Raw genomic sequence first — 57,329 nt, forward strand, 5'->3', positions numbered from 1 at the left:
CTCCCCCCCCCGGCCTCGCCCCCCCGCGCCGCCGCGGGCGCGCGCGGGGGGGCCGCGGCGCGCGCCCCCCCCCCCCCCCCCCCCCCCCCCCCCCCCGCCGCGGTCGCCGGTTTCTCAGTGGGCGTGGTGGTACTGGTGCACCACCGCGTGCCCCTTGCCCCGGCTGATCATCCACCGGTTGACGGGCGTGGTCAGCAGGAACGCCACGACCAGCGACCCGGCCAGGGACGCCCAAAACAGCACGCTGGTCAGCCCGGCGTTCATCGCCCCGGGCACCGCGACGATGAACGCGTTGTCCAGCAGCTCCATGATCGCAATCGACACGGTGTCGGCGGCCAGGGCCACCTTCAGCGCGGTGCGGACGTTGACACCGGCTCGCAACACGCCGCGCATGGTCAGCCCGTAGCCGAACACGAAGGCCAGGGCGATCGACAGCACCACGGTGGCGGCGTTGTGCAGCCCGGCCGTGGTGCCGATGACCATGCCCAGGACCTCACCGATGGCGCACCCGGTCAGGCAATGCAGCGTCGCCGACGCCGCGACCGCCCAGCTCTCCACCACCCGCATCTGCTGCCGGTCGGCGTCCGGGCTGTGCTGGTTGTGGCCCTCGTGCCCATGCCCGGCGTGGCCGGCCGAGCCCGGTGCCGCAGTCGCCGTGGGGCTCTGAACGTGGCTGCTGTGATCCATGTCCGACCTCCTTCACTCGCCCACACCGTACCCCCCGGGGGTATGTATGCCAAGGGTTGAGGGGCAGCGTGCCCCCGCGCTGCCTGTCGCACTGACCCGCCGCGACGACGACGGACCCGCAGGCGGCCGATCCTGCCGGTGCGGCTGAGCGGAACCGTCACGACCGGGTGGCCGGCGTCTGGAGTTGGGTGCGCTTGTCCCGGATGTGCCGCAGGCTTGATCGAGGGCGGCGGTGGGGACGCGGCGGGGCCGCAGCCCTCGTCGGCAGTCAGGCCTTCAGTCATCGGGAGTGCGTCTTATCTGTCGACGGCGCGGCCACGTGGTACGACTGCTTCAAGAACAAGCCGACAAAGCAGGCGGGCCGGTGACGACGAACAGAGTGGCCAATCTGCTGCGTGGGCGGGAGAGTCCGCAACGGCCGACCTTCCTGGAACTGTTCTTCGATCTCGTGTACGTCTTCGCGCTCACCCGGATCGTGCACGAGTTGGTGCTGGACTACACCAGGGGTCACGTCGCCGAGACGTTGACCACCACCCTTTCGGAAAACGGCGAGACTCTGCTGCTGCTATTGGCCGTCTGGTGGATCTGGACCCAGACGGCGTGGATGACCAGCAGATTCGACCCGTTCCGGCCGGAGATCCAGTTCCTTGTCCTCGCGACGATGTTCGGGAGTCTGCTCCTGGCGGTCGCGATATCCGGGGCTCTCGCCGAGACCGGTTTTCTCTTCGCGAGCACGTACGTCGCGATCCAGGTGGGCCGCTCCCTTTTCTTCGTAGTTACCTTGCGGGGCCACGATCTGCGCCGCGTCAACATGCTGGCGCTCGTCTGGTTCGGCGCGTCGGCCGTGCCGTGGCTCGTCGGAGCCTTCGAACCAGAGTTGACGCGCAATTCGCTGTGGGCGCTGGCCCTGGCGATCGACTACCTGGGGGGCAGACTCGGCTGGCCGGTACCGGGGCTGGGCCGCTCGCGGGTGTCCCCGTGGGCCGTCGCCGGCGAGCACCTGGCCGAACGCTACTGGCAGCTTGTCATCGTCGCGCTTGGTGAGACGATCCTGACCTTCGGCTCGAGTCTTCTACGTGGTCCGATTGTGCATGAACGAATATTGGCTCTTACATTGTCGTTCCTCACCACGGTGTTGCTGTGGCGGATCTACTTCTACCGAGCCGGCCAGATCTTGGGCGAGGCCGTCGTGGCATCCGTCGACCCAGGCCGACTCGGTCGGTCGGCCGAGCTCTGTCACCTGCTCATGGTGTCCGGCATCCTCGTGACCTCAGCCGGTTCCGAACTCGTCTTGCTGGATCCAACCGGACACGCCAAACCCGCCTGGGTCGGCGCCATCCTCGGCGGGCCCGCGCTCTACCTCGCCGGACGTTCACTATTCGAGTACGTGGCCTTCGCCCGCGTGTCCCTTCCGCGGCCGATCGGGATCCTCGCCCTCGTGGCCCTAGCGCCGCTGATGGTCCGTCTGCCGCCACTCAGGGTCGCTGCGGCAGCTGCCGCCGTCCTGCTCGGCGTCGCCGTCGCGGACGCGATCCGAGCCCACGGACGCCCACTGGAGCAGGCCTCGCCGCCACGCTGACCGGGCAGGCCGGGATGCCGATGCTGGTCGGCACCTTTTCAGGTCGGCGAGGGTGGCGACGCGGCGGTCAGTGCCGGCGGACAGCGGGCCGCTGCCGGGGCGAGTGCGGTGACGGCGATCGTGAAAGCCCTGCTGCCGGTGTCCTGCCAGAGGTGCGGGGAGAACGGAGGGAGCGGTCTGGCCGTCACCGCGCCCAGCCCCTGGTCATGGGATGACAATTGCCGGATGGACCAGGTGCTCAACCTGCTGGTGTCGCTGCCACCCGCCCTGGTGCTCGTCTTGGCGTTCCTCCTCCCGGCGCTGGAGGCGTCGACCTTCCTTGGCCTGGTGGTGCCGGGGGAGGTGGCCGTGCTGGTCGGCGGAGTCCTCGCCCACGACGGGAGGCTGCCGCTGTGGGCGGTGATGGTTGTGGCGCTGGCCGGGGCGGCCCTCGGCGACCAGGTGGGTTATCTGATTGGCCGCCGTTACGGCCGGCGGCTGCTGGACCGAACGCCGCGCCGGTTCGTTCGGTCTGGTGAGCTGCGTCGTGCGCTCGACCTGATCCGTCGGCGGGGCGCCGGCGCAGTGGTGCTCGGCCGCTGGGCGGCCGCGCTGCGGGCGCTGGTGCCGGGTCTGGCGGGCATGAGCGGCATACCGCAGCGCACGTTCACACTGGCCAACGTTGCCGGCGGGGCGCTGTGGGCAGCGGCGGTGGCCGCGCTGGGTTACCTGGCTGGCGCCTCGTACGGACTGCTGGAGCGGCGACTTGGCCTGGGCGGGGAGGTGCTGCTCGCGGTTGTGGCGCTGGTGATCGCGGCACGGATCTGGGCTGGCCGGCGGGCTGCGCGCCGCGAGCGAGCCGTGCAGGAACCGACGAGGCCCAGTGACGGCCGACATCCTGGCGCTCCCGGGGAACCTCGACGCCGCCGACACCTGCGCGGCTGAACTACTCGCCGCCGCCGACGTCTGCGCGGCTGAACTACTCGCCGCCGGCGGACTCGCAGCGGAGCAACGGTGGGACGCCGCGTGGGCCTCCGTCGACCGAGTGCATTGGACTTCCTCGGTGGTCTGGGCCACGTGGACGGTCACCCCGCGCTCCTTGAGCAACCTGAGGGTACGCGGGTCGGGAGGGCGTCGATAACAGACGCGTTCAGGCCGTCCACATCAAGCGTTCGCAGCGGTGGCACAGCATCGACCGCGGGGTGCTCGTCAACCCCGGGTCAGTTCCAGGGATCGGCGTTCGGATCCTCGCCGAGCAGTTGCGCGCTCTCCAGGCACAGGTTCTCGCCGAACAGTTGGTTGCCGCGGGAGTCGGTGCCCCATGCGTCGTCGGCGGAGGCAGCGATGGCGCGCCATGTGTAGCTGTCAGCCGACCTGGCCGGCCTGGTAGTGCCCGGACCCTGACCTGGCCTTCGCGTCACCGACCTGTCCTTCGCGCCAGCGGCGATCAGCGGACCCGGGACGGATCGGTCGTCCGGGTACGCAGCCACGCGTCGAAGTCGCGGGCCACGATGCGTTCGTCGGTGACACCGTCGGCGGCCGGCGAGCACAGCCAGCGGATCGGCGCGGCCATGACGGCGGGATCAAGCATCTGCTCGCGAACCGCCTGGGGCATCCCGTCCGGGATCATGCCGGTACGGGTGGCCCCGCCGGGCAGGAGTACGTTGACCCATACCGAGTGCTCGCGCAGATCGGCGGCCATGATGCGGGACAGCGCCTCGGACCCCGCTCGTGACGGGCCGTAGGGCACGAAACCTCTACGGATCATGGTCTCCTCGTTGAGCGAGATGTTCACGATGCGTCCGCCGCCGGCGGCGAAGAAGGTCGGTACGACCGCGCGGGCGACCAGGAAGTAGCCGGTGAGGTTCGTGTCGATCACGTCCCGGAAACCGTCGGGCGTGACCTCCCAGAAGCCCCGAGGTTCGGTGAAGAACTCCGGGTTCACGGTTCGCATGCCGATCCCCGCGTTGTTGACCAGCACATCGAGTCCGCCCAGGAGGTCGACCGTCCGGCGGACACCGTCGGCCACCGAGCGCTCATCCCGGACGTCCATGGCGACGCCACCGACCCGCCCGCGCTCGGCGTCGATCTGCTCGGCGACCTGGGCGGTGCGGCCCTCATCGCGGCTGGTGATGACCACCCGCGCGCCGCCGTCGGCCAGCGCCTCGGCCATCGAGCGGCCAAGGCCGTTGGTCGCCCCCGTGACCAGGACCCGTACCCCGGAAAGGGACTCGTCGGTTCTCACGTCACGCACGGTCATGAACCAATCATTCCTCATTCGTGCGCGTGCCGTGCGGAGCAGGCTGACCGGCCCGGGCTGCTGGACGCGGCCGTTCCGTCCCGCGTTTGGCGGCCGGAGGCGCGGGAACACCTCGCCGATCGGGCCCAGGCGACCCGCCACGTCTGTCGTCCGGCAGCGCTGGTGATGCCGGCGAGACCCGAGAGGAGCGAGGATGAGCCCACGCAGGACAACCGTCCCGGCACGCAGATCACCCGGAGCCACCAAGGCCACCGGGGCGACGAAGATGCCGCCGAGCCGGAAGGTGGCGGCCAAGAAGGTCGCCGCTGCCACGAAGCGGGCCACCGGCGCGAGCGCAGCCAAGACGCCCGGCGAGAAGCCCACGCCGACCACGCCCCGCGTCGCCCGGAAGAAGGACGTTTCCGCCACCACGGCCTCGCCCAGCCGCAGGCCGACGGCGAAGGCGGCCGCCGCCAAGAACGCACCACCAAAGAAGGCGCCCTCAGCGAGGGCCGCGGCGAAGAAGGCGCCGGCGAAGAAGGCCGCGCCGACCCGGGCCCGCACCACGTCCGCCACCAGGGCACCGGCCAAGAAGGCGACCACCATGGAGTCGTTCGGCAACCGGCGTACGGCGCGAAAGACCTGAACTTCGACGCCTACCCGATGTGTCGCACCGGCTCGATGACCGTCGGGGAGGCGTCGCCGCAGGCGTGCGCCTCACCATCCGGCCTTGCCCGCCCACGCCGTTCGGGAACCCCCCCCGGTCCGCACGCGTACCGCCGGGTCAACGACCGGCGTCACGGGCACGGTCTCCTCGCAGAATGCCCTGGCCAGTGGAAACTCCGCGCGTGTTGCAAACGCCCCTGCGGGGTTCGCCCCTTATGAAAGAGTTTGCTCTGAAGGTTGCCGATTATCGACGGCACCCGCACGAGCAGATCAAGTGACAGGGGCGGACATGAGGTGGCTGATCGGTGGTGCGGCCGCGATTGCCGGGGGGATGGTTGTCCGGCGCCTGCTCGGTGGGGCTGGCCGGGGCAATGACCAGTGGCAACGGGTTCAGGCCCGGCGGCGCGGGGCGCGGTGGCACGTGGCGACGGTGAACCGACCGGCGGGTGACGTCGCCCCGGGCGGCCAGTTCCCCGAGCCGCTGGCCGGGCTTGGCGACGCCGTCGAGGTCCAGGTCCGGCCTGCCCCCGGCGGCCGGGGGACCGAGATCGCCGTACGGCTGCGCGACGGCGCCCGACTCCCTGTTGCCGCCGCGGCCCGACGGGTCACCGGCCGGGATCCTGAACAGGCGATCCGGGCTGCGCTGCGCGAGTCGAAGCAACTGATCGAAACCAGTGAGGTCCTGCACCCGGACTATCCGCCCACGACCGAGCCGACTCCGATGAACAAGCCACTGCGAATGGCCACCCAGCAGGGTCGGCGGGAGGGACGACAGTGAAGGCGCTGGTCTGGGAGGGAGCCAACGAGCTCGCGGTGCGGCAGGTGCCGGACCCGCAGATGCGTAACGAGCAGGACGTCATTGTGCGGGTCCGGCGGACTGTGACGTGTGGTTCGGACCTGCACCTGCTCGGCGGGTACATCCCGTTCATGGAACGCGGCGATGTCCTCGGGCACGAGTTCCTCGGCGAGGTCGTCGAGGTCGGTTCGCAGGTACGCAAGCACAAGGTAGGCGACCGGGTCGTCGTCTGCTCGTTCATCTCCTGCGGCAAGTGCTGGTACTGCCAGCAACAACAGTTCTCGCTGTGCGACAACGGAAACACCAACCCGATGATCACCGAGAACGTCTGGGGCTCCGCGCCCGGAGGCTGCTACGGCTACTCGCACGCACTGGGGGGCTTCGCCGGCAGCCACGCCGAGTTCATCCGCGTCCCCTACGCCGACCAGGGCGCCTTCACCGTCCCGGACGAGGTGAGCGACGAGCGCGCGCTCTTCGCTTCCGACTCCGCGCCGACCGGTTGGATGGGCGCCGACCTCGCCGGCGTCAAACCGGGCGATGTCGTGGCGGTCTGGGGTGCTGGTGCGGTCGGGCAGATGGCGGCTCGGGCGTCCGTGCTGCTCGGTGCCGATCGGGTGATCGTGATCGACCGACTCGACAACCGGCTCCAGATGGCCCAGACACATCTCGGCGTCGAGACGCTGAACTACGAGCAGCAGGACGTCAGCGGCGAATTGCTGGAGCGCAGTGGCGGCCGAGGCCCGGACGTGTGCATCGAGGCAGTGGGTATGGAGTCGCACAGCAGCGGTCCGCAGTTCTGGTACGACCAGGTCAAGCAGCAGCTGCGCATCGAGTCCGACCGACCGATCGCCGCCCGGGAGGCGATCTACAACTGCCGCAAGGGCGGCAGCGTGTTCATCCTGGGTGTGTTCGGCGGCCTGGTCGACAAGTTTCCGCTCGGGGCGGTGATGAACAAGGGGCTGACGCTGCGCGGCGCACAGCAGCACGGACAGCGCTACATTCCCATGCTGCTGGAGCGGATGGCCCGCGGCGAGCTGGTCACGGAGCATCTCGCGACACACACGATGCCGTTGGACCAAGCGCCGCGCGGCTACGAGATGTTCAAACAGAAACTCGACGGATGCGTACGGGCCGTCTTCCAGCCGACCAGCTGATTCCGCCGTCGCCGGTGCCCCTCGCACCGTAGCGCGACCTCACTTACTGGATGGCCCTCAGCGCCGTCGCGGCAGCTCCCGTGCCGCTGACGTGGTGGTGGAGCCAGGCCGTCGAGGGGAGCGCCCCCGACCACTCGTCGTCGTGTGAAAGGCCCGCCACTGCCTCTGTTCGGAGTCAGGACGTGACGTGTCGGATCCGGTCCCCGGTCCAGGCCGCTTCGAGGATCGCGGTCAGGCTGGCGGTGTCGGTCGGGCCTGGATGGTTCTGGATCAGGCGGGTGACGCCACTGGCCATCTCCGCGAAGCGCGGGAGGTCGGCGCGTGCCACGCCGATGTCCGCCAGGGTGGCAGGGATGCCGATGTCGGCAAGGAGCCCGTCGAGCCAGGTGAGGAACACCTCTGCGGCCTCGGTATCCGAGGCGTCGGTCACGTCGAGCCCGCACACCCGGGCGAGGATGGCCAACCGGTCGCTGATGGCCTCCCTGGCCGCGTCCAGCGCGTAGGGCAGGAGCAGCCCGACGCCCAGGCCGTGCGGCGTGTGCGTGGCTGCGCCGATGGGGTACTGGAGAGCGTGCGGGGCCGCGTTGCCCGCGTGGGAGAACGCCAGCCCGGCGAGCATGGACCCGTAGGACATGTCCGCCCGCGCGTCCGTGTCGCCTCCGTCCCTGACCGCACGACGCAAGCTACGGGCGATCCGCTCCGCGGCCAGGAGCGCGTAGTGGTCGGTGATGGGGTTGCGGCCGAGGAAGACCTGCTCCACCGGGTCGCGCGGTCCGTGGGCCCGCCCTCGCGCGGTGTAGCTCTCCACCGCGTGACAGAACGCGTCGATGCCGGAGTGGGCGGTGACGGTCGCAGGGCAGGTGTAGGTGAGTTCGGGGTCGACGATGGCGAAGTCGGGCACGATGTGGACGCTGGAGACCCCCACCTTCAGCTCGCGGTCCGGGTCGGTCAACACCGAGACGGGTGTGAGCTCGGAGCCGGTGCCTGACGTCGTCGGGACCGCGACGAGAGGAATCGTGGGCCCCGGCACCTTCGACTCGCCGTAGAAGTCGCGCGGCGTCCCGCCGTGGCGGCGGATGACGCCGACGATCTTGGCGAGGTCGATCACCGTGCCACCCCCGATGGCGAGGATCACGTCGGCGTCCACCTCGGCGGCGACCGAGACGGCCAGGGCGACATCGGCGAGTGGCACGTCTGACGTCGCGTCGGAGAACACCCCGACGACCTCGACCCTCTCCCGTACGGCGGCCACGATCTCGGCCACGCCCGGCTGCCCCAGGAGAACCCGGTCGGTCACGATGAGCACTCGCGAGCCACTCTCGGCCACTACTCGTGGGATGTTCTGCGCGACCCCTTCGCCCACTATCAGCTGGCGTGGTCCGCGGACGGTCTCAAGCATGTCAGTGCCTCTCTCGAACGTCGGCGGCGATGTGCGGGGCGGAAGCTCGGGGCGGCAGGCCGGTCACGGTAGGCCGATCGCCGCGTAGGTGAGGTCGAGGTATTCGAGGATGCCCTCGTGCGACCCCTCCTTGCCGATCCCGGACTGCTTCACGCCTCCGAACGGAGCTGACGGGTCCGAGATCAGGCCACGGTTGATGCCGACCATTCCCGTGTCCAGCCCTTCGGCGAACCGGAGCGCCCGCTGGAGGTCACGGGTGAAGACGTATCCGACCAGGCCGTGCTCGGTGTCGTTGGCCTTCGCCAGCACCTCGTCGTCGGACGTGAACGAGATGATCGGCGCCACCGGGCCGAAGATCTCCGTCTTCAGCATCCGCGCATCGTCGGGCACGTCGACGAGGACCGTGGGCGGGTAGAAGTGGCCCGGCCCATCCGGACGCTCGCCGCCCACCACGATCCGGGCACCGCGATCGACCGCGTCGGCGACGAGCTCGTCGATCCTGGTGACCGCTGCCTCGTCGATCAACGCCCCGACGTTCACGCCGTCGTCGAGACCATGGCCCACCGAAAGCGCGCCCATCCGCTCGGCGAAGCGCGCCGTGAACTCCTCGCGCACCGGCTCCTCGACGTAGATCCGGTTGGCCGCGATGCAGGACTCCCCGATGTTGCGCATCTTGGCGACCATGGCACCGTCGAGCGCGACGTCCAGGTCAGCGTCGGCACACACGATCAGGGCCGCGTTGCCGCCCAGTTCCATGGACGTACGCAGCACGTTGTCCGCAGCCTGTCGGAGCAGCACGCGCCCGACCTCGGTCGACCCGGTGAACGACAGCTTGCGGGTCCGACTGTCGGCCAGCAGTGCGGAGACCACCTCGCCGGAACGCTTGGTGGTCAGCACGTTGACAACGCCCGGGGGTACGCCGACCTCCTCCATGATGCGGGCCAGGAACAGCATGGTGAGTGGCGTCTGGGCTGCTGGCTTGGTGATCGTCGTGCAGCCCGCGGCCAGCGCGGGAGCGATCTTGCGGGCGCCCATGGCCAGCGGAAAGTTCCAGGGCGTCACGAAGACGCACGGTCCGACCGGCTTCGGCACGGTGAGGATGCGATACCCACCTGCGGGAGCGGTGCTGTAGCGCCCCTCGACGCGCACCGCCTCCTCGGCGAACCAACGGAAGAACTCGGCGCCGTAGGCCACCTCCGCCCGAGCCTCGACGAGCGGCTTGCCCATCTCGAGCGTTATCAGCCGGGCGACCTCCTCGGATCGCTCGATCAGCGCCCGGTACGTCGCGGTCAACAACTCCGACCGTTTCCGCGGCGGGGTCGCCGCCCACTCCGTCATTGCCGTGCTCGCCGCGTCCAGAGCGGCGAGCCCGTCAACGACGTCCGCGTCCGCCACCTCGGCGATGGCCTTGCCGGTGGCCGGGTCCTCGACGGCAAAGGTGGCTCCGCTCGCGGCGTCGCGCCAGGCGCCGCCGATCCGGAGCCGCCGGTGCTCGGGGGCCAGGACGTTCATCGGGTCACTCATTGCGTCGCCTCCTGTGATCCTCGTGGTGATGTCCGGCGTGCCCCAGCGAGCGCGCTGTGCGCGTGGACGGACGGGTCACCCGCCCTGGTCCGGGGCGAGGTTGCCGAGCGGGTCGAAGGTGGCCGTGGCCCCGTCTGCCGGCGCGGTTACCGCCCAGCCTCGGACAGCGACAGCCCGGTGTCCGCGTCGAACAGGTGCGCACGGTCCAGGTCGACCGTGACGTGCAGCCGCTCGCCGGGCGTACCGGTGACGGTGGGTCGTGCCTTGACCTTGAGGATCTCCGTCCCCACTCGGACGTCGACCACCGTTCGGTCACCGAGCGGCTCAAGCCCGTAGAGCTCGCCGGACAACGACGCGTGCCCACGCTGTTCGACGGACAGGTCCTCCGCGCGCAGGCCCAGCAGCAGCGCCCGGCCGTCCTCAGCCGTGGTCCAGCGGGGCCGCGGCAGCGTCCAGCCGTCCGCACCGACCAGACGATCTCCCTCGGCGCGGCAGGCGAGCAGGCTGATCGGTGGGCTCCCCACGAATCCTGCGACCCACTGGTTGGCGGGACGCTCGTACACCTCGGTCGGCGTTCCGACCTGTTGCACCTTCCCCTCCTTGAGGACCGCTACCCGGTCGGCCATGGACAGGGCCTCGACCTGGTCGTTGGTCACGTAGACGAAGGTTGCTCCGAGGCTCCGGTGGATGCGGGTGAGCTCGGTGCGCATCTCGACGCGGAGCTTGAGGTCGAGGTTCGTCAGCGGCTCGTCCATGAGAAACGCGCGCGGGCGACGGACCAGCGCCCGGGCTAGGGCGACACGCTGCATCTCACCGCCCGACAACTGCGCGGGTCGACGTTGCAGCAGACGTTCGATGTGCAGCAGGCTCGACATCTGCTCGACGGCCGCGGCGATCTCGCTCGCGGAACTACGGCGTGCCCGCAGCGGTGAGGCGATGTTCTCGTACACCGTGTGTCGCGGGTAGAGGGCGTAGTTCTGGAAGACCATGGCCAGGTCGCGTGCGGCCGGGGTGTCACCTGTCGCGTCCCTCCCGTCCAGGCGCACCGACCCGGCGTCAAGCTTCTCCAGCCCGGCGATCGCTCGCAGGGTCGTCGTCTTGCCTGCCCCGGAGGGCCCGAGCACGACGAAGAACGAGCCGTCCGGCACGTCCAGCGTCACCCCGTCCAGGGCCTGGACCTTGCCGAAGGACTTGCGCAGCCCGTGCGCTGCCACGGTTCCCATCAGGCCACCAGCTCTTCCGTGCTCACGTCGTAGACCGCCGGGGTCCCGCCGGTGTGCCGCAGCCCGACCTTTGCGTCAGCGGCGAAACGAATAGTCGGTGGCATCCGAACCCGTACGTCGCGCTGGCCGCTGTGGTCGACCACGTAGATGATTTCGTCGCCCAGCCACTCCGCCGAGACCACCCGGGCCGGGATCGAGCCGTCCGCCCCTGGTTCGGTGACTTCCAGCGCCTCCGGCCGGACGCCCGCCACCAGGCGACGGTCACGCGGCAGGCCTGGCGGTGGCGTGAGAACCAGTCCGCCCTGACCGCGCAGCTTCCCGTCGGCCACCTCCACCTCAATCAGGTTCATCGGGGGAGAGCCGATGAATGCCGCGCAGAAGAGACTCGCGGGACGGTCGTAGACCTCCAGCGGCGTGCCGATCTGCTCGACGCGGCCCTTGTTGAGGATGGCGATTCGGTGACCGAGCGACATCGCCTCGACCTGGTCGTGGGTGACGTAGACCATCGTCGCCCCCAGCTCGCCCTGCAGGTGCTTGATCTCCGTGCGCATGTCCGCCCTCAGCTCCGCGTCCAGATTGGTGAGAGGTTCGTCCATGAGGAACGCGCGCGGTCGTCGTACCAGGGCACGAGCGAGCGCAACGCGCTGCTGCTCTCCGCCGGACAGCTGGCGCGGTCGCCGGTCCAGGAGTGGACCGAGCCGCATCAGCCGGGCGGCCTCCTCGACCCGCTTGTGCACCTCCGGCTTGGGCAGTCCCTCGGCCCGCAGTGGGAACGCCAGGTTGTCGCGGGTTTTCAGATGCGGGTAGAGAGCGTAGAACTGGAACACCATGGCGATGTCGCGCTCGGCGGGCGGCAGGTCGTTGACAAGCGTGTCGCCGATGCGGATGTCGCCCGTCGTCTGCCTCTCCAGGCCGGCTATGGCCCGCAGCGTGGTCGTCTTGCCGCAACCCGAAGGGCCGAGCATCACGAACAGCTCACCGTCGCGGATGGACAGGTCCACGTGGTCAACCGCGACCGTCCCGTCCGGGTAGCGCTTGTGCAGGGCGGTCACCTCGATGTCGGCCATCAGCGTCGCACCGCCCCGAGCGTCACACCGGCGATGAGGTGCTTGCGCACCAGGTAGGCGAAGACGAGCACCGGTAGGGCGAACACGACGGAGGCCGCGGCCACGAGACCCCAGTCCGTGGTGGTGCCACCGATGAGGCCGGCGATGGCGGGCGGAGCCGTCCGCACGTCGTCGCTGGAGGTGAGGAAGATGGCGAACACGAACTCGTTCCACGAGAAGATGAGTGCGAAGACCGCCGTCGCGGCGATGCCGGGCACGAGCAGGGGAAGGGTGAATTTCCAGAACGCCTGCAAACGGGTGTAGCCGTCGAGCATGGCGGCGTCCTCGTACTCCGCGGGCACCTCGTCGACGAATCCCTTCATCATCCAGATCGTGAACGGGACGTTGAACGCGGCGTAGATGAGGATCAGCCCGAGCTTGCTGTCGATGAGCCCGACCTGGCGGTACATCAGGAAGATCGGGATCACGACCACCACGGGCGGCATGAAGCGGGTGGACAGGATGAAGAACAGCTGGTCCTTCTTGGCCTTCACCGCGAAGCGTGAGTACGCCCAGGCCGCCGGAACCCCCAGCACGGTGGCCAGCACCGTGGACACCCCGGCGACCACGGCGGAGTTGAGAAACGCGACGGAAAGGGCCGGGCGACCGCCGCCGGGAGCGACGAACACGTCCTTGAAATGGTCCAACGTGACCGTGAAGCCGAAGAACTTGGCCGGGATGGCGTAGACGTCCCGGTTTTCCTTGATGGACGTCTCGATCATCCACAGCACCGGAAAGAGCATCACGACGGCCAGCACCACCAGCAGCGCCAACTCCACCCCGGAGCGGCCCCGGCCACCAAGGCGGCGCGCGGGGGTCGTGCGATCCCGGGCAGGACCTGTGGACACGGCCTCGTCGACGGAGACGGCCATCAGCCCTCCTTGAGCTTGTTCAGGTAGCGCAGGTACAACTGCGTGAGGACGATGACGACGAGGACCATGAGGATCCCGTACGCCGAGGCGGTCCCGGTGTTGAAGCCCAGGAACGCGACCTTGTAGACGTGGAACGACAACGTCTCGGTCGAGACACCCGGGCCTCCGTTGGTGAGGATGTAGACGAGGTCGAACAGCCGGAAGGCCTCGATGGCCCGGAACATCACGGCAATGAGAAGCAGCGGCCACACCAGCGGAAGAGTGATGGTGCGGAACCGGAACCACTCGGACGCCCGGTCGATCGAGGCGGCCTCGTACAGGTACTTGGGAACCGCGGTCAGGCCCGCAAGGGCGATGAGCATGATGAACGGCGTCCACTGCCAGGTGTCGACCACGACCAGCGAGATCAATGCCGTTCGCTGTCGGGTGAGCCACTCCACCTGCCCCAGGCCGAGCGAGCCGAGCATGCTGTTGATCACGCCGAATTGCGCGTCGAGCATGAATCGCCAGAACAGCCCGACCACGACCGGCGACAGCATCATCGGAACCAGGAACAGGGTGGTCAGCAGTCCTCGCCCGTGCGTACGACGCGAGATCAGGTAGGCGATGCCGAAGCCGAGCACGGTCTGCAGGCCGACCGCGCCGACCACGTAGATCAACGTCGTCAAGGCCCTCTGGTGGACCTGCGCCGACGTCAGGATGGCGGTGTAGTTCCCGAATCCGACGAACCCGGCGGGCCCCCCGCGGGTGGCCGAGTAGTCGGTGAACGACAGGTACAACGCCCACAGCAACGGGAACACCGACATGGCGAGCAACAGCAGCAGCGCGGGGGAGATGAAGGCCATGGCGAGCCCGCGGTCGGTCAGCCGGCGGGACCGACCCGGTGCAGGTGGCGCCGCGGACGCCACCTGCCCGGGGTTGTCGGTCGACAGGGGGACGGGGGCACTCACAGTCCGCCGCCGCCCTTGCGGCCGCTGGAGTCGAGCACGCCCTGCTGCTCCTTGGCGATGTCGTCGAGCGCATCCTTCGGCTTCTTCGCGCCGTTGAGAGCGGCGTTCACGTTGGTGTTCTCGATGTCGACGAGGCGCGCGTACTCGGGCACGTTCCACATGTCCCGCATCCGCGGAACCGAGTCGGTGTACACCTGGTTGAACGGCCCGGCATTGAGGAACTCGGGCGACTCCAGGGCATCCGTACGCGACGGCACGCCACCGGCCGCGGCCCACTTCTTCTGAATGTCAGGCCGCTCGAACCACTTCATGAAGTTCAGGGCCTCGGCCTGGTTCGCCTTGGCGGAGTAGGCCGACACGTGCATTCCCATACCGCCGAGGGGGACCAGGTTCGTCTTCTGGCTCGGCAGGGTGGCGAAGCCCAGCTTGTCGAGAATCTGCTCCCGCGTCTTGCCGAGCGTCGACTGCTTCGGATCGAGCAGGCCGCCGCTCGCGGCGATCCAGTTGAACGCGATGCACGCCTTGCCCTGGGCGACCGCCGCGTTCACCTCGTCGATGAACCAGTTGCCGGAGCCCTTGGCGGTCAGCGGCTTCATCTTGTTGACCAGGACGTCCATCGCCTCCTGGCCCGCCGCGTCGTTGAGGACGCCCTCGATCTTGCGGGTCTTGGCGTCCCAGAGGTTGCCGCCGTAGACCCCGTTGACCGTGTTGTAGGTGACGGCTGCGGCGTCGGAGCCGTTGGCCTGGTGGAAAGCCAGCCCGCTGACGCCGGGGTTGTCCGCCTGGCACTTCTCGGCAGCTGCGATCATCTGGTCCCAGGTCTGCGGCGGCTTGTCGCCGATCAGGTCCTTGCGGTAGATCATCGTCCAGGTGTCGCCGAGCAGCGGCAGTCCGTACAGGCTGGCGTTCTCGTCGCGCTTGCCGGTCTCCGCCTGGGGGAACTGGCCGTAGGCCGCCAGCAGGTACGGGTTGTAGGCCGTGACGTCGATGTTGTTCTTGACGAAGTCGGTGATGTCGAGGATGTTGCCGTTCGTTACGGCCTCGCCGATGTGTTGCGAGTCCAGGATCGCGATGTCGAAGTCGGTCTTGTGCGCGGCGAACTGGGTGAACATCGCGTCGTGCCAGTTCGCGTTCGGCACGGTGTTGACCTTGATGGTCGCGTTCGGCCGCTCTTTTGTGTACTCGGCGTTCGCGAAGGCTTCCAGCGCCTTGGCTGGGGGCCAGTCGAACCAGATGAAGCTGAGAGTCAGCGGGTCCTTGGTGAGCTCCGGGATGGTCGCCGGTGCCTTGGGGGCACTCGCCTTCCCGCCGTCGTCCTTGCCGTCGCCGCATGCCGTCACTGTCGTGGCGACCAGCAGCATGGCCGCCGCCGCCAGCTGCACCTTTCGGCCAGGAACGGATATTCGTCCTATTCGCCGTGGATTCCGCATCTTCTCGCCTGCTTTCTGGGTGGGGACTTCTAGAGCCTCGCTATGTGCTTCGCCGAGCAGTTGCTGGGTTGTTCGGGTGTGTTGCCGGGCTGTCGCGGGGGCCGACCCGGGGACCGGCGTCACGAGTACGCCGCGATGTACTGGGCCTTCACGCCGTCGAGCAGGCCCTCCAGGTGATCGACGTGCCATGGCGGGCGGTTCCGCGATGGTGGCGGATGAAGATCATCCGTCGCGTTTCCTATACGATCTGGTTGGGGGCGTCAGAATGCCGCAGCGTTGTGACTGGTGTCAACAGGTTCCCGAAGGCGCAAGAAAGGACCTCAGGTCACGATGGACGACGAAGCGATGATCGCGCGGGGCCGTAGGGCCATGCCGGGCGGAATGCCGCCGGGAAGATCTCGTGGCCGGCTTGCCGACGAGGTGTACGACACGCTGCTCGGACAGCTGATGTCGCTACGGATCGAGCCCGGCTCCCGCGTCACGATCGACGTCCTGGCGCGAGAGTTGGGGGTCTCGCAGACGCCGATCCGAGACGCCCTGAACCGCATGGAGGCCGAGGGTCTGGTCGTGCGTGTGCCCCACGCTGGCTACCGCATTCCTCCCCAGATCACCCGTCACCGATTCGAGGACATGCTCGAGGTTCGCCTGCTCCTCGAGCCGGCGGCGGCGCGCAGATCCGCCGAGCGGGCGTCCTCGGAGCAGGTGGCCGGTCTGCGACGAATGCTGGAGGAGATGGCGGAGCTGGAGGGGGGCAGCGGGCTGCTGGCCTATGGCGCCTTCGGGCTACGCGACGCCGCTTTTCACGATCTCGTCGCCCTGAGCGCGGAGAACCAGGTCATCCGTGAAACGCTCGCTCGCCTGCACAGCCACGTGCACCTCTTCCGGCTGCACCACGACACCCAGGTCACTCACCTGGCGATGGCCGAGCACGAGGACGTGGTGGCCGCGATCGCCGCGCGTGACCCCGACGCCGCCGCCTATGCGATGCGTCGGCACATCCTGCGGTCCGGCGAGCGTTTCCGACGATTGTTCGACGAGGTCAAGGACGTGGACGGAATGGCGCTGGAGGGTTGACGGGCGGGCTGGGCCGAGGAATGCTGACTCGATCGGATCGGATTGGATCCACCTCACCGCCACCGCCACCAGATGCGAGGAGAAGCAGGTGCCCAGAGCGCTGCTCCTGACCGGCGACGCCGCCGAGGAACTCGACACCATGTATCCCTACTACCGCGTGCAGGAGGGCGGCTGGGACGTCGACGTCTCGTCACGGACGATGCGTGACGTGCAACTGGTCATCCACGAGTTCGACCCCAACTCCGACGCCTACGTGGAGAAGAACGGCCGGAAGCTGCCGGTCGACGTGCCCTGGGCCGAGGTCGACGTCGAGCGCTATGACGCCCTCATCATCCCCGGTGGACGTGCCCCCGAGTGGATCCGGGTCGACGCCGACGTCAGGCGCATCACCGAGCACTTCTTCGCACGCAACCTCCCCATCGCGCTGGTGTGCCACGGCGCGCAGGTGCCAGCCGTGTACGGGCTGCTGAAGGGTCGGAAGACGGCGTGCTTCCCGCCCATCACCGGTGACATGGAGAACGCCGGCGCGACGGTCATCGACGCTCCCGACGTCGTGGACGGCAACCTCGTCTCCTGCCGGGGGTGGCCCGACATGCCGCAATTCGGCCGGGCGATGATGGAGCTCTTCTCGAAGTCCGTCAACTCCGCCTCGGCGTGAACACACCTGGTCTGTCCCGGTGACGGCACTTCGGACCGTCACAGTCGACGGTTCCCCCGTCCACGTCCTGGAGAGCGGCACCGGGCCCGCGGTGCTGATGCTGCACGGCTCCGGACCCGGCACGACCGGGTCCGGTGCCTGGGCGACGACGGCGCAGGCGCTGGGCACGTCCTGGCACCTGGTGGCTCCCGACCAGGCGGGGTTCGGCCGTACACCGGTCCCGGCGGGCTCCACGGGTGGGCTCCGGCTGTGGACGGAGCAGGCTGCGGGCCTGATGGATGCTCTCGGTATCGAGCACTACGCCGTGGTGGGTCACTCCATGGGCGGTGCCGTGGCGCTGGCGTTGGCGGCCGCGCGCCCCCAGCAGGTCACCCGTGTCGTGGCGGTCGCGACGATGGGCGCCCCCGGAGCGCCGCTGTCCGCCGAGCTCGACGCGGTCTGGGCCGCCCCCGCCGGCCCGCTCGGGGCCCGAGACATGCTGAGTCGCCTCGTCCTCGACCAAGCGCTCGTCACGGATGCGGCCGTCGATGCCCGTGCAGCTGCGATGCGAGCGGGGGCGGCCGCATTCGCGTCGTTGTTCCCCCCACCTCGGGCACGATGGGTCGACGATCTCACCCTCTCGGCGCAGACGCTGGCAGCGATCCGCGCGCCCGTGCTGCTCGTTCACGGCGCCGAGGACCGAGTCACCCCGCTCGCGACGGCAGCCCAGCCTCTGCTCGAACACCTGGCCGATGTCCGTCTGCACGTGCTCGGCCGATGCGGGCACGTGCCGGCGATCGAGCACCCGCACGAGTTCAGGCAACTGCTGTCGTGTTTCCTCCGCCGCGACCGAGGTCACTGATTGCTGCGGCAGGTCCGCAGCCCGTGCTCAAACAGATCGCAGTCGCGGAGGAACGCCGAGCCCCATGACTGTTCGCCCTGCGCATGGAACAGGGTGATGCAGCGTTCGTGGCAGCGCGCGGATTCGGCCAGTTGCCTGGTGGTCATAGCAGCCGGCGGCGGGTCAGGACCCGGAAGGCCAGGTAGCCCGGCGGTACCGGGAGCCAGAACGTCGCGAGGCGGTAGATCAGGGTGCCTGCGACGGCGGCGTCCAGCGGCAGCCCGTAGAGCAGCAGGCCGGAGACGAGCGCGGCCTCGGTGGCGCCGAGGCCGCCGGGGGTGGGCGCGGCGGACGAGACACCCTCACCGACGAGGCAGACCAGGATCACCGGGGGCAGGTGCGCGAGGGGGACCGGGCCGATGGCGAGCAGCGCGAGGTAGAGACAGAGGCCGTAGGTGAGGGTGAGCGCCATCGACGCGACGGCGAGCCGCCGCAGCCCGTGCTGGTGGCGCAGTTCGCGCAGCGCGGTCACGACCTGGCCGGCCGCCGCGCGTCCGCGGCGCCGGATCCGGGGTACGGCGAGCACGGCGGCGAGGACGAGCAGGACAGCCAGGGTGCCCAGCAGCAGCGGCAACGCCCTGGCCGCGTCGTGGGTGAGGATGCGGGCGGGTTGGCGGGCGAACGGCAGCAGCACCGGCAGGAGCAGCACCACCGAGAACACGCCGGCGGTACGGGAGACGGCCACGGCGGTGCCCGCGGCGGCGGCGACGAGTCCCTTCTGGTGCAGGTACCGCAGGCTGAGGGCGGCGCCGCCGAGGCTGCCGGGTGCCAGCCGGTTGGCGAACGACGCGGCGACCTGCACCAGGGTGGCCTCGCCCAGCGGGACCCGGTTGGCCGCGGCCAACCGGAGCACGAGGCCGCTGAGCAGGTAGGTCAGGGCGGAGCCGAGCAGCGTCGCTGCGACCGCGACCGGGTTGGCGTGCACGATCAGACGCATGGCGGTGCGTATCTCGCCGAGCTGGGGGAGTAGCAGGTGCACAATCAACCCCAGGACCAGCAGCTCCAGGACCGCGCGGCGGCTGATCCGGACCACCTTCGCCGCCGGGCGGTCACGGTCGGGGCAGCGCCGCAGGATCTCCTGGCGTAGGCAGGTCAGCATGCCGGGGTGCCCGCGCAGGGCGGCACGGCCGGCGCGCGAGAGCACCGGAGGTTGCAGGAACGGCACGCTGTCCGCGACCGCCGCGACGCCCAGGCGGTCGATCGCCCCGGCGACCACGCTGGCCGGGTCGACCCGCGTGGACACAGTGACCATCAGCTCGACGACGTCGCGGGCCTGCTGCTCGGCCGAGGCGTCGTCGGTGCCGAAGCCCAGGTCAACCAGGTAGGCGCGGTCCCGGCCGACGAGCACGTTCGCGGCGCGCAGGTCGCGGTGCGCGATGCCCGCCCGGTGCAGGTGGGCCAGCTGTTCCCAGGCGTCGCGCACGGCGGCGAGCGGGACCGGCCCGACGACGGCGTGCAGCGGGGCGGCGTCGATGAACTCCTGCACCAGTACGGCGTCGCCGCCGGGCATGGCGGCGGTCGTGACGACGGCCGGTATCCGGACGCCGGCGCGCTCGGCCAGCAGGGTCAGACACGTTTCGTGTTCGCTCTGCTGGCGGGCGCTCAGGTACGGCGGCGTGTCGGCCACGTGGCGGTAGCGCACCCGTCGGTAGAGCTTGTAGAACCAGTCCGCGTCGCGCTGCTCACCGCCGGTCACCTTGACGAACAGTCGCCGCCCGTCGGTGGTGACCGCCTGCCACGGCTGCGAGCCGCGGGCGTCGCCGTGGATCGGCGCCCACCGTGCCACGTCGATCCCGCGCCGCCGCAGCGCCGCCCGCAGAGGGGGCACCGACCGTTGCGGTCCAACCTCGCCGACCACGAGCCGGGTCAGACACACCGCGAGCCAGCCGACGAGGAAGCCACCGACCACGTCCACCGGCAGGTGCGCCCCGACGTGGATCCGCGCGACGGCGACCAGCCCGATCACCGCCCAGGCCGCGCGGCGCCATCGGGGCCCGCCGGCCCGCGCCGCGACGAGCGCCAGGGCCGTGGCGACCGCGACGTGTCCCGACGGGTACCCGAAGCGCCCGGTGATCGTCTCGCGCAGGACCACGTCGGCGAGCAGCGCCGCCGGGCGCTGCCGGGCGACCGCGGCCTTGACGGCGACCGCGAGCCAGTACGCCAGGTTCCCGGCCAGCAGGAGACTCCACGCCGTGCGGATCCGGCGTGCGACGACGGCTGCCGCGGCGGTGACGAACACCGCCGGGTACGAGCCGAGCTGCATGACCAGTACCAGGACCGGGGCCAGCCCGGCGGGAAGGTGATTGAGAAGGGCGAACAGGTCCCGCTCCCACGGCGGCACCGGACGGCTGCGGATGGCGGCGCTCAGCGCTGCCAGCAGGCCGGTCGAGACGGTCAGGCTGACCAGCAACACCGGCGACGGGCGATGCGTTCGCGCTCCCACCGGTCCTCGGCCGCCCCTCATCCGGCGCAGTGCCTCCGTCGACCCAAACCCTACGGATCGCCCGCCCACCGCGTGGCCTTTCTCGTCACCGGTCAACCCGTTGGGGGTGACAATCAGCGGGTGGACAGGGCGGTCGGCGGTGCTGGTCGGGCTGCCGCCGCTCCTCGTCCTGACGCTGGTGATCGTCCAGCCGGCCCTGGAGTCCTCGACCCTGCTCGGGTTGGTCGTGCTCGGCGAGACGGCGATCCTGATCGGCGGGCTGGTGGCACTGTCAGCGCCCGGTGGATTGACCTGCGGCGAGCAGCCGCTTGATCTCTGCGGCGGCCGGATGAGCCGGTGCGACGGCCAGAAAACGCCGCAGCGTCTGCTCCGCCTCGGCGGACCGGGAATCCGGCTCGCGGGCCAGGACCTCTCGGGCGGTTCGTTGCGCGCCGCTGCCGTCGCCGGCCCGCAGCAGCGCGAAGGCGAGCCGCAGCCGGATCCCATCGTCGGGCCGGTCCCGCAACGCCTCCTGGTACATCTCCCGGCCGTCTTCGGTGCCGCGGCGGCGAGCTACTCCGCGGCCTACGCGTACCTGGGACGTGTCCGCTGCCCGACCCGAGCGTCGTCCTGGTCAAGGCTGGACGATGCACATCCCGCCGGGGGCGGGCCGGTCCATTCCGGTCAGGGCGTCGGGCACCTCGGCGAGCCCGATGGTGCGGGTGATCAGCTCGGCGGGGCGCAGCACGCCGGCGGTGACCAGCCGGAGCAGTTCCGGGTAGGCGTGCGCGGCCATGCCGTGGCTGCCCCGCAGCTCCAGCTCGTACGCGATCACCAGGTCCATCGGCAGGGCCGGGCGGCCCTGGGCGGCGGGGAGGAGGCCGACCTGCACGTGCCGCCCGCGCCGCCGCAGGCTCTCGATCGAGGCGGTGCAGGTGGCGTGGCTGCCCAGGGCGTCGAGCGACAGGTGGGCGCCGCCGCCGGTCACCTCCCGGACGGCCGCGGCCACCGCGCCGGGCCCGGTGAGGGCAGAGCCGTCCAGACACACCGCGGCCCCGAAACGGCGGGCCAGCTCGAGCGCGCCGGGGGCGACGTCGACCGCCACCACCTGCGCGCCGTAGGCCGCGGCGATCATCACCGCGGACAGCCCCACGCCGCCGCAGCCGTGCACCGCCACCCACTCGCCCGCGGCGACCCGCCCCTGGCCGACCACCGCGTGGAACGCCGTGGCGAACCGGCAGCCGAGCGCCGCCGCGGCCGGGTAGCCCAGCTCGTCGGGGAGCCGGACCAGGTTGACGTCGGCGTGCTGCACGGCCACGTACTCGGCGAACGAGCCCCAGTGGGTGAAGCCGGGCTGCGTCTGCCGCTCGCAGACCTGCTGGTCGCCGGAGAGGCAGGCCGGGCACTGCCCGCACGCGCAGACGAACGGCACGGTGACCCGGTCGCCGGGGTGCCAGCCGCGTACGCCGGCGCCGACCGCCGTGACCACGCCGGCGAACTCGTGGCCGGGCACGTGCGGCAGGCGGACGTCCGGGTCGTGCCCCTGCCAGCCGTGCCAGTCGCTGCGGCACAACCCGGTCGCCTCGACCCGGATGACGGCGCCCCCGGGCGGCGGCACCGGGTCCGGGACGTCGCGGACCTGGGGCCGAACACCGAACTCGTCGAAGATCACGGCACGCATGCGCCGCATCCTCACATGCGCCGGCCACCGCGCCCGACGGGGGGACCGAGCGGGAAATCGCGGGGATGGTGGCAGGGTGACGGCCGACGACCACCGGGGCGACATCATCGAGATCGGCGCGTGATGGCCATCGACACGGTCGCCGGCTGGATGGCGCGTGCCGTGCCCCGGGCCAGCGCCCGGGAATTTGGCTACCGCCCCCCGAGATGCACTGGTGCCTCGACTCGGCGGACTGGCCGAGCCTTCGCGGGCTGCACCCGAACATCTCGGAGGTGTCGGAGCTGCGGTCGCCGCGGGGCCGGGGTCCGCTGGGGTGGCTGCCGGCGAACGTCCACCGGATCCCGGTCCTGCGCGGGCGGCGCGCCGGCGTGGTCCGCCTACGGTTCGGACGGGGACGGGTCGGCCGCTGATCGCTCGCTCTGCGCGGTCCGGTCAGCTGCTTGCCGCATGGCCCTGCGCCACCGGGGCGCCGCCAGGAGCACGACGGCCAGGGCCGCGGCGGCGCCGAGGCCGAGGACCGCCGGGAAGGACAGCAGCGACCGGTCCCCGGCCTGACCGTGGTGCTCGCCCTCGCCGGCGGCCGCGGCATGGTCGTCCGTCTTCTCGCCCGGGGTGACCAGGCGGCCGACGGACGCGCCGGGGGAGAGGGCGAAGCCCCAGTCGAGCAGGGCTCCCGCCTCGCCCAGGCTGCCCAGCGGCGCGGTCTCCGCGCCGAGCAGGGTCACCGCGAGCCGCCGCCCGTTGCGCTCGGCCACCCCGACGTACGTCTGTCGAGCCAGGTCGGTGAAGCCGGTCTTTCCGCCGAGCGTTCCCGGGTAGTGGTCCAGCAGCGTGTTGTCATGGGTGATGGCGAAGCCCGGGGTGCCCGCGTCGCCGGCTATCTGGGCCACCCGGGTCGCGATATACCGCCGGAAGTCCTCGCGGGCGTAGGTGGCCCGCGCGATCAGCGCCAGGTCGTACGCGCTGGTGTACTGGCCGGGACCGTCCAGACCGGAGGGCGTCGCCGCGTGGGTCTGATTCGCGCGCAGCCGGTGCGCCTCGTTGTTCATCGCCTGCACCCCGCCCGGCCGGCCGGCGGCGGCGCCGCCGACGCGGGCCAGCACGTTGGCCGCGTCGTTGCCCGACTTGAGGAGCAGCCCCAGCCACAGGCTCTCGATCGAGTAGCGGCCACCCTCGACCACCCCCATCAGCGAGCTGGCCGGATCGAGATCCTGCAGATCAGCCCGGGTCACCTCGACCATCTGGGCCGGGTCCAGGCGGGGCATCAGGGCCGCGGCCAGCAGCATCTTCTGCACGCTGGCCGGCGTGCGGAGCTCGTGCGGGCCGCACCCGCCCAGCACCGCGCCACTGTCGAGGTCCGCCACGAGCCACGAGGTGGCCGTCACCGCCGGCGCCGTCGGCGCACCCACCGGAATGGCCAGGCCGGTCGTGGCCAGCGCGGCACCGCCGACCGCCCGATCGGCGGCACCGACCGGTGGTGGAGACGCTCCGGCGGGCGGCGGCACCGCCGGCTTCACGGCCGGGCAGGGCATGTCGGGCGTGGCGGCCGTGCGCGTCGGTGACTCGGCCACCACAACCGGCGTGGCCAGGAAGGCGCTGAGTGCTACGGCGGTAACGCGAATGATGGTCACGTCAATGCACCGTAATTCGCCGATCTGGCGAGCCCAGCCGGGTTGCCGAAAGTAGTCCAGCGACGGCTCGAAATCCGCCACCGCAGCGGGCTCGCGTTCCTTCTGCTTCTTCGCGAAGCTTTCGCCCGACGGTCCGGCTTCATGGCAGCTTGGGGGGCGGCGGAGTGCCTGCCGGACGTGCCCGGCCCGGCGGCGATCCGTGCGCTGCTGGCGAACCGGCGCACGACGGTCGAGTCGCGCTCGATCCGGATCAGCCGGGAGTTGCGGGTGGCTCCCGGGCCGAGTCGCCGTAAGCGGAAGCGCCGGCGCAACGCGGCCGGGACGGGATGGGCGAGCAGTGGCGTACTCATTTTGTCGGAACGGTCACGAACGGAAATGACCGGGCCGGTTCACGCCATAAGGGAATGCGTGGGGAAAGGTTTCCGGAGCCTTGCGCGACGGTTCCGCTGAAATCGCCGCCGACATCTCTCCGCCGTGGTGAAAATGTGGGCAGAGGGAAAGCCATGAACGGGGGGACAATATGGAGCTGAGGCAGCGATTGAGGCTGCTGTCGGTGACCATCGCGGCCACGCCGTTGGTCCTGGCGGGATGCACCGCCGACCGCCTGCCGGGAGCCCGACAAGCGAACACGGCACCGCCGCAACTGACCGTGACACCCGGCGACCACGCGGGGGACGTGCCGGTCAGCGCGGAGGTGGGGGCCACCGTCAAGGACGGGAAGATCACCTCGGTGCGGTTGACCGACGACAAGGGTGCGCAGGTGCCGGCGGAGCCGCGGGAGGACGGGTCGAGCTGGGTGCCGGCCAAGCCGTTGCAGAATTCGCGGACGTACACGGCGGAGGTGACCGCGACCGGTGGCAAGGGCCGGACGACCACGCAGAGAACGACGTTCAGGACAATGGCGAAACCGGGCAACAGACAGGCCGTGACCACCGTCCTGAATTTCGCCGCAGACCAGACGTACGGGACGGCCATGCCGGTGGTGGTCACGTTCGACCCGGCGATTCCGAAGGAGGCCCGGGCGGACGTGCAGCGGCGGTTGTTCGTGAAGACGGATCCACCCCAGCCGGGGACCTGGTCCTGGCTGGACGACGGCAAGCAGGTCGAGTACCGGGCGCCCGACTTCTGGAAGCCGGGCACGAAGATCAGCGTGCGGAGCGCGCTGGAAGGGCTGCCGATCGGTAAGGACGCCATCGGCGACGCGGACCGGTCGGGCACCTCGAAGATCGGCCGGCAGGTGTCGCTGGACATCGACAACGCCACCAAGCAGATGGCGGTCTACCGGGACGGCAAGCTGCTGCGCAAGATTCCGGTCAGTCTCGGCAAGCCGAGCACACCGAGCTCCAGCGGCACCATGGTGGTCATGGAGAAGTTCGACTACACGACCTTCAACACTATGGGCGACCCGAATGGCGGTTACATCGTCGACGTCGAGGACGCCCAGCGGCTCACCAACGGCGGCGAGTTCATCCACGCCGCACCGTGGTCGGTGGGGGATCAGGGCAACACCAACGTCTCGCACGGCTGCACCAACGTCTCCAACGAGAACGCCGACTGGCTGATGGGGATCACACAGGTCGGCGACCTGGTGACGGTCAAGGGCACCGAGGTGGCGCTGGATCCGGGCAACGGCTGGACGGCCTGGAATGTCGGCTGGGACGAGTTCGCCAAGGGCAGTGCGCTGGCCGTACCGGTCGGGCTGAGGCCCACGGTCACGGCCACTCCGCACCCGGGAGCGGTGGCCGGCGGGTCGGCGCCCGCCCCCACCCGCTCCAACAGCGGCGGCTGATCCGGTCGTACGCCTTCGCACGATCGCGCCGCGGCCTGCGGTTCCGGACGCTCTCCGGCCGCAGGTCGCGGCGTTGTCAGCTCTGCGGGCCACCTTCCGTCAGGTCGCGCGCAACCCTAGATGTTCGAGCCGTCGGCCGGCAGGTCGTCGGGCGGCTGTGGGGATCCGCCTTCGCCAGCTGCGTCGGGGCAGGGCAGCCCGAGGGTGTAAGCCGTCATCGACAACGATCCGTAGGCGTAGCCGTCCACGAGGACGTCGGTGTCCGGCGCGTCGGCGGTGGCGGCCAGACCGGCGAGGTAGAGCGCGGGAATGAAGTGATCCGGTGTTGGCACCGCGTGGCGGAAGTCGCGGTGGGTGTCGAGCGTCGCGAATTCGCCCGGATCGGTCAACATGCGGGTCTTGGCGTCCTCGTCGAAGCGCTGGGCCCAGTCGTAGCCGTCGTCGGTCAGCTTCCAGTCCATGCCGCGTAGGTTGTGCACGACGTTGCCGCTGGCGATGATGAGCACTCCGCGTTGTCTCAGTGGAGCGAGTTTGGCGCCGAGCTGGAAATGGTAGTCCAAGGGCTTGTCGGCGTTGATGCTGAGCTGTACGACCGGGACCGAGGCGTCCGGGAAAGCGTGCGTCAAGACCGACCAGGTGCCGTGGTCAATGCCCCAGCTGTCGAGGTCGGCGCCGACCCAGGTCGGGTGAACAGTGTCGCTGATCTCCGTAACCAGGTCGGGCAGCCCCGGCGCGGGGTACTCCACCTCGAACAACGCCTGCGGGAAGCCGTAGAAGTCGTGGATGGTCCGCGGCCGGGGCATCGCGGTGACGGCGGTGGCGTTGGTGTACCAGTGCGCGCTGATGACCAGGATGACTCGGGGCCGCGGCACCGCGGCGCCGAACGCCCTCCACGAGGTGGTGTATCGGTTGACCTCGAGAGCGTTCATGGGGTTGCCATGGCCGATGAACGCGGCGGGCATCAGTGCACCTGAGCCGCCGGAGGTCTCTGCGGTCACGTCGGGCCCTTCCGGAGTCGCCGTCGGAGCGTCACCTGAAGTGTCGGGTAGATCTTCAGGGTAGACCGCTGACCGCCGGTCGACAGCGAACTCCGGATCGGACCCGCAGGGGGAGGAGGGTTGGTCGATTCGGTGTCTCGCACGCGGGGGCCGCCCCGTAGCGGGCTCCGGTGACCTGCAATCCCTGGGTGCACGTCAGGTCGTGCTGTAGCGCTCGACCTCCGACCAAACGGAGGACATGCCGGCGAGACAGCGGTCGAACACCTGGGAGTGCGCAAGGTATGCGGCCCGGTCGGGTCCCGGGTACACGCACAGGTCGTCCTCGTCGTTGACGGTCCACGGCGGCACGTCGTGGGCAAGGGCGCCGGGCAGCAGGGAGGCGACTCCGCGGGCTCCCAGCTCGCTGGTGAGCTGGCGCCGGACGGGTCGCCCCAGCACGTCGGCGAAGATCTGCGCCCAGACCGTTGACCGGGCGCCTCCGCCGGCCAGCCGCCAGGGGCGGTCCCCGACGTCCGCGCCGCTGGCCAACACCCGGTCCAGCTGCACCCGGTGGTACTGGGCGACCCCCTCGATGACCGCTCGGGTGAGGTGGCCGCGGCGGTGATTGCTGGAGATGCCGAGGAAGGTGCCGGACGCCGACGGGTGCTCGGGCGAGCCGTTGACGAACGGTAGGAACAGCAGACCGTCCGCGCCGGGTGGCACGGTGGCCGCTTCCCGCAGGAGTTCCGCCGCGGCGACGCTGCCGACCTGGTCGTGCGCGACCCCGGCGCAGGCGAGCCACTCCAGGTTCGCCGCGGAGGTCGGCGCGACCTCCATGGCCAGCATCGTGGCCGGGTCGGGCATGAACGCGCTGAGGGTTACCTCGGGGGCGGGCGCACGCGCGGGGACGACGACGCCGTTGATCGCCCAGGTGCCGACGATGATCGTCCCGTCCCCGACCTCCCGGCCCCCGGCGCCGAGGGTCGCCGCCACGCAGTCCATGCAACCCGCGATGACCGGCAGGCCCTCGGGGAGCCCGCTGCGGGCCGCGGCGGCGGCGCTCAGCCCGGCGACCACCGCGTCGGAGCGCCGCAGCGGCGGGAACCGGTCGAGGTCGGTGGCCGGCAGCCCGACGAGTTCGAGCGCCGTGGCGGTGTAGGCGCGGGTGCCGAGCGCGACCATGCCGGAGGCGCTGGCGTCGCTGTAGTCGGCGCTGGCCACGCCGGTGAGCTGCGAGGTGACCCAGTCCTTGCAGGAGAGGGCCCACCGGGTGGCCGCGTAGGCGTCGGCGTCGTTGTCCCGCAGCCAGCGCAGCAGGACGCTGGGCTGGGCGGCCCAGGGAATCGACCCGGTCTCCTCGGCCAGCCGGCGTGCCCCCTCCGGCGGGATGGCCTGGACGATCCGCTGGGCGCGGCTGTCCGAGGAGGCGATGGCCGGCCCCACCGGGCGCAGCGCCTCGTCGACCGGGTAGAGGCCGTTGCCGTGGGCGGCCACCCCGATGCCGGCCGGGGCGTACCCGTCGGCGGCCAGCTTGCCGGTGATCTCGCCGAGCAGTGACATCACCGTGTCGGCCAGCGCGGGCATGTCCACGTCGTGACGGTGGGCGGTCACGCTGGTGCGCGGCGTGCGGGCGTGCACGACGGCGAGCTCGCGGCCCTCGATGTCGAAGGCGGCCGCCTTGGTGGCGGTGAGCCGACGTCGACCCCGAGGTAGCAGATGTGCGGTGTCGTCATGACGTCCTCCTGTCGCTGTTCGGGGTTGCCGCCGAGAGGTTCAGCGCGCGCGGGCGGAAGCGTCGCAGCTCGGCGTGGTAGGCGGCCACCTCGGCGCGGGCCCGTTCGTCGTCCCAGCCGAGATGCCGGACGGCGACGTCCGCGCAGGTCACGGCGGTCGACAGCGCCATGTCCGGGCCGAGGCCGATCAGGGTACGACGCAGCAGGACGTCTGCCAACGTCACGGCCCTCTCCTCGCGGAACGCCATGACGATCTCGGCGGCGACCGCGCCGCTCTGCTCGTCGACGACCTCGGCGAGTGATGGATCGGTGACGACGAGTTCGCGCACACGGCGCGCCCGCACCCCGTACAGGTCGAGCAGCCGGGCCCGCTGGTCGCCGGTGAACGGGGTCGCCGAGCGCTGGAACTCCGCGCGGAACGTACGCCAGTCGGCGGTGTCGGCGCCGGGCAGCGGCCGGGTACGGGTGGTGCACCGTCCGCGGGGCCGGCCGAGCACCTTCAGCGCCGCGTCGGTGGCGTCCTCGGCGAGCGCCCGGTGGGTGGTCAGCTTGCCGCCGATGATCGACAGCAGTCCGGCGTACGCCGGCGCGTGGTCGAGCACTGTGTGCCCACGGCTGATCTTGGCGTTGTCCGAGACGCCGGCCGTGTGTGGCAGCGGGCGGATCCCGGCGACGCTGTAGAGCACGTCGGCCGGGGTGAGCTTGGCCTGCGGAATGATCCGGTTGGTCTCGTTGAGCAGGTACTCGATCTCGGCGTCGCTGGCGACGACCTCGTCGAGGTCCCCGTCGTAGGTGAGGTCGGTGCTGCCCAGGATGTAGCGACCCGCCCACGGGAAGATGAAGATCGGCCGCTGGTCGGCGGCGGCCTCGAAGAAGATGCAGGTGTCCGGGGCGCCGGGGAACGGGTCGAGGATGACGTGGCTGCCCTTGGTGCCGCCGTTGAGCCGCCGGCTCTCGACCTGTCCGCGTAGGATCTGGTCGATCCACGGCCCGGCGGCGTTCACGGTGAGCCGGGCTCGGATCCGCCCCTGCTGACCGGACCGGTTGTCCGTGGTCCGCACCCCGAGCACCCGGCCGTCTTCGACGATGAGCCCGGTCACCGTGGTGTAGGTCAGCACCCGCGCGCCCAGCCGTTCCGCGTCGAGCAGCAGTTCGACGCAGAGCCGCTCGGCCCACGGCACCTGCGCGTCGCGGAAGAGCACCCCGCCGCGCAGCCCGTCGCGCGACAGCTGCGGCCAGCGCTGACCGATCCGGCGGGCGGACAGGCCCCGGCTGATCCCGCGCCCGCGGCGGGCGGCCAGCACGTCAAAGGCCGCCAGGCCGAGCCGGACCAGCGGTCCCGGTCGGCTGTCGCGGGCGTAGGACGGGATGAGCATCGGGTAGTCGTGCACCAGGTGCGGGGCGGTGCGGAACAGCAGGTGGCGTTCGCGGATGGACTCGTTCACCAGGGTGAAGTCGTAGCGTTCGAGGTACTTCAGGCCACCGTGGATGAGCCGGCTCGACGTGCTCGTCGTACCGGCGCCGACGTCGCCCCGGTCCACGACGACCACACTCAGGCCGCGGTCGGCGGCGTCTCTGGCGATGGCAAGGCCGTTGATGCCGGCGCCGACGATGACGAGGTCGACGACGTCATCGGGTCCGGTCTGTGGCTGCGACATGAAGGCTCCCGGGGGTGTGGGGTGCGGGTCCGCGGCTGCGTGCCGGGACCCGCACCCCTGGGGGTGGGTCAGGATGCTGCGGAACCGGCCGACCGCTCGCGGAAGAGCTCGTGGGCCTCCTCGGGCTTCGCGTCGTCGTGCACCACGGCGCGGACGGCGGCGAGCATCGCCGCCGGGTGCTCGCTCTGGAAGATGTTGCGGCCCATGTCGACGCCCGCGGCGCCTTCCTGCATCGACCGGTACGCCATGGTCAGCGCGTCGAGCTCGGGAAGCTTCTTACCGCCGGCGACGATGATCGGCACCGGGCAGCTGGCGGTCACCGTCTCGAAGCCCTCGTTGACGTAGTACGTCTTGACGATGTGCGCACCCATCTCCGCGCTGATCCGGGTGGCGAGCCGGAAGTAGCGGGCGTCGCGGACCATCTCCTTGCCGACCGCGGTCACACCAAGGACGGCGATGCCGTGCCGCTGCCCGGCGTCGACCAGCTTGGCCAGGTTCGCCACCGACCGCGACTCGTGCTCGCCGCCGATGAACACCTGGATCGCCAGGGCCGCCGCGTTGAGCCGGACCGCGTCCTCGATGTCGAGCGCGAGGTGCTCGTCGGAGAGGTCCCGCAGCACGCTCGGGCCGCCGCTGGCGCGCAGCACCACGCCGGCGGTGCTGTGCGACGGGATGCTGGTGCGCAGCGCGCCCCGGGTCATCATGATCGCGTCGGCCTGCGGCACCAGCGGGGCGATGTTGGTGTCGATCCGCTCCAGGCCGGCCATCGGGCCGAGGAAGTAGCCGTGGTCGAAGGCCAGCATCACGGTACGGCCGTTGTCGGGGCGGAAGATCCGGGCGAGCCGGTTCTGCAGTCCCCAGTCCTGTGCGTGGGCGCCCTTGACATGGAAGCCGGTGGCCGGGCGCTCGCTCCCGCCGAAGTCCCGGGCATCGAGCAGACCGTCGGTGTCAGCCATGGGTGTTGTCTCCTGTAGTCGTTGCGGCGGTGGCGACGGTCGCGGGACGCGCCCGTCGCCGGGGTCGGGAGGTGGTGGCGTCGCGGCGCGTACCGCCACCGGCCAGGAAGAGGACGAAGAGCACCAGGCCGCCCTTGAGCAGGTTCTGCGCGGCGGTGCTCCAGCCGACCAGGTTCACCAGGCCGTCGAGCAGGATGAAGAAGAGCGCGCTGCCCCAGATGCCCACCGGTACGGCGCGACCGCCCGAGATGAGCGTCCCGCCGATCACGACCACGGCGACCGAGTCGAGCAGGTACCGGGTGCCCAGGTCGGGCGAGGGTGCGATGTACGCCGCCAGCAGGGCGCCGGCCAGTCCGGCGAGGGCGCCGCTGGCCAGGTACGTGGCGCCGATGATCCGGGCGACCGGGATGCCGGCCCGTTCCGCGGCCGGCCGGCTCTGGCCGACGGCGAGCAGCGACCGCCCGTACGTCGTACGGCTGAGCAGGGCGACGATCAGCGCGGTGAGTACGGCCACGGCGACCGCGAGCACCGGTACGCCCGCGGGGCGCAGGTTGAGCAGCCGGCGCAGCCCGTCGTCGGGCATGGCGGTGAAGCCGTCGGCCAGCGACAGGGTCAGCGACGAGGCGATCAGCCCGGCCGCCAGGGTGGCGATGATCGGGGGAATGGACAGGCCGAGGATGGCCAGCACGCTGATCGCGGCGACGGCCAGGCCGGTCCCGACTCCCGCCAGGATGCCGACCGCCACCGATCCGGTCGACGCGGTCGCCGCGACCGCGACGAACCCGGCGAGCGAGATGATCGGCGCCACCGAGACGTCGATGTTGCCCGGGCCGGCGGTGATCACGAGCATCTGGCCCAGGCCCACGACGACCAGGTACGGCGCCAGGGACAGCGCCAGGGAGACGGTCTGCCCGCCACCCTGGCTGGACAGCGCCAGGATGGTGGCCCAGACGAGCGCGGCGGCGACGAAGCCCCAGATCCAGGGGCGGGCGAGCGTACGGAGGGTCATCGGAGTACCTTTCCGACCACGACGCGGCCGGCGAGCACGGCCAGCACGATCGCGCCCTGGACGGCCGACTGCATGTTGGACGGCACGTCGAGGAGGCTGAGGACGACGCTGACCAGGCCGAGCGTCACTCCGCCGATGGCGACGCCCCACGGCACGGCGGTGCCGCCCCGGAAGGAGCCACCGCCGAGGATCACCGCGGCGATCGTGATCAGGGTGTAGCTGGAGGCGGACGAGACGTCGCCGCCGCCGGTCTGTGAGGCCAGCAGGAGACCGGCGAGCACGCCGAGCGCGCCGGCCATCCCGTACGCAACGACCCGCGCGGCCAACGGGCTCAGGCCGGCCCGGCGCAGCGCGACCGGGTTGCTGCCGAAGGCGCGGACCCGGACCCCGACGGAGCCGCGGGTGGCGATCAGCCAGACCAGCGCGGACACCACGAGGATCGGCAGCAGCGGCGCCGGGAATCCGGCCGGCGCCCACGATCCGAACGTGGCCAGCCACTCCGGCGTGCTGCCACCGGGGGTGGGCAGGACGAACAGGCCCAGCCCCAGCCAGACGAACGAGGTGCCGAGGGTGGCGATCAGCGAGGGCACCTGGCGCAGGTGGATCAGCGCGCCCAGCAGGGCGTACGCCGCGACGAGGCCGACCAGGAGCAGGACGCCGGTGCCCGGCGAGGACACCAGTTTGGTGGCGGTGAGGACGGTGACCAGGCCGACGAAGTTGCCGATGCCGAGGTCGATGTCGCCGACCGACATGAGGATCATCTGGGCCTGGGCCGCGATGACCAGCGGAACGGTGGCCGAGAGGATCAGGGTGAGACCGGTGACGGTCAGCACGTCCGACTGCAGCGACGCGCAGACGACGACCATCGCGAACATGGCGATCGTGCTGACCATGGCCGGTGCGAGGCGGCGCAGTCGGGCTCGTGGCGGCACGGCCGCCACGACGAGGTTGGTCATCGCGGTGCTCCCGTCGACTCGGCGAAGGAGACGGCGATGATCCGTTCCTCCGAGATCTCCTCGCCGGTCAGTTCGGCGACGACCCGGCCGGCGCGCAGCACGTAGACCCGGTCGCAGTGCGCCATCTCGGCGTTCTCGCTCGAGTACCAGACGACGCTGCGGCCGTTGGCAGCCTCCGCGCGGATGAGCGCGTACAGGTCGGTCTTGGTGTGCACGTCCACCCCGCGGAACGGGTCGTCGAGCAGGACCAGGTCGGCCGTCGAGGCGAACGCCCGGGCCACGATGACCTTCTGCTGGTTGCCGCCGCTGAGCTCGGTCATGCCCGCGTCGGCGCCGCCGCGGATGGCCAGCCGGTCGACCCAGCTCCGCACCGCCGCGCCTTCCTCGGCCCGGCGGCGGAGGCCGTACCGGGCCAGTCCGCGCTGCGCGGTGACGATCAGGTTCTCCGCCACGGACCACAGCGGGAACACGCCGGAGCGCTGCCGGTCGCCCGGCACGTACGCGCGGGTGCCGTGCACCGTGGTGTCCTTGCGGACCGGGCGCCACAGCCGTTCGAGCACCTCCTGCTGGCCCTGGCCGGCCAGTCCGGCGAGGCCCACGACCTCGCCCGCGCCGATGCGGACCGAGACGTCGTGCAGGCCCTGGCCGCTGGCGCCGCGCAGCTCGGCCATGACCGGCCGGTCACCGGCCGGTACGGCTGCCGGCACCGGGTCGGGGTTGGCCGGGGCGGCCACCTCGGCCCCCATCAGGACGAGGACGTCGGCCTCGCTGAGCCCGGCCGCCGGCTTGTCCGCCACGACCGCCCCGTCGCGCATCACGGCGACCCGGTCAGCCACCGACAGCACCTCGCGGATGCGGTGCGAGATGAGCAGCACGGCCGAGCCCTGCGCGGTGAGAGTGCGGACGTGGTCGTACAGGGAGCGGGCGGCGTCCGGGCCGAGGGACTCAGTCGGCTCGTCGAGGATCAGCAGGTCCAGGCGGTCGATCAGGCTCGCCCGGGCGATCTCCACCATCTGTCGGCGGGCCAGGCTGAGGTCCTCCACCCGGTCCCGTGGCGCCACCCCGTGACCCGGGAACATCTCGTCGAGCCGGCGCTGGACCGCCACGCTGGCCGCCCGCCGCCACCGCAGTCGGGGCAGGCAGGATCGGGAGGATATCCAGATGTTCTCCGCGACGGTGAGGTCGGGGCAGAGCGACGTCTCCTGGTAGGCCATCCGTACGGCGCGGAACTCCGCAGCCCCCGGCCCGACGTCGCGCGGCACCTCCTGCCCGCGGACGGTGACCACGCCCTCGTCGCACGCCTCCAGCCCGGCGAGGACGCGCATCAGCGTGCTCTTGCCGGCGCCGTTGTGGCCGACGAGGCCGAGCACCTCCCCGGCGCGGACCTCGAGGTCCACGCCGGTGAGCGCCCGGGTACGTCCGTACGTCCTGGTCACCTGCCGTGCGGTGACGACCGGCTGGGCCGGTGTGGCCTCCCGGTCGCCCGCCGGCGGGGCCGCGAGCGACCCCACCGGCAGGTTGTCGACGTGCATGATCCGCTCCTTTGGGATGTCCCGGTCAGCCGGCGGCCGTCGGGATCGGCGGCTGGACCGGCGCGCCACCGGTCTTCACGGCCTCGACCTGCTTGCGGAAGAGGTCCTGGGTCCACGGCCAGGCGGCGTACTCGTCGGGCTTGAGCGCGCCGGCCCAGGCGGCCACGTCCTTCTGCTCCACCAGCACGATCGGGAAGGTCAGTTCCTTCGGGATGTCCTTGCCGTCGAGCAGGTCGATCGCCTCCCAGAGGGCGGCCACCGACTGGCCCGGGTCGGACATGACCGCGACCGAGCCGTTGTCGAGCTTGCTGTCCTGCCAGTACTTCAGCGCGCGGCCGTTGGTCTCGAAGGTGAGCGCCGGGATCGGCTTGCCGGCCGTGGTGAAGGCCTGGGCGACGCCGTAGCCGTCGCCGCAGCCGATGACGCCGTCCACCTTCGGCACGCTGGACAGCACGCCGAGCACGGCCTTCTGCGCCTTGGCGCCGTCGCACATCCCGTTGACGGTCGCGGCGACCTTGACATCCGGGTTGGCGGCCAGGATCTCCTGCGTGGTCTTGTACATCTCCTCCTCGGGCTGGGAGCCGACCACGCCGCGGCTGACGATGACCGTTCCCTTGCCGCCGATGCCCTTGACCAGCGGCTCGGCTGCGGCCGTCGCCCAGTCCTTGAAGCTGTTGAGCAGCACGTGGGCGCAGGGGGCGTCGATCGCTGAGTCGAAGACCACGACCTTGATGCCGGCGTCGCAGGCCTGCTGGATGACCGGTTTGAGCGCGGTCGGCGAGGCCGGGTCGATGAGCAGGGCGTCCGGCTTCTGCAGCAGCAGGCTCTTGATCTGGGCGACCTGCTCGGTGGCCGAGTTCTCGCCGGGGGCGTTGACGACCTTGAACTTGCCGATCAGCCCGTCGCTCTGCGCCTTGGCGGCGGAGGCCTCGAACTTGGCGATCATCGTCTGCCGCCAGCCGTTGCCGATGAAGCCGTTGCTGAGCGCGATGAACGGCTTGTCGCCGCCTGCGCTCCCTCCGCCGTCGTTCGAGCCGGAGCCGCAACCGGACGCCGTTACCGCGATTGCGGCCGCGAGCGAGGCTGACGCTGCGGCGCGCCAGCGCCGGGATGTGTGGTGGACGCGCATGGTGGGGGCCTCCAGGAAGAGCGGCCCCGCCGGAGCGGGACACGGTGTGCGCAGGTTGCCTGGCCACCACGGGGGTGGGGCGAGGTCCAGTTATTACAGACCTGTAGTGACAGGTGCGCTAGATCTGCGTTAAGAACGTGTTGCACGTCACAGTGTTTCTGGTAACAGGGGCGTAACGACCAGGGGATTTCCCGACGGTGGTTCCCGCCATCCGCGATCCCGCCTCAGAATTCCGAGCAACCTGTAACGACAGCATTGCCGGCATGGCATGCTGTACGCGATCGATGAGAAGGGGATCCATGACGATGACCTACCGGCGGTTGACCCGTGACGGGGGCGAACCGCTGTGGATGCAGCTGATGCGAGCGCTGCGCAGTCAGATCGAGTCAGGTGAGGTCGGCCCGGACCAGCCGCTGCCCTCCGAGGCGGAGTTGAGCGACATCTTCGGCGTCTCTCGGACCGTGGTGCGGGAAGCGCTGCGTGAGCTCGTCCAGCAGCGGATGATCTACAAGGTCAAAGGGCGGGGCGCCTTCGTCGCTCCACGTAAGACGGAGCTGCACTTCGTCGGCTCGGTGTCCGGATCCGCGCACGATCTGCGGGAGGCCGGCCGCAGGGTGGCCACCCACACGATCAGCCAGAGCCTCGGCGAGGCGGACCAGCGCGAAGCCGAGCTGCTGCAGATCCCGCACGGCGAGCAGGTCGTACGGATGCGCAGACTCCGACGGGTCGATGGACAGCCGTGGCTGCTCGTCGATACCGCTCTGCCGGCCCGCCTGGTGCCCGGCCTGGAGCGCGCCGTGCTCGAGAACCAGTCGCTGTACGACGTGCTGCGACGCCGCTACGGGCTGGAGGCCGCCGCAGCCGACCGTTGGATCGAAGCGGTCTTCCCGGAGCCCGACGACGCCGCGCTGCTCGAGGTGGCGACCTCAACGCCTCTGCTCGGCATCGAATCCGTGGCCTGGTTGCCCGACGGCACCCGTTTCGAGGCCTACTACGCGTTGCACCGCAGTGACCAGACCCGGTTCTTCGTGGGCATCCGCTGAACCCTGGGGTTCAACCCAGAGTGCCTGACCGCCGAGCCGGCCCGGGGCGCCGACACCGAGAGGGTGGGCCGTCCACGATGCCCGCCCGTTGACGCTGCCTCATGGTGCTCCCGGGTTATCTGGGACCTGATGACCTCCGAATCACAGGCAACAAAGTTAACGATTGCTGTTGACTTTGCCATCGATGATTATCAGGCTGTGAGAGCGCTCTCTCGGACTCGTCCTGGCCGTCAGGACGGGCCAGGCCGATGTCAGGAGGTTCCGGTTGAACAAGAGCTTGTCGATGCTAGGCCGCCTCAGGGTGGCTCTCGGCGCCGCTGCGGCGGTCCTTGTCACCGCTGTTCCGATGGTCACCGTCATGCCGCAGCCGGCCGACGCGGTGGGGCCTGATGTCCTACCCGTCACCGTCACGAACAACTCCGGCCGCGGCGAGGCCGTGTTCCTCTACATCCTGGGGCAGGATATCCGCCCCGGCGGCCGGCTCGGCTACGTCAATGCCGCCGGACAGTTCTCGGCCTGGCCCGCTGGTGGCCTGCCACCGACCCCCGCGCCGGACGTCGCGATCTCGGGCCCAGGCAATGGAGGCAGCGTCACCGTACGCGTCCCGCGGTTCATCTCGGGTCGGATCTATTTCTCCTTCGGCCGGAAGTTGGACCTCCGTCTCAGCCCCGACGGGCTTGTCCAACCCGCTCCGTGGGCCGGCGGTGACCCGAACCGGGACATCCTGTTCGACTGGTCCGAGTTCACCTACAACGACTCGGGTCTGTGGCTGAACAGTTCCCAGGTGGACATGTTCGCCGTCCCGCACGGCGTGAGCGTCACCGGTGCCGACGGACAGACGATCCGCACCGGCGACCCGGTCGCCAACGGCCGGGAGAACGTGATCAACCAGATCCGGGCCAACGGCGACTTCGCCCGTTCCGTGTACACCCGCTCCGACGGCACCGTCCTGCGGGTCCTCGCGCCCGGCAAGGCGATGGACGCCGGCCTGATGAGCCCGAACTACCTGGACGGATACATCACCTCGGCGTGGAACGCCTACACGGGCCGAACCCTCACCGTCGTGCCCCGGGTCAACGAGCCGAACCGGCGGTTCTTCGGCCGGACCAACGGCAACACCATGGTCTTCACCGACTCTGCCGGCGCTCAGGTCGCCACGGTGGCCAAGCCCAGCACGGCCAACGTCTGGGGCTGCGACGGGGTGTTCAACGCCCCGAACACGCCACCGTTCATCGAGCCGGAGATAAAGCGGACGCTGTGCACGGCGCTGAACCGAGGCACCCTGGGCACCTCGTCGCAGGAGCCGGTGCTGGATGCGAACCAGTTCTACCGCAACAGCTCGCCCAACCACTACTCGCGGATCGTCCACGCGAACATGGCCGACGGCAAGGCGTACGGCTTCGCCTACGACGACGTCGGTGGCTTCGAGTCGCTGGTGCACCATGGTGACCCCCGCTCGGCGGCGATCATCCTCTCGCCGTTCACCGGCGGCAACCCGCCGCCCACCACGCCGCCCCCGGCCACCGACTCCAGCCGGATCGTCAGCAACTGGCACAACAAGTGCATCGACGTACCGAACTGGAACTTCAACGACGGTCAACGCCTGATCGTCTGGAACTGCACCGACGGCACGAACCAGCGCTGGGAGTTTGTCGGCGGCACGTTGCGTACCCAGAACAACAAGTGCATGGACGTGGCCTGGGGTTCCACTGCCGACGGCGCTGCCATCCAGATCGCCACCTGTTCGGGCAACCCCGCGCAGCAGTTCGTGCTCAGCGGCGCCGGTGACCTGGTCAATCCGCAGGCCAACAAGTGCGTCGACATCAAGGACTGGGACCCGAACAACGACGCGGTCCTGCAGTTGTGGACCTGCAACGGCGGCGCCAACCAGAAGTGGCGACGCGGCTGACCAACCCCCGAACCACGTCCCACCCGCCGCTGCCGGCATCCGTCCCCCCGAACGGATGCCCGGACGGCTCGAGCACCCACGCTGAACCCCACCATGCAATAGAGGACACCCCCGTGAAACAGACCACATGGCGCTCCGCCGCCGTCGCCGTCATCGCCGGCGCGACACTCGCCGTACCGTCCCAGGGCGCCGCCGCCGCGCCGCCGTCCGACCCGATCTCCCCGCCGCACGACTCCGCAGTGTCCATGACCGAGGCGATGCGCCGAGACCTCCATCTGTCCGACGCCCAGGTCCAGGTCCGGCTCCGGATGGAGGCCGCCGCAACACCGACCGCCGAACGTCTCCGTAGCGCGCTGGGCCAGCGGTATGCCGGCGCCTGGGTCGACGGCACCGAACTGCTCGTGGGCGTCACCCGGGCCGCGGATGCCGCCGCGGTACGGGCCGCCGGCGCGACACCGAGGGTCGTGACCCGCTCCGAGCGACAGCTGAATGCCACCAAGTCGGCGTTGGACTCGGTGGCGGCCGGCGCCGCGGACGCGGTGCGCACCTGGTACGTCGACCCGGTCACCAACACGGTTGTCGTCGCAGCCACGTCCCGATCCGCCGGTCTCGCGTTCGTCCGGGGCAGTACTGCCGACCCGGACGAGGTGACCGTCCGGGTCACCACCGAAACGCCACGGCCGGTCTTCGACATCCGGGGCGGCGACCAGTACGCCATCGGTGCCGGAACGCTGTGCTCGGTCGGCTTTGCGGTCGCCGGCGGCTTCGTCACCGCCGGTCACTGCGGTGGGGCGGGAGCGCCCACCCGCGGCTTCAACAACGTCGATCAGGGCACCGTCGCCGAGTCGGTGTTCCCCGGCAACGACTACGGCTGGGTTCGTACCAACGGCTCCTGGGCCTCCCAGCCGTGGGTGAACAACTACGCCGGCGGCAACGTGTTGGTCGCCGGCTCTGGTGAGGCCGTCCAAGGCAGCTCGGTCTGCCGCTCGGGACGCACCACCGGCTGGCGGTGCGGCACCATCACCGCCAAGAACGTCACCGTCAACTACGCCCAGGGTGCGGTCGTGGGCCTGGTGCGCAGCAGCGCCTGCGCGCAGCCCGGCGACTCCGGAGGCGCGGTCATCTCAGGCAACCAGGCGCAAGGCGTCACCTCCGGGACCACCGGCAACTGCGACGCCGGAGGCAACTTCTTCTACCAGCCAATCACACCGATCCTTCAGCGCTACGGGCTGTCTCTGACCACCACCGCTGGCGACTCCAGCCGGATCGTCAGCAACTGGCACAACAAGTGCATCGACGTACCGAACTGGAACTTCAGCGATGGTCAACGCCTGATTGTCTGGAATTGCACCGACGGCACGAACCAGCGCTGGGAGTTTGTCGGCGGCACGTTGCGTACCCAGAACAACAAGTGCATGGACGTGGCCTGGGGTTCCACTGCCGACGGCGCTGCCATCCAGATCGCCACCTGTTCGGGCAACCCGGCGCAGCAGTTCGTGCTCAGCGGCGCCGGTGATCTGGTCAATCCGCAGGCCAACAAGTGCGTCGACATCAAGGACTGGGACCCGAACAACGACGCGGTCCTGCAGTTGTGGACCTGCAACGGCGGCGCCAACCAGAAGTGGCGACGCGGCTGACCAACCCCCGCCGGGGGCGGGTGCCCGGAGGAGCACGTACCCGGGCGCCCGTCTCCAGCGTCCTACGCTCGGCGAATATCGACAGCGCGGCATGTCGGCCGCGACCGCGAGGGCCGGGCGTGGCGGGAGACTGTCGGCATGTCCTCGACCATGCTCGTGGTTGGCCCGAAGCTCGGTGTCGCGCTGGTTGTCCTGACCCTTGTAGCGGCGGTCGTCGTGACCTTCGGAAAGCTGGGTCACGGTCGGCAGGTGATGGTCGCCGCCGTCCGTGCCGCGATCCAACTGGGTGCCGTGTCGCTGCTGATCGTGGGCATCGCGGTGTCGCTGTGGGCCACAGCTGCGTTTGTTGTCCTGATGTGCGCGGTGGCGGCGGGCACGTCCGGTCGGCGTGTCACGGGCGGCGGTCGGGGGTGGTGGGCCGGCGCGCCGATCGTGGTGGGAAGCATGGCTGTGGTGGCGGGGCTGCTGTTGGCGGGCCTGGTGCCGATGCGCGGCATCGCGATCATCCCGGTCGCGGGGATCCTGATCGGCGGGGCGATGACCGCGACGTCGCTGGCCGGGCGGCGCGCGCTCGACGAGCTGACCAGCAGGCGCGGTGAGGTGGAGGCCGGCCTGGCCCTGGGCTTGCTGCCCCGCGACGCGGTGCTGCTGGTGTGCCGTCCGGCGGCGGGACAGGCGTTGGTCCCGGCGCTTGACCAGACCCGGACGGTTGGCCTGGTGACCCTGCCCGGCGCCTTCGTCGGTGTGCTGCTCGGCGGAGCGAGCCCGCTCGCCGCCGGAGTGACGCAGTTGGTCGTCCTCGTCGGGCTCCTCGCCGTAGAGGCCGTCGCCGTCGTCCTCACCGTCGAACTGGTGGCCCGCAGCCGTCTCCAACCCGCCACGCCGAAACCCCGGCCGAGCCGTCGCTGACGTGTGGGCATATGTGCCGTGGGTGTACTGGGCCCGTGGCCGCGGCGGCGTCCCCACGGTCCTGGTTGAGCCCGATCTTGGCCTTTTGGGTCGCCTATATCCTGACTCGGCCGCCTCCGCCCCTTCGCGCGCGATGATCGGAGGTGACGCGGACCCGGCCGGGTCCGCCGGGACTACGGGCGGGAAGGAACGAGCGGCGTGCGCGTGCTGGTCGTCGAGGACGAGACCGCCCTGGCGGAGGTGATCCGCGCCGGCCTGACCGACGAGGGATTCACCGTCGATGTGCAGCACAACGGGATTGACGGGCTGTGGGCAGCCACCGAGAACCCGTACGACGCGGTGGTGCTCGACATCATGCTGCCCGGCCTCAACGGCTACGAGGTGTGCCGCCAGTTGCGCTCGCGGGACGTGTGGACGCCGGTGCTGATGTTGACCGCCAAGGACGGCGAGTACGACCAGGCCGACGCGTTCGACCTCGGCGCCGACGACTATTTGATCAAGCCGTTCTCGTTCGTGGTGCTGGTGGCCCGCCTGCGGGCACTGATCCGCCGGGGCGCCCCGGCCCGACCGGTGATCCTGACCGCCGGTGACCTGGCAGTGGACCCGGCCCGGCGGCAGGTCACCCGCGCTGGGCAACCGATCCGGGTGACCGCCCGGGAGTTCGCGCTGCTGGAGTTCCTCATGCGTCATCGTGGCGACGTGGTGTCCAAGCGGCAGATCATCGACAACGTCTGGGACGCCCACTTCGACGGCGACCCCAACATCGTCGAGGTGTATGTCGGCTACCTGCGCCGCAAAATCGACCATCCGTTTGGCAGGCGGGCCATCCAGACGGAACGGGGCATGGGCTACCGGCTGGCCGCCGACGGCGGATGACAGTGCCCCACGTGGCGCAGTCGCACCACCCTGGCGGTCTCTCAGCGCCTTCTCAGCCCCGTGGACCCTAGGCTGCGGATATGGCCACGATGCTCACCTCGTTGCGGGCCCCGGCCCGGTGGGCACGCCGCCGCCTGGGCGTGCGGCTGAGTTCGGCGCTGGCCGCCACCATGGTGGTGGCGGTGGTCTTCGGGATTGGCGCGGCCGTCTTCGTCTACCTGGCCCGGGCCAACCTGGTCCGCAACGTGGACGCGGCTGCCCGGCAACGCGCCGCCGAGGTGGCCACGGCGGTAGCTGGCGGTGACTCCGGTGCCATCGCCCAGACGCTGAAGCCCCGTCCGGGGGAGCAGAGCCTGGTGCAGGTACTGGCGCCGTCGGGTGTGGTGCAGGCGGCGTCGCCGACGCTCGACGGTGCCGTGCCACTGTCCCGGCTGCGTCCCGCTGCCGGCGAGACGCTGCGGGAACAGCGGACGCTGCCCTTCGCGGACGATGACGCCTATCGGGTGGTCGCGATTGGTGTCGGCACCAGCTCGGGCACCCGGACGGTGCTGGTGGCCCAGTCGTTGCGACCGGTCCACGAGAGCACCGAGGTGATCGCCGCGATCCTGGTCATCGGGTTGCCGGCGATGCTGCTGCTGATCGGCGCGGCCGTGTTCCTGTTCGTTGGCCGGTCGCTGCGTCCGGTGGAGGCGATTCGCCGTCGGGTAGCGGGCATCACCGCCCGAGATCTGCACGCCCGGGTGCCGGTGCCCCAAGCGCACGACGAGGTGGCGGCACTCGCGCAGACGATGAACAGCATGCTCGACCGACTGCAGACGGCGGCGACCAGTCAACGGCGGTTCATCGCCGACGCCAGCCACGAACTGCGCAGCCCGCTGGCAACCCTGCAGGCCGGCCTCGACCGCCTTACGATGACGCCCCTGCCTGGCGCGAACGACGACCTGGTCCGACTGATGCGCCGAGAGTCGCAGCGACTGGGCAGGCTGGTCGCCGACCTGCTGCTCCTCGCCCGTATCGACGAACACGGGCTCACCCTGCGCCGTGAGGACGTCGACCTCGACGACCTGGCCTACACCGAGCGGGAGCACCTCTCCGCCCGCCGACCGGACCTGACCGTCCGAACCCAGCTCACCGCGGTGCGGGTGACCGGCGACGCCCACGACCTCGGGCGGGCGCTGCGCAACCTCGCTGACAACGCCGCTCACCACGCACGCCACGAGGTGCTCCTACGGGTCGGGGCCGAGGACGGATGGGGATGCCTGGAGGTCACCGACGATGGGCCGGGCGTGCCGGTCGCCCAGCGGGAACGGATCTTCGAACGGTTCGTCCGGCTCGACGAGAGCAGGGCCCGCGCCGACGGCGGAAGTGGTCTGGGCCTGCCGATCACCCGGGAGATCGTTGCGGCGCACGGCGGGACCGTGCGGGTGCTGCCTGGCCCCGGAATGACGATCCAGATCCGTCTGCCGCTGACCGGCGACAGCGAACCGGGCGACTGACCCCCAGGGCGTGTGCGACTGCCGGTGTCCTCGCCTTTCAGGGTCCTCTCAGTCGCGAACAGATTGGCTGGGCCCAGCCGGTCGACGGGAGCCGGGTCGGCGACGGGATCGGACGCCCGATGAACTATCACCTGTTTCACCTCATCAACGCAGCTGCCGGACATCGTGATCCGCTCGACGACGTGCTGGAGTGGTGCGCTGTCTGGCTGATCTACCCCCTCGGCGCCGTGGCGGCGTTCGCGCTGCTGCTCGGCCTGAGATCGCGTGGTTGGCCGCTACTCGTCCGCGTCGGGGCGTCGCTGGCCTTGGCGTTCGCCGCCGGTCAGGTGGTCGCACGTGCCAGCAACGAGGCCCGCCCGTTTCAGACGCATCCCGTGCATCAGCTGATCCCACACGACCCAGGAGGGTCGCTGCCCAGCGACCACGCCACTGCGGCTTTCGCGGTGGCCTTCGCCGTCGGGGTGTTCCTGTCCTGGAGCTGGGGGCTAATGCTCTCGGTGCTGGCCGCTGTCATCGGCTTCGCCCGAGTCTGGGCGGGCGTGCACTACCCAGCCGACATCCTCGCCGGCGCGGTCATCGGCGGGGGAGCGGTTCTGATCATCGCGCTTGCCGCACGCGTCCTCGGTTGGCGCGCCCACCAACACCGTCCACGGGCTGCGACCAGCAATCACTGATCACTCTTGCCCGCCCGCACCGCCCGACTACTCACTACACCCCTCGGAGGTTCTATCGTGTCAACGTCCCTCGCTTCGGCGGCTGCGGGGCCCAGCTTCCTCGACCCGGAGTGGTTGATCTCCACCTTCGGGCTGATCGGCATCCTCGCGATCGTGTTCGCCGAGTCAGGGCTGCTGATCGGGTTCTTCCTGCCGGGTGACTCGCTGCTGTTCACCGCCGGGCTTCTCGTCGCCGACGGCCACTACCTGCACCAACCGCTCTGGCTGCTCTGCCTGCTGGTGGCCGTGGCCGCGATCGCCGGGGATCAGGTGGGGTACCTGTTCGGCAGGCGAGTCGGCCCGAGCCTGTTCCGCCGACCCAACTCCCGCCTGTTCAAGCAGGAGAACGTGCACCGGGCCAACGACTTCTTCGACCGCCATGGAGCCCGGTCCGTGGTGCTGGCCCGGTTCGTGCCGATTGTGCGGACGTTCACCCCAATTATCGCCGGAGTCAGCCACATGCGCTACCGGACGTTCCTGGCCTACAACATCATCGGCGGGGCGCTCTGGGGCGTCGGCGTAACCGTCCTGGGCTACTTCCTCGGCCAGGTCGCGTTCGTCAAGGCCAACATCGAGATCATCCTGATCGGCATCGTCGTAGTCTCCGTCCTGCCGATCGGAATCCAGCTCCTTCGATCCCGCTGGAGCACCGCCCGGACCTCCGCCCGCTCGTCGTAGGGGTTGTTACAGGCTGATCGGCGTGCAGGACCAAGCGTGGTCGACGATGTCCTCGGCTGTCCGGGAGCGGCCGGCGGGCCAGAAGATCATGTCGCTGATGTGCAGACATCCGTCCGGCGCGTAAGGCCGTCCAGCCACCAGGAGACGGTTCGTTCATTTCCGCCACCGGTGATCAGCAGGGTGCGTACCACGACCGGCGTCGTCTGCTTGGGGACCCAGCGGCGGGAACTCCGGCAGGCTTCTTCGCGTACCCGCTCAGATCGGTCAGCGGCGCACCCGATAGCGCAGGTGAAGCACCCGGTTGCCGTGAATCACCACGTCAGGATCCTCCAACAGGTGCTGCGCGTGGACCGACCCGAAGTAGCGCTTGCCGGACCCGAACACGACGGGTACGACGTCCGTGCGCACCTCGTCGATCAGGCCCGCGGCAAGCACCTGGCCACCGACGTCGCCAGCGGCGACCTCGACCACTCGGTCACCCGCAAGCTCCTGTGCCTTGGCCATGGCTGCCTCGACGCCGTCGACGAAGTGGAACGGCGCCTCGGGATCCCAGCCCTCGGGCGCCGGCCGGTGCGTCACGACGACCACGTGGTCGATCCCGCCCGGAGGCTTCCCGTCCCAGCCGTCCGTCATGTCGAAGACGTGGCGGCCGACGACTGTCACCCCGATCTGGTCCCAGTACGGCCGGGTGTAGTCGTAGGACGTCTGTGACACTTTCAGCCCGCCGCCCTCGTCCAACGGGACGTCACCGCTGGTCAACCAGTCGAACAGCGGCCCGGGCTGGTCATTCTCGTCCGCGATGAAGCCATCCACGGACACCGAGCTGTACATGACCACTGTGCCCACGGGGCTCTCCTCTACTTCGGGGTGCCCTCAAGTTAGCGCGCCGTGAGCTGTCGCTCTTGTAGGAAATCAATCGGCCGGCAGTGGCCAGCCGTCCATCGCGTGGCCGGGATGTTCGCGCAGGAACCGCCGCCGGACTTCGAGGTACCGGGTCGGAGTGAGCCCGGTGAACGCCCGGAACTCGTGGCCGAAGTGGGCCTGGTCGAAGTAGCCCGCAGCACCGGCGAGCTCACCCCAGTCGATCGGTCCGGCGGGGTTGATCGCGAACACGGTGGCGGTGAAGCGGTGGGTGCGGGCCAGCCGCTTCGGCGTGACGCCGATGAGCTCCTTGAACCGCTGCGCCAGATGGGTGCTGCTGACACCGGCTGCGACACTCAGGTCGCCGATCGCCACCGCCCCGCTGGTCGCCGCGATGACGCTGCTCGTGTGGCGGACCAGCCCCAGGCCAGCGGTCTCGCACAGCCGTCGCATCAGCTCCTCCTCGAGCAGCGTCAGCATCTCGTGGGGTCCGTCCGCCGTGGCCAGCCGGTCTCGCAGCTCGGCGACGGCGGGCCGGCCCCAGACCTGCTCCAGCGTCACCGGCCGGTCACACAGCTCGGCCGCGGGCATCGGCAGGAACGGCGCCAGCCCCCACGGCTTGACGTGCACGCCGACGGACCGGGTCCGGAGTGGATAGCCGAACTCGAACGCGCGGGTGGGCGTGGTGACCACGCAGCCGTCGGCGTACTCGGCCGTCTCGATGTCTGTGCCGGCGCGGATGCGGAACGGCGGTCCGAGATTGACGATGAGCAACGCCGCCGGCATCGGCGGCAGCGTCAGCCGGGCGTACGGCGGCGTACCCTCCAGGTAGTAAAGGTCGTCGATCAGCCCGTCCAGCGGCGGTCGCGGCACTCTGGACACGTACTCCACGCTCACAGCATCGCCGACGCCCCGCCGGCACCACGCGCCGGCATGGCGGTCGAGCGCGTCAAATTTCTCCACCTTGCGCCCATCCGTCTCTAGGGCGGCCTCGAATGCCTCATGACAGCAGCAATGACGTACAAGCATCTGAGGAGTTCGTATGAAGCGGCGCCTGTTTGCCACGGTTGGCGTAATCGCGGTGCTGGCCCTGTCCGCCTGCGGCGGTACCGACAGCGAGGACAGCGCCAGCGGCGCGCCGAGCATGTCGGCCAGCGCGCCGATGGCTTCGGCCTCGCCTTCGATGATGATGTCGGGTCAGTTCGGCTCGGGGTGCTCGGCCGTGCCGGCCGATCCGTCCAACCCGGGTAGTTTCGAGGCGATGGCGAAGGTGCCCGTGGCCACCGCCGCATCCGGCAATCCGCTGCTCTCGACGCTGGTGACGGCGGTCAAGAAGGCCAACCTGGTGGACTCGCTCAACGGCGCGCAGGGCGTCACGGTGTTCGCGCCGACCAATGACGCGTTCGCCAAGATCCCGAAGGCGGATCTGGACAAGGTCCTGGCCGACGACGCCATGCTGAAGAAGGTCCTGACCTACCACGTGGTGCCGACCCAGTTGTCGCCGGACACTCTGGCTGGCACCCACAAGACGTTGCAGGGCGGCGAGCTCGTGGTGACCGGCAGCGGCTCGTCGTTCACCGTCAATGGCACCTCGATGGTGGTCTGCGGGAATGTCTCGACGGCCAACGCCACCGTGTACATCGTTGACACCGTTCTGATGCCCAAGAGCTGATGGCGTCGACCGACATCGAGCGCCGGCCGGCGAACCGCCGGCCGGGGCCGTCCCTCAGCATGACCGCCGTTCGCGGCCTCGTCGTCGGCGTGTTGACCGCCGGGGTGGCCCTCGCCGTGGCTCATCTCCTCGCGGCGCTGGTCGATCCGGCCGCCGACCCGGTGCTGGCAGTCGGTGGCGTCGCTATCGACCTGGCACCGCAGAGCGTCAAGGCATTCGCCATCCGCACCTTCGGCGCCAACGACAAGATCGCTCTCCTTGTCGGCGTCTACGCCCTGCTCGCCCCGACCGCGGTTCTGCTCGGCGCGGCGGCGCTACGACGACGCCGCTACGGTCTGGCTGGCCTCGCCGTGTTCGCTGCTGTCGGTGTCGCCGCCATCCTGTCCCGCCCGGGGGCGACGTCGTCGGACGTCCTGCCGGTCCTGGCGGGCGTCGGCATCGGGATGGCGGCGATGCTGGTGTTGGTGCGCGCCGCTCGGACGGTCAGGGTCACCGCGTCGAGCCGGCCGCGGCTGCTCAACCGCCGTCAATTCCTGGCCACGGCGACGGGGGCAGCGCTGACCGCCGGCGTCGCGGCCGCGATCGGCCAGGCTGTCGGTCGCGGCAGCGCGGTGGGTGCCCGTTCCCGCGCCGGCGTTCGGATTCCGCCGCCAGTGCGACCGGCGCCGCCGCTACCCGGCGGTGTCTCCGTTGGCGTGGACGGGGCCTCGGCGTTCGTCACCCCCAACCGGGACTTTTACCGGGTCGACACCGCTCTCACCGTCCCGCAGGTCGACCTTGAAACCTGGCGGTTGACTCTCGACGGAGCGGTCGATCGCCCTCGTACCTGGAGATTCGAGGATCTTCTCGCCCGTGGCCTCGTGGAGCGTGACATCACGCTCAACTGTGTCTCGAACGAGGTCGGTGGTCCCTACATCGGCACAGCCCGCTGGACCGGCGTTCCCCTCGCACCGCTGCTACGCGAAGCGGGCGTACGCCCCGGGCAGAGCCAGCTCGTCAGCCGCTCGGTGGAGGGCATGACCATCGGCACCCCGATCGAGGCGATCCTCGATGGGCGCGACGCGCTCCTGGCCGTGGCCATGAACGGCGAACCCCTGCCCCTGGAACACGGCTTCCCCGTCCGCATGCTCGTGCCCGGCCTCTACGGTTACGTCGGCGCCTGCAAATGGCTCACCTCGATGAAGGTCACCACCTTCGACGCGTTCGACCCCTACTGGGTCCAACGCGGGTGGGCAGCCGACGCACCCGTCAAGACCGCATCTCGCATCGACACTCCGAAACCCTTCGCCCAACGTCGCGTCGGACCCGTCATGATCGCCGGTGTCGCCTGGGCGCAACGGCGCGGAATCACCGCCGTCGAGGTGCAGATCGACGACGGGCCGTGGCGGCAGGCCCGCCTCGCCGACGGCCCATCGCCGGACCTGTGGCGGCAGTGGACCTACCGCTGGGACGCCACCCCTGGCAGCCACACGCTGCGGGTACGGGCCACCGATGCCACCGGTGCGACCCAGACCGACCAGCGGGCCGCGCCCTTCCCCGACGGCGCGACCGGCTGGCACAGCACCACCGTCACCATCACCTGACCTCCCGGGCCGAAAAGAACCCCGTCCGGCACCAATCCGGCGACCACCACGCCACGAATCCCTCCTGACCGCACGTGAGTATCAACGCCGTACCCAGGCGGAGACGGAGATCTGTTGTGAGACTGTCCCGAGCCCTGCTCGCCCTACCAGCGGCCGTGCTGGTCCTCGCGTTCCCGGGCGTCGCGCAGGCCGACGAGAGCGTGCAGGTCCAGCTGCAGGACCTCAACGAGACCGGTGCCACCGGTACCGCGACGTTGACCGCGACGAGTGGCGGCGACCTGAAGGTCATGATCCGGTCGAAGGGCATGACGCCGAACTCGCCGCACGCCCAGCACGTGCACGGCGCGGCCAACGGTATGGACTTCCACTGCCCGGACAAGTCCGCCGACACCAACGGCAACGGCTTCGTCAGCACGGAGGAGGGCCTGAAGATGTACGGGGACATCTTCATCTCGCTGACCACCACCGGGGACACGACCAAGGCCAGCGGGTTGGCGGTGGACCGGATGCCGAAGGCCGACGCGCAGGGCAACCTCAGCTACGAGCGCACCATCCCCGCTGCCGACCTGCCCAAGGGCACCATCGAGCACCTCAAGGACCTGCACCTCGTGCAACACGGCATCGACGCCAACAAGAACGGTAAGTACGACATGGAAGCTCTCGGGGAGTCGACGTTCGCCAAGTCCATCGGCGTCAACGGCATCCCCGCCGAGGCCACCGACCCCGCGACGTGCGGCATGGTCAGCGGCGCCGCCGCCGGGTCCGTACCCGCCGGGGGTGTCGCCACCGGCGATGGCAGCACCTCCGGTGGATCGCCGATGATGATGTACACCGTGGGTGGCCTCGCGCTGCTCGGCGCCGCGGGTGCGGTCGTCGCGCGACGCCGGCTCGCCGGCGAGCGCTGAGCCGGAATCGTTCGTGATGGACACCGGCGACGCACCAGTGCCGGCCGGACGCCGCCGGGGGCGCTTCGCGTTCCTGGCGGTGGCCGGCATCCTCACCGTGACGGCGGCCGTGTCGATCGGCTTCGCGGTGGCCGACCGGGCTGGGGAGCCACCTCGGCCCGACGCCTCCGCTGCCGCCCCAGCCGCGACGGCGTCGCCCGCTCGGGCGACCAAGCCGGGTGAATTGACCTCGGGACCACTGATGGCCAGTTCGCCCCCAACGCGGGTGTCGATCCCGTCGCTGAAGGCCACCGCCGCGATTGTCGCCCTCGGCCTGCGGGCGGACGGGGCGATGGAGGTCCCGGACAGCGCCACGGACGTGGGCTGGTTCACCAAGGCACCGACGCCAGGGGCCCTCGGTCCGGCCGTGCTGGCCGGGCACGTCAACTGGAAGGGCCGTCGTGGAACGTTCTTCGATCTGGGCAAGCTGTCCGTCGGCGCCGGGATAACGGTCAACCGTCAGGACGGCAGTACCGCGATGTTCACCGTCAGCAAGGTCGAGCAGTATCCCAAGGACGACTTTCCCACCGATGAGGTGTACGGGGCTACCGACCATTCGGCGCTACGTCTGATCACCTGCGGCGGCGAGTTCGACGACGCCACTCAGCACTACCGCGACAATGTCATCGTTTACGCGCGCCTCGCTCACGCTCATGTCGCCTAGCACCCGAGTACGCGGCGGCACACGGAACGGCCGCCAGCACAGGAGAGGACATGCCGAGAATGAGCGGTGACCCGGAACAGGCGCGGCGGCTACGTTCGGTGCCGCCGGACACCCCGACGCCACCGAGCGCCGACGAGCTGCTGACTCGGGTGGCACGGGGCGACGAGGCGGCGTTCGCGGCGCTGTACGACACGATGGCGGGCCGCGTCCTCGGGCTGACCCGCCGCGTCGTGCGCGACCCGGCGCAGGCCGAGGAGGTGACGCAGGAGGTGATGGTCGAGGTGTGGCGCACCGCTGGCCGCTTCGAGGCCGGTAGTGGCTCAGCCTCAGCCTGGATTCTGACCATGGCGCACCGCCGGGCGGTGGATCGAGTGCGTTCCGAGCAGGCCCACACCAACCGCACCCTGCAGGTCGCCGCGACCGAGACGCATGTCCCCTATGACGAGGTTGTCGAGGACGTCACCGCCCGGTTGGAGCGGGAACAGGTCCGCCGGTGCCTGGGCCGGCTGACGCCGGTCCAACGGGAGGCGGTGGCCCTGGCCTACTACGGCGGCCACACCTACCGGGAGGTCGCCGAAAAGCTGAAGACCCCGCTGCCGACGGTGAAGACGCGGATGCGCGACGGACTGATCCGGATGCGTGACTGCCTGGGAATCGAAATGGAGGGACGGGCATGAGCGCCGACATCCACACCCTCGCCGGCGCGTACGCCCTGAACGCGGTCGACGACCTCGAGAGGGCGGCGTTCGAGCGGCACCTGGCGGACTGCGAGTCGTGCCGCCTGGAGGTGACCGAATTACGGGAGACGGTCGCACGGCTCGCCGACGACACCGTCGTCGAGGCCACACCCCCGGGGTTACGGGAGCGCACCCTCGCCCAGGCGGCGCGCACCCCGCAGTTGCGCTCGGCTGACGCAGGAGACAGCGCCAGACGGCAGGTAAGCAGGTGGCGACGGATCACCGTGGCTGCCGCCGCGGCCGTCCTCGTGGCCGGCGGCGCGAGCGCGGTCACCTGGACCGTGAGCAATGATCGGATCAGCGACGAGCAGGCCAGCAGCGACCAGGCGCGGCAGATCGCCGCCGTCCTGGACGCCCCGGACGCCCGGGTGTTCGAGCGGTCGCTGCAGCCCGGCGGCTCCGCGACCGTGGTGGTCTCCCGCGACCGAGACCGAGGGGTGGTGCTGCTGCGCGACCTGCCGGAACCCGGCCCCGGGCGGATCTACGAGCTCTGGCTCATCCGCGGCAGCGAACCCCGCAAGGTGGGGCGACTAGCCGAGGGTGCCAGGGCGTCGACCACGGTCATCGGCCCGGTCGCCGAGGCGGCAACCTTCGGCGTTTCCAACGAGCCCGCGGGCGGCTCCGTCGCCCCCACGCGAATCGTGGGTACGGTCGAGCTGAGCTGAGCTGAGCACGGGCCGGCTGCGGTCACACCGTCAGCCGGTCCAGCCGGTCCGCACCGACGGCCGATGTGCTTCCCGCTCATCCACCCATCCGAGCGGTGGACCGCTCCGAATCACCAGCATGGATGACGAGCTGCTCGCCGGCCGGTACCGCAGGCTCCTGCCGATCGAGGACCCTGCCACTCCGGGACGGGTCTGGCTGGCCCGCGACGAGGTGCTCGACCGGGACGTCGCGCTCAAGCAGATCGCCGTGCCGGGATGGGCGAGCGACGCCGAACGGTCCCGGTTGCACGAGCGGACGCTGGCCGAGGTTCGTGGACTGGCCGGGCTGGACCACCCGAGCGTGATGGGGATGTGGGACGTGCTGAGCGCCGACGGGCACCTGTGGCTTGTCATGGAGTACGTGCCCTCCCGGTCCCTGCCCGAGGTGGTTGCCGCCGACGGCCCGCTGCCGCCGGTCGAGGTGGCGCGGGTCGGGCTGCACCTGCTCGCCGCACTGAACGCCGCACACGAGATGGGTGTGGTGCATCGGGAGCTCTGTCCGCAGAACGTGCTGCTCGGCGACGACGGGCGCGTCATGCTCGGCGGGTTCGGCCTGTCGATCTTCGACAGCCACAGCCCGGCGACCGTCAGTGCGGCGAACCTGTCGAGGAACCAGTACGTCGCGCCGGAACGCGCTCGCGATGGCAGGGCCACCCCCGCCTCGGACCTGTGGGCTCTCGGCGCGACGCTCTACCTGGCCGCGGAGGGCCGCCCACCGTGGACCCGGCCCTCGACCCTGGCCACACTCGCCGCTCTGGCCACCGAGGCGCCCGACCGGATGAGCGTCCTGCCACTCGAACCGGCGGTCACTGGACTCCTGCTGCGCAATCTCCGTCAGCGTCTGTCCGCGTACGAGGCCCGCGCCCTGCTGGAGCAGGTGGCCGAGGCGACCGTACCGATCGAGCCCGTGCCGGTGCCCCGGGCGCGCCGCCGGTGGCGGATGTCCACCCGACCGCCGCGGCGGTCGCGGACCACCACGCCGCCGGTGCCGATCGCCGAGGACGCGATCGACACCACGGTCATCACGGCGAGGGCGTCGAACACCCGCGACCGGACGACCGGCTGGGCGTTCGCTGGCGCAGTGTTGGGACTGTTGACGGTCGTGGCCATCATTGTCACGGCAGCCGGTGCCGTTCTCGGCGGCCTGCGTGGCCAGGACGGCGTGCCGGCCGTCGACCCGGGCGGTGCGGCGGCCGGCGCGATGGAGTCGACCAGTGCGGAAGTGCCCGCCCACCTCTGCCTGGACGATGACGCCTCCAGCGAGGCCGAGCCTCTGCAGGAACCCACCGCACCGCTCCCGTACGCGCTGCCCGACGGATGGGCTTGGCACCAGGACCCGGCCCGCTTCCTGGTGGCAGTTCCGCACGGATGGACCCGGCACACCGAGGGCGAAACTGTCTGCTTCCGCGACCCCGCCGAGGTGCGAGCCATCGCTGTCGACCTCACCGCCGAAGCTTCCCCCACACCCTCGAAGCAGTGGGCCGCCGCAGAGCGCGAGGCGGTGAAGACCGGGGCGCTTTCCGGCTACCAGAAGATCAGCATCGGGCCGGTCATCCGCGCGGGTGGCGCCGCGGAGTGGGAGTACACCTGCGACCAGGCCGGCGGTGTGCGGCTGCACGTCCGGCGGCTGCTGGTCAATGACAGCAGGACCCGTGCCCACAGCCTGTCCTGGATGACCCAGGACAGCCAGTGGACCGCGACGGAGCCTCTGCAACGACTGGCCCTCGCAAGCTTCCGCCTCGACTGACCCGTGTGCCCGAACGTGGTCACCTCCATCGCAGCCAGTTCCAGTTGCGTTCGCGGCGGGCCGCCGAATGCCGCGCATGGCCGACGCCCCGCTCCACGGTCACCCGCCCGTAGGCGGTGGCGGATCGGCGCTGCCAGGCCGGCAACCCGGAAGCCACCGTCGGGCGGCTGACGCAGGCCCGTTCAGCGGTTGTTTGTCGATGTTCGCCGCCCGCCACCGGACCGGATGGCACCCTGGGCCCGTGGACTGGGCAGCGAGCCAGGGAAAGGTGGCATCAGGATCACGGTGAACGGCAACTGATGCGTACCGCGTTGATCGTGTTGGCCGCGCTGGCGGCGGCCGTGGTCGTGGACCTGGTCTCCGGCGTGCTGGCTCGCCGGGTTGCCCGTGGCCGCTACAAGTGGCTGCTGGAGCCGCTGCGGCTCGCCTGCCGCCGCCCGGCGGCCGCGGTCCTGCTGGTCTGGGTGGTGTACTACGCGCTGCCGCCCGGACTGACCGGGTGGCAGCGTTATCTGCGGCACGCCATCCTGCTGACCCTGATCGCCGTCGGTGCGTGGCTGGTGGTCAGGGTGTTGCAGGTGGCCGAGGCGGTCGTGTTCAGTCGACTGCCGAATGATGTGACCAGGAGCCGGCGGGCCCGGCGGGCCCGGACCCAGATCCGTCCGGTGCGGCGGCTCACGGTGGTCGTCGTCACGATCGTTGCGATCGGCCTGATCCTGATCACCTTCCGGCCGGTACGCCTCTTCGGCGTCTCCATTCTGACCTCGGCCGGGGTGGTCGGCGCGGTGATCGGCCTCTCCGCCCGAACCGCGCTCGCCAACGCGTTCGCCGGCATCCAGGTCGCCTTCGCCGACGGGCTGCACGTCGGCGACGTGTTGGTGGTGGAAGGCGAATGGGGCCGGGTCGAGGAGGTGAAGCTGACCAACGTGGTGATCCGGCTCTGGGACGAACGGATACTCATCCTGCCGACCACGTACTTCACCGAGCGGCCGTTTCAGAACTGGACCCGCAACGAGTCGCGGGTGATCGGCAAGATCCAGATCCATGTCGACCACACCGCGGACCTTAACGACCTGCGCCGGGAGGTACGCCGACTGGTCGAGTCCGCACCGCTGTGGGATCGCAGCCAGTGGGTGCTCCAGATGGTCGACGCCACCGCGCAGACCGTGATCATCCAGGTGCAGGCCTCAGCTGCGGACGGCGCCAGCGCCTGGGACCTGAGCTGCGACCTACGCGAGGGACTGATCCGCTATCTGCGTGACCAGCACCCCCAGTGGTTGCCCCGCACCCGCAACCAGTACCAGCCGTGACCGGCGGGTCTCTTTCGGCCCCGCCGTTGCGCTGGGTCAGCCGCCGGGCAGCGCTCGGGGCCGGGCTGATCCTCCCGGCCCTGAGCCCCATCGAGTCAGGCTGTCGACATCTGGCGGACGTGTTTGCCCTCGGCGAACTCCTCGACCATTTTCGAGCAGAAGGCTGGGAGGTCGCTGGGGTTGCGGCTGGTGACCAGGCCGTTGTCGACCTGCACCTGTTGGTCCACCCAGTTTCCGCCAGCGTTGCGGATGTCGGTGCGCAGGCTGGGGAACGAGGTGACGGTCCGACCGTTGACCATTCCGGTCTCGACCAGCGACCAGGGGCCGTGGCAGATCGCCGCCACCGGCTTGTTCTGCTGAAAGAACGCTCGGACGAAGTCCATCGCCTGCGGGTTCATCCGGAGCCGGTCGGGGTTGACAGTCCCGCCTGGCAGCAACAGGGCGTCATAGTCGGCCGCATCGGCCTCGTTCACGGTCCGGTCCACGTGATATCGGTTGGCCGGATTGATGTCCTGGTTCATCGACTGGATCTCGCCGGATTGCAACGAGATCAGGTGGACCTCGGCTCCGGCCTGCTCTGCGGCGGCCCGGGACTGGGTGTATTCCACGTCCTCCACCCCGTCAGCGGCGAGGCAAGCAACTCGCTTGCCGGTCAGTGGCTGCTGGCTCTGCGCCATTCTGCGGCCTCCCCTTCGCGGCGCCACCCCGTCGGCGGCGCATCGCTCACTCCCGGGTCGCCTTCCCGGTGCGGGCACCCACAAACGGGCCAGCGAACGCCGCCCGTGGGTGTGCTGCCTGTCGCAGCGGGTAACGCAGGCAACCTACTCGTATTCAGGCTCAGGAAGGTCGACAAATGATCGAGCTGCCGTCCGGCCAAACCATGCCCGTGCTCGGCCAGGGAACCTGGTACCTGGGTGAGCGCCCCGCAAAGCGGCGGGACGAGATCGCCGCCCTACACACCGGGCTCGACCTGGGCTTGACCATGATCGACACTGCGGAGATGTACGGTGACGGCGCTTCCGAGGAACTCGTCGGCGAGGCGATCACCGGACGACGCGACGACGTCTTTCTGGTCGACAAGGTGCTGCCGTCCAACGCCAGCCGACGGGGAACCGTGCAGGCCTGCCGCCGCAGCCTGCAACGACTCGGCGTCGACCACATCGACCTCTACCTGCTGCACTGGCGCGGCTCGCATCCACTCGCGGAGACCATCGAGGCGTTCGCGGAACTCGTCGACGCCGGTGACATCGGGCAGTGGGGCGTGAGCAACTTCGATCTTTCCGACATGACGGAGCTACTCGAGACGACGGGCGGGCAAGACTGCGCGACCAATCAGATCCTGTACAACCTCACCCGCCGCGGTCCGGAATATGACCTGCTGCCGTGGCTACGCGAGCACCGGATCCCGGTGATGGCCTACTCGCCGATCGAGCAGGGTCGACTGCTCGGCCACTCCCAGATCGCGGAGATCGCCGCCCGGCACGAGGCCACCCCGGCCCAGGTGGCGCTGGCCTGGGTGCTGCGGCAGGAAATGGTGGCGGCCATCCCCCGATCGTCCAACCCCGAACACACCCGGGAGAACGCGGAAGCGCGAGACCTGCAGCTGACTGAGGAGGACGTGGCGGCACTCGACACCGCGTTCCCGCCGCCGACCGGCCCGCAACCGCTCGAGATCTTGTAGCGTCACCAACCTCCGACTGAGGGTGGGCTTGTGGGAATGCCCTCGAACCCGGAACCCGGCGGGTGCTCGCGCCCGCCGGGTAGAACGGCGGCTGGCCCGCCGCCTTCAGCCTCTTCGTCGGCCAGGTCGGCGAGTGATCCGGCGAATCACCCCGAACTGGTACAGGCCAGCGCTGGTGATCGCGTAGAAGACGGGCAGAAGGAGAAATATGGCGAGGCCGAGCAACGGCGCCACCAGGTAGCCGACTACTCCCGCGAGGACGTACAGGACGACCCCGGCGAGGGCCCGGAATCGCTCGACGTGAAAGAAGTCGTCTCTGACCTGTTCCTTCAGCAAGTCGGGGCTCCGGGCCAGGTAGTGGTAGAACGCCAGCCAGCTTGCGCACAGCAACGCGCCGATCAACGCGTAAAAGGCGACGGCCACGCGCTGGTCCGCGTTGTTGTGCTCCTGCAGCGCGTGCGACACGACGGCGGTCG

At 70.3% G+C, this 57,329-nt stretch carries 53 protein-coding genes (1 of these 53 only partly in view); 26 read left to right on the plus strand and 27 right to left on the minus strand.

All coding sequences use genetic code 11. The features are described 5' to 3' along the window. Positions 1-114 precede the first annotated feature (114 nt). Positions 115-687 carry a DUF4396 domain-containing protein gene (locus ACFYPR_RS19315; RefSeq protein WP_354860264.1) on the minus strand — a complete coding sequence of 191 codons (573 nt, stop codon included), beginning with the start codon at positions 685-687 and terminating at the stop codon, positions 115-117. 364 nt (positions 688-1,051) lie between these two features. Here ACFYPR_RS19315 and ACFYPR_RS19320 point away from each other — a divergent pair, with 364 nt between their 5' ends. Both ACFYPR_RS19320 and ACFYPR_RS19325 read left to right on the plus strand, forming a co-directional pair. Further along, positions 1,052-2,266, plus strand: coding sequence for a low temperature requirement protein A (locus tag ACFYPR_RS19320; protein WP_387261299.1), 1,215 nt, complete (start codon positions 1,052-1,054; stop codon positions 2,264-2,266). A 225-nt stretch (positions 2,267-2,491) separates the two neighbouring features. Beyond that, on the plus strand, positions 2,492-3,190 hold the full coding sequence (locus ACFYPR_RS19325; protein WP_387261302.1) for a DedA family protein: 699 nt from the start codon (positions 2,492-2,494) through the stop codon (positions 3,188-3,190). 275 nt (positions 3,191-3,465) lie between these two features. Here ACFYPR_RS19325 and ACFYPR_RS19330 read toward each other — a convergent pair whose 3' ends face one another. Together ACFYPR_RS19330 and ACFYPR_RS19335 are read right to left on the minus strand one after the other, a co-directional pair. Continuing rightward, positions 3,466-3,666: a hypothetical protein gene (locus ACFYPR_RS19330; protein ID WP_387183302.1), complete on the minus strand. Its 201-nt coding sequence runs from the start codon at positions 3,664-3,666 to the stop codon at positions 3,466-3,468. Between the two features lie 26 nt (positions 3,667-3,692). Continuing rightward, positions 3,693-4,490: an SDR family NAD(P)-dependent oxidoreductase gene (locus tag ACFYPR_RS19335; RefSeq protein WP_387261304.1), complete on the minus strand. Its 798-nt coding sequence runs from the start codon at positions 4,488-4,490 to the stop codon at positions 3,693-3,695. 208 nt (positions 4,491-4,698) lie between these two features. Between ACFYPR_RS19335 and ACFYPR_RS19340 the strand changes: the two genes are divergently transcribed. The 3 genes from ACFYPR_RS19340 to ACFYPR_RS19350 all read left to right on the plus strand — a co-directional run bounded on the left by ACFYPR_RS19340 (position 4,699) and on the right by ACFYPR_RS19350 (position 7,100). After that, complete coding sequence (locus tag ACFYPR_RS19340; protein WP_354860277.1) at positions 4,699-5,130, plus strand: hypothetical protein; 432 nt, start codon at positions 4,699-4,701, stop codon at positions 5,128-5,130. A gap of 450 nt (positions 5,131-5,580) precedes the next feature. Beyond that, the gene (locus ACFYPR_RS19345; protein WP_354860279.1) at positions 5,581-5,928 is read left to right on the plus strand and encodes a hypothetical protein; all 348 of its coding nucleotides are present in this window, start codon (positions 5,581-5,583) and stop codon (positions 5,926-5,928) included. Then, positions 5,925-7,100, plus strand: a complete 1,176-nt coding sequence (locus tag ACFYPR_RS19350; protein WP_355138309.1) for a zinc-dependent alcohol dehydrogenase — start codon at positions 5,925-5,927, stop codon at positions 7,098-7,100. Before ACFYPR_RS19345 ends, ACFYPR_RS19350 begins: the two co-directional genes overlap by 4 nt. A gap of 175 nt (positions 7,101-7,275) precedes the next feature. Here ACFYPR_RS19350 and ACFYPR_RS19355 read toward each other — a convergent pair whose 3' ends face one another. The 7 genes from ACFYPR_RS19355 to ACFYPR_RS19385 all read right to left on the minus strand — a co-directional run bounded on the left by ACFYPR_RS19355 (position 7,276) and on the right by ACFYPR_RS19385 (position 15,556). Continuing rightward, positions 7,276-8,499 (minus strand): iron-containing alcohol dehydrogenase, encoded by a 1,224-nt coding sequence (locus tag ACFYPR_RS19355; RefSeq protein ID WP_387261307.1) that lies wholly within the window; start codon positions 8,497-8,499, stop codon positions 7,276-7,278. 63 nt (positions 8,500-8,562) lie between these two features. Continuing rightward, positions 8,563-10,023, minus strand: coding sequence for an NAD-dependent succinate-semialdehyde dehydrogenase (locus ACFYPR_RS19360; protein WP_387261309.1), 1,461 nt, complete (start codon positions 10,021-10,023; stop codon positions 8,563-8,565). Positions 10,024-10,169: 146 nt separating this feature from the next. Further along, complete coding sequence (locus ACFYPR_RS19365; protein WP_355067944.1) at positions 10,170-11,246, minus strand: ABC transporter ATP-binding protein; 1,077 nt, start codon at positions 11,244-11,246, stop codon at positions 10,170-10,172. Further along, positions 11,246-12,313 (minus strand): ATP-binding cassette domain-containing protein, encoded by a 1,068-nt coding sequence (locus ACFYPR_RS19370; RefSeq protein ID WP_355067946.1) that lies wholly within the window; start codon positions 12,311-12,313, stop codon positions 11,246-11,248. Before ACFYPR_RS19370 ends, ACFYPR_RS19365 begins: the two co-directional genes overlap by 1 nt. Further along, positions 12,313-13,224, minus strand: a complete 912-nt coding sequence (locus tag ACFYPR_RS19375) for a carbohydrate ABC transporter permease (protein ID WP_387261314.1) — start codon at positions 13,222-13,224, stop codon at positions 12,313-12,315. The genes ACFYPR_RS19370 and ACFYPR_RS19375 overlap by 1 nt, the downstream gene beginning before the upstream one ends. Beyond that, entirely contained in the window at positions 13,224-14,069 is an 846-nt protein-coding gene (locus tag ACFYPR_RS19380) for a sugar ABC transporter permease (RefSeq protein WP_355138319.1), read from the minus strand. Before ACFYPR_RS19380 ends, ACFYPR_RS19375 begins: the two co-directional genes overlap by 1 nt. A 101-nt stretch (positions 14,070-14,170) precedes the next feature. Then, complete coding sequence (locus ACFYPR_RS19385; RefSeq protein WP_354860299.1) at positions 14,171-15,556, minus strand: extracellular solute-binding protein; 1,386 nt, start codon at positions 15,554-15,556, stop codon at positions 14,171-14,173. Between the two features lie 378 nt (positions 15,557-15,934). Here ACFYPR_RS19385 and ACFYPR_RS19390 point away from each other — a divergent pair, with 378 nt between their 5' ends. The 3 genes from ACFYPR_RS19390 to ACFYPR_RS19400 all read left to right on the plus strand — a co-directional run bounded on the left by ACFYPR_RS19390 (position 15,935) and on the right by ACFYPR_RS19400 (position 18,177). After that, positions 15,935-16,678 (plus strand): GntR family transcriptional regulator, encoded by a 744-nt coding sequence (locus ACFYPR_RS19390; RefSeq protein WP_355067951.1) that lies wholly within the window; start codon positions 15,935-15,937, stop codon positions 16,676-16,678. Positions 16,679-16,766: 88 nt separating this feature from the next. Then, complete coding sequence (locus ACFYPR_RS19395; protein WP_222952845.1) at positions 16,767-17,336, plus strand: DJ-1/PfpI family protein; 570 nt, start codon at positions 16,767-16,769, stop codon at positions 17,334-17,336. A 97-nt stretch (positions 17,337-17,433) separates the two neighbouring features. After that, positions 17,434-18,177 carry an alpha/beta hydrolase gene (locus tag ACFYPR_RS19400; protein ID WP_363937227.1) on the plus strand — a complete coding sequence of 248 codons (744 nt, stop codon included), beginning with the start codon at positions 17,434-17,436 and terminating at the stop codon, positions 18,175-18,177. Between the two features lie 142 nt (positions 18,178-18,319). Here ACFYPR_RS19400 and ACFYPR_RS19405 read toward each other — a convergent pair whose 3' ends face one another. From ACFYPR_RS19405 to ACFYPR_RS19420, 4 genes are all read right to left on the minus strand, one after another. After that, a complete protein-coding gene (locus ACFYPR_RS19405) occupies positions 18,320-20,629 on the minus strand; it encodes a lysylphosphatidylglycerol synthase domain-containing protein (RefSeq protein ID WP_387261317.1) in 2,310 nt (769 codons plus the stop codon). 301 nt (positions 20,630-20,930) lie between these two features. After that, the gene (locus tag ACFYPR_RS19410) at positions 20,931-21,179 is read right to left on the minus strand and encodes a hypothetical protein (RefSeq protein ID WP_354860307.1); all 249 of its coding nucleotides are present in this window, start codon (positions 21,177-21,179) and stop codon (positions 20,931-20,933) included. A 93-nt stretch (positions 21,180-21,272) separates the two neighbouring features. Then, the gene (locus ACFYPR_RS19415; RefSeq protein WP_387261320.1) at positions 21,273-22,319 is read right to left on the minus strand and encodes a zinc-dependent alcohol dehydrogenase family protein; all 1,047 of its coding nucleotides are present in this window, start codon (positions 22,317-22,319) and stop codon (positions 21,273-21,275) included. 377 nt (positions 22,320-22,696) lie between these two features. Beyond that, the gene (locus ACFYPR_RS19420; protein ID WP_387261322.1) at positions 22,697-23,950 is read right to left on the minus strand and encodes a D-alanyl-D-alanine carboxypeptidase family protein; all 1,254 of its coding nucleotides are present in this window, start codon (positions 23,948-23,950) and stop codon (positions 22,697-22,699) included. Between the two features lie 520 nt (positions 23,951-24,470). Between ACFYPR_RS19420 and ACFYPR_RS19425 the strand changes: the two genes are divergently transcribed. Continuing rightward, the gene (locus tag ACFYPR_RS19425; protein ID WP_355067955.1) at positions 24,471-25,739 is read left to right on the plus strand and encodes an Ig-like domain-containing protein; all 1,269 of its coding nucleotides are present in this window, start codon (positions 24,471-24,473) and stop codon (positions 25,737-25,739) included. A 116-nt stretch (positions 25,740-25,855) separates the two neighbouring features. Here the strand turns inward: ACFYPR_RS19425 and ygiD are convergent, their stop codons facing one another. The 8 genes from ygiD to ACFYPR_RS19465 all read right to left on the minus strand — a co-directional run bounded on the left by ygiD (position 25,856) and on the right by ACFYPR_RS19465 (position 35,689). Continuing rightward, entirely contained in the window at positions 25,856-26,737 is an 882-nt protein-coding gene (gene ygiD / locus ACFYPR_RS19430) for a 4,5-DOPA dioxygenase extradiol (protein WP_354860313.1), read from the minus strand. A 195-nt stretch (positions 26,738-26,932) separates the two neighbouring features. After that, the gene (locus tag ACFYPR_RS19435; RefSeq protein ID WP_387261871.1) at positions 26,933-28,432 is read right to left on the minus strand and encodes an FGGY-family carbohydrate kinase; all 1,500 of its coding nucleotides are present in this window, start codon (positions 28,430-28,432) and stop codon (positions 26,933-26,935) included. Between the two features lie 13 nt (positions 28,433-28,445). Then, entirely contained in the window at positions 28,446-30,107 is a 1,662-nt protein-coding gene (locus tag ACFYPR_RS19440) for a glycerol-3-phosphate dehydrogenase/oxidase (RefSeq protein WP_355067959.1), read from the minus strand. Between the two features lie 68 nt (positions 30,108-30,175). Continuing rightward, positions 30,176-31,063, minus strand: coding sequence for a 3-hydroxy-5-phosphonooxypentane-2,4-dione thiolase (lsrF, locus tag ACFYPR_RS19445; RefSeq protein WP_354863282.1), 888 nt, complete (start codon positions 31,061-31,063; stop codon positions 30,176-30,178). Beyond that, positions 31,056-32,072 (minus strand): ABC transporter permease, encoded by a 1,017-nt coding sequence (locus ACFYPR_RS19450; RefSeq protein WP_387261325.1) that lies wholly within the window; start codon positions 32,070-32,072, stop codon positions 31,056-31,058. Before ACFYPR_RS19450 ends, lsrF begins: the two co-directional genes overlap by 8 nt. Beyond that, entirely contained in the window at positions 32,069-33,028 is a 960-nt protein-coding gene (locus ACFYPR_RS19455) for an ABC transporter permease (protein WP_355067963.1), read from the minus strand. Before ACFYPR_RS19455 ends, ACFYPR_RS19450 begins: the two co-directional genes overlap by 4 nt. Next, positions 33,025-34,560, minus strand: coding sequence for a sugar ABC transporter ATP-binding protein (locus tag ACFYPR_RS19460; protein WP_387261328.1), 1,536 nt, complete (start codon positions 34,558-34,560; stop codon positions 33,025-33,027). The genes ACFYPR_RS19455 and ACFYPR_RS19460 overlap by 4 nt, the downstream gene beginning before the upstream one ends. A gap of 25 nt (positions 34,561-34,585) precedes the next feature. After that, the gene (locus ACFYPR_RS19465) at positions 34,586-35,689 is read right to left on the minus strand and encodes an ABC transporter substrate-binding protein (protein ID WP_354863295.1); all 1,104 of its coding nucleotides are present in this window, start codon (positions 35,687-35,689) and stop codon (positions 34,586-34,588) included. Positions 35,690-35,988: 299 nt separating this feature from the next. On the opposite strand from ACFYPR_RS19465, the gene ACFYPR_RS19470 reads away from it, so the two are divergent. The 8 genes from ACFYPR_RS19470 (at position 35,989) to ACFYPR_RS19505 (ending at position 44,950) form a co-directional block, all read left to right on the plus strand. Then, a complete protein-coding gene (locus ACFYPR_RS19470) occupies positions 35,989-36,732 on the plus strand; it encodes a GntR family transcriptional regulator (protein ID WP_354863294.1) in 744 nt (247 codons plus the stop codon). 283 nt (positions 36,733-37,015) lie between these two features. Next, entirely contained in the window at positions 37,016-38,641 is a 1,626-nt protein-coding gene (locus ACFYPR_RS19475) for a beta-1,3-glucanase family protein (protein WP_387261331.1), read from the plus strand. Between the two features lie 113 nt (positions 38,642-38,754). Then, positions 38,755-40,278 (plus strand): ricin-type beta-trefoil lectin domain protein, encoded by a 1,524-nt coding sequence (locus ACFYPR_RS19480; protein ID WP_387261334.1) that lies wholly within the window; start codon positions 38,755-38,757, stop codon positions 40,276-40,278. Positions 40,279-40,416: 138 nt separating this feature from the next. Then, a complete protein-coding gene (locus ACFYPR_RS19485) occupies positions 40,417-41,187 on the plus strand; it encodes an ABC transporter permease (RefSeq protein ID WP_354857780.1) in 771 nt (256 codons plus the stop codon). A gap of 198 nt (positions 41,188-41,385) precedes the next feature. Further along, positions 41,386-42,063, plus strand: a complete 678-nt coding sequence (locus ACFYPR_RS19490; RefSeq protein WP_354857778.1) for a response regulator transcription factor — start codon at positions 41,386-41,388, stop codon at positions 42,061-42,063. A gap of 80 nt (positions 42,064-42,143) precedes the next feature. Next, on the plus strand, positions 42,144-43,559 hold the full coding sequence (locus ACFYPR_RS19495; protein ID WP_355066599.1) for a HAMP domain-containing sensor histidine kinase: 1,416 nt from the start codon (positions 42,144-42,146) through the stop codon (positions 43,557-43,559). A gap of 119 nt (positions 43,560-43,678) precedes the next feature. After that, positions 43,679-44,233 (plus strand): phosphatase PAP2 family protein, encoded by a 555-nt coding sequence (locus tag ACFYPR_RS19500; protein WP_387261337.1) that lies wholly within the window; start codon positions 43,679-43,681, stop codon positions 44,231-44,233. A 57-nt stretch (positions 44,234-44,290) separates the two neighbouring features. After that, positions 44,291-44,950 carry a VTT domain-containing protein gene (locus ACFYPR_RS19505; protein ID WP_354857770.1) on the plus strand — a complete coding sequence of 220 codons (660 nt, stop codon included), beginning with the start codon at positions 44,291-44,293 and terminating at the stop codon, positions 44,948-44,950. Between the two features lie 6 nt (positions 44,951-44,956). Here ACFYPR_RS19505 and ACFYPR_RS19510 read toward each other — a convergent pair whose 3' ends face one another. From ACFYPR_RS19510 to ACFYPR_RS19520, 3 genes are all read right to left on the minus strand, one after another. Then, complete coding sequence (locus tag ACFYPR_RS19510; RefSeq protein WP_387261339.1) at positions 44,957-45,088, minus strand: hypothetical protein; 132 nt, start codon at positions 45,086-45,088, stop codon at positions 44,957-44,959. 126 nt (positions 45,089-45,214) lie between these two features. Beyond that, on the minus strand, positions 45,215-45,796 hold the full coding sequence (locus tag ACFYPR_RS19515) for a dihydrofolate reductase family protein (protein WP_355138356.1): 582 nt from the start codon (positions 45,794-45,796) through the stop codon (positions 45,215-45,217). Positions 45,797-45,862: 66 nt separating this feature from the next. Beyond that, the gene (locus tag ACFYPR_RS19520; RefSeq protein ID WP_355066593.1) at positions 45,863-46,693 is read right to left on the minus strand and encodes a helix-turn-helix domain-containing protein; all 831 of its coding nucleotides are present in this window, start codon (positions 46,691-46,693) and stop codon (positions 45,863-45,865) included. Positions 46,694-46,853: 160 nt separating this feature from the next. Between ACFYPR_RS19520 and ACFYPR_RS19525 the strand changes: the two genes are divergently transcribed. The 8 genes from ACFYPR_RS19525 (at position 46,854) to ACFYPR_RS19560 (ending at position 55,172) form a co-directional block, all read left to right on the plus strand. Next, positions 46,854-47,483: a fasciclin domain-containing protein gene (locus tag ACFYPR_RS19525; protein ID WP_355066592.1), complete on the plus strand. Its 630-nt coding sequence runs from the start codon at positions 46,854-46,856 to the stop codon at positions 47,481-47,483. A gap of 59 nt (positions 47,484-47,542) precedes the next feature. After that, on the plus strand, positions 47,543-49,066 hold the full coding sequence (locus ACFYPR_RS19530; RefSeq protein ID WP_387261341.1) for a molybdopterin-dependent oxidoreductase: 1,524 nt from the start codon (positions 47,543-47,545) through the stop codon (positions 49,064-49,066). Positions 49,067-49,182: 116 nt separating this feature from the next. After that, complete coding sequence (locus ACFYPR_RS19535; protein ID WP_354857757.1) at positions 49,183-49,971, plus strand: hypothetical protein; 789 nt, start codon at positions 49,183-49,185, stop codon at positions 49,969-49,971. 79 nt (positions 49,972-50,050) lie between these two features. Next, a complete protein-coding gene (locus ACFYPR_RS19540; RefSeq protein WP_387261343.1) occupies positions 50,051-50,674 on the plus strand; it encodes a class F sortase in 624 nt (207 codons plus the stop codon). A gap of 59 nt (positions 50,675-50,733) precedes the next feature. Then, entirely contained in the window at positions 50,734-51,351 is a 618-nt protein-coding gene (gene sigK, locus ACFYPR_RS19545) for an ECF RNA polymerase sigma factor SigK (protein ID WP_387261874.1), read from the plus strand. Further along, positions 51,348-52,076: an anti-sigma factor domain-containing protein gene (locus ACFYPR_RS19550; protein WP_387261346.1), complete on the plus strand. Its 729-nt coding sequence runs from the start codon at positions 51,348-51,350 to the stop codon at positions 52,074-52,076. The genes sigK and ACFYPR_RS19550 overlap by 4 nt, the downstream gene beginning before the upstream one ends. 118 nt (positions 52,077-52,194) lie before the next feature. Further along, entirely contained in the window at positions 52,195-53,862 is a 1,668-nt protein-coding gene (locus ACFYPR_RS19555) for a protein kinase (RefSeq protein ID WP_387261349.1), read from the plus strand. 299 nt (positions 53,863-54,161) lie between these two features. Further along, the gene (locus tag ACFYPR_RS19560; RefSeq protein WP_354857747.1) at positions 54,162-55,172 is read left to right on the plus strand and encodes a mechanosensitive ion channel domain-containing protein; all 1,011 of its coding nucleotides are present in this window, start codon (positions 54,162-54,164) and stop codon (positions 55,170-55,172) included. Between the two features lie 95 nt (positions 55,173-55,267). On the opposite strand, the gene ACFYPR_RS19565 is transcribed toward ACFYPR_RS19560, so the two are convergent. Then, complete coding sequence (locus ACFYPR_RS19565) at positions 55,268-55,849, minus strand: type 1 glutamine amidotransferase domain-containing protein (protein WP_354857744.1); 582 nt, start codon at positions 55,847-55,849, stop codon at positions 55,268-55,270. 176 nt (positions 55,850-56,025) lie between these two features. Here ACFYPR_RS19565 and ACFYPR_RS19570 point away from each other — a divergent pair, with 176 nt between their 5' ends. After that, complete coding sequence (locus ACFYPR_RS19570) at positions 56,026-56,853, plus strand: aldo/keto reductase (protein WP_387261351.1); 828 nt, start codon at positions 56,026-56,028, stop codon at positions 56,851-56,853. A 105-nt stretch (positions 56,854-56,958) separates the two neighbouring features. Here the strand turns inward: ACFYPR_RS19570 and ACFYPR_RS19575 are convergent, their stop codons facing one another. Next, positions 56,959-57,329 carry the 3' portion of a TMEM175 family protein gene (locus ACFYPR_RS19575; protein ID WP_354857739.1) on the minus strand. Its footprint extends 262 nt past the window's final position, so the window shows 371 of its 633 coding nt (coding positions 263-633); the start codon falls outside the window, past its right edge — the gene reads right to left on this strand; it ends in the stop codon at positions 56,959-56,961.

The sequence above is a fragment of the Micromonospora sp. NPDC005254 genome, from assembly GCF_042872525.1.
Lineage (GTDB): Bacteria > Actinomycetota > Actinomycetes > Mycobacteriales > Micromonosporaceae > Micromonospora.

Coding starts and splice junctions, on each gene's coding strand:
- ACFYPR_RS19315 (WP_354860264.1), bottom strand. CDS start 687: ATGGATCACAGCAGCCACGTTCAGAGCCCCACGGCGACTGCGGCACCG.
- ACFYPR_RS19325 (WP_387261302.1), top strand. CDS start 2,492: ATGGACCAGGTGCTCAACCTGCTGGTGTCGCTGCCACCCGCCCTGGTG.
- ACFYPR_RS19340 (WP_354860277.1), top strand. CDS start 4,699: ATGAGCCCACGCAGGACAACCGTCCCGGCACGCAGATCACCCGGAGCC.
- ACFYPR_RS19355 (WP_387261307.1), bottom strand. CDS start 8,499: ATGCTTGAGACCGTCCGCGGACCACGCCAGCTGATAGTGGGCGAAGGG.
- ACFYPR_RS19360 (WP_387261309.1), bottom strand. CDS start 10,023: ATGAGTGACCCGATGAACGTCCTGGCCCCCGAGCACCGGCGGCTCCGG.
- ACFYPR_RS19365 (WP_355067944.1), bottom strand. CDS start 11,246: ATGGGAACCGTGGCAGCGCACGGGCTGCGCAAGTCCTTCGGCAAGGTC.
- ACFYPR_RS19370 (WP_355067946.1), bottom strand. CDS start 12,313: ATGGCCGACATCGAGGTGACCGCCCTGCACAAGCGCTACCCGGACGGG.
- ACFYPR_RS19375 (WP_387261314.1), bottom strand. CDS start 13,224: ATGGCCGTCTCCGTCGACGAGGCCGTGTCCACAGGTCCTGCCCGGGAT.
- ACFYPR_RS19380 (WP_355138319.1), bottom strand. CDS start 14,069: ATGGCCTTCATCTCCCCCGCGCTGCTGCTGTTGCTCGCCATGTCGGTG.
- ACFYPR_RS19390 (WP_355067951.1), top strand. CDS start 15,935: ATGGACGACGAAGCGATGATCGCGCGGGGCCGTAGGGCCATGCCGGGC.
- ACFYPR_RS19400 (WP_363937227.1), top strand. CDS start 17,434: ATGCTGCACGGCTCCGGACCCGGCACGACCGGGTCCGGTGCCTGGGCG.
- ACFYPR_RS19410 (WP_354860307.1), bottom strand. CDS start 21,179: ATGTACCAGGAGGCGTTGCGGGACCGGCCCGACGATGGGATCCGGCTG.
- ACFYPR_RS19415 (WP_387261320.1), bottom strand. CDS start 22,319: ATGCGTGCCGTGATCTTCGACGAGTTCGGTGTTCGGCCCCAGGTCCGC.
- ACFYPR_RS19425 (WP_355067955.1), top strand. CDS start 24,471: ATGGAGCTGAGGCAGCGATTGAGGCTGCTGTCGGTGACCATCGCGGCC.
- ACFYPR_RS19440 (WP_355067959.1), bottom strand. CDS start 30,107: ATGTCGCAGCCACAGACCGGACCCGATGACGTCGTCGACCTCGTCATC.
- lsrF (WP_354863282.1), bottom strand. CDS start 31,063: ATGGCTGACACCGACGGTCTGCTCGATGCCCGGGACTTCGGCGGGAGC.
- ACFYPR_RS19450 (WP_387261325.1), bottom strand. CDS start 32,072: ATGACCCTCCGTACGCTCGCCCGCCCCTGGATCTGGGGCTTCGTCGCC.
- ACFYPR_RS19455 (WP_355067963.1), bottom strand. CDS start 33,028: ATGACCAACCTCGTCGTGGCGGCCGTGCCGCCACGAGCCCGACTGCGC.
- ACFYPR_RS19460 (WP_387261328.1), bottom strand. CDS start 34,560: ATGCACGTCGACAACCTGCCGGTGGGGTCGCTCGCGGCCCCGCCGGCG.
- ACFYPR_RS19465 (WP_354863295.1), bottom strand. CDS start 35,689: ATGCGCGTCCACCACACATCCCGGCGCTGGCGCGCCGCAGCGTCAGCC.
- ACFYPR_RS19470 (WP_354863294.1), top strand. CDS start 35,989: ATGACGATGACCTACCGGCGGTTGACCCGTGACGGGGGCGAACCGCTG.
- ACFYPR_RS19475 (WP_387261331.1), top strand. CDS start 37,016: ATGCTAGGCCGCCTCAGGGTGGCTCTCGGCGCCGCTGCGGCGGTCCTT.
- ACFYPR_RS19485 (WP_354857780.1), top strand. CDS start 40,417: ATGTCCTCGACCATGCTCGTGGTTGGCCCGAAGCTCGGTGTCGCGCTG.
- ACFYPR_RS19495 (WP_355066599.1), top strand. CDS start 42,144: ATGGCCACGATGCTCACCTCGTTGCGGGCCCCGGCCCGGTGGGCACGC.
- ACFYPR_RS19500 (WP_387261337.1), top strand. CDS start 43,679: ATGAACTATCACCTGTTTCACCTCATCAACGCAGCTGCCGGACATCGT.
- ACFYPR_RS19525 (WP_355066592.1), top strand. CDS start 46,854: ATGAAGCGGCGCCTGTTTGCCACGGTTGGCGTAATCGCGGTGCTGGCC.
- ACFYPR_RS19530 (WP_387261341.1), top strand. CDS start 47,543: ATGACCGCCGTTCGCGGCCTCGTCGTCGGCGTGTTGACCGCCGGGGTG.
- sigK (WP_387261874.1), top strand. CDS start 50,734: ATGAGCGGTGACCCGGAACAGGCGCGGCGGCTACGTTCGGTGCCGCCG.
- ACFYPR_RS19550 (WP_387261346.1), top strand. CDS start 51,348: ATGAGCGCCGACATCCACACCCTCGCCGGCGCGTACGCCCTGAACGCG.
- ACFYPR_RS19555 (WP_387261349.1), top strand. CDS start 52,195: ATGGATGACGAGCTGCTCGCCGGCCGGTACCGCAGGCTCCTGCCGATC.
- ACFYPR_RS19560 (WP_354857747.1), top strand. CDS start 54,162: ATGCGTACCGCGTTGATCGTGTTGGCCGCGCTGGCGGCGGCCGTGGTC.
- ACFYPR_RS19565 (WP_354857744.1), bottom strand. CDS start 55,849: ATGGCGCAGAGCCAGCAGCCACTGACCGGCAAGCGAGTTGCTTGCCTC.
- ACFYPR_RS19570 (WP_387261351.1), top strand. CDS start 56,026: ATGATCGAGCTGCCGTCCGGCCAAACCATGCCCGTGCTCGGCCAGGGA.